Genomic DNA, 57,671 nt, shown 5'->3' on the forward strand with positions numbered 1-57,671 from the left:
AATAGTAACTCTTACTATTATTCAAACAATAAACGGAAGTGCTAATAGAAATATAAACAACTTAAAAATTAATATTACCTAAATGCACCACGGGTTAATATTATCAATATCTATAAAGATTGCCTTATTTTTATAAGTGAGCGGAATACTGGTGTAATTTTTTAAATCAGGCATTTCATCATAAATTACAAATAGATTATTGTCATAATCTATTTTAAAGATTTGATCCTTAAAAATACTTGTTCCAATTTTACCGTCAGATTGTTGTCCGCTTAGCTCACCATCAAAAAACCGAATGTTTTTCCATATCAAATTTCCGATTTGTAGTTTATTATCCTCACTGATTCCATTTTTATCAAACAGAATATTTTCTGCTCGATTAATTCGGTTAGGAGAAATAGAAGCGTCTTCCATAGCAATCTGAAACATCAGATTTAAGCTGTCTTTTTCGTTAACCAGAGTTTTTACAATAATATTGTTGTGTTCCGTCAGGTGAAATGGGATAACGGTTTGTGCTTTAGAACATACAAAAAATAAAATCGCAAAAAGAAGACAGATATTTTGTTTCATTTAAAAGTTAGGTGAAAGATTATATTTTTTATAAAAAGTATCAATAATTTCTACCACTTCATCTGCGGTATCTACGATTTTAATTAAATTCAGGTCTTTAGGAGAAATATTGTGATATTTTTCCAATAACACGGTTTTAATCCAATCAAATAATCCCGACCAAAAATCAGTACCTACTAAAACAATAGGGAATTTAACTATTTTATGAGTCTGTATAAGTGTAATTGCTTCAAAAAGTTCATCTAAAGTACCAAATCCTCCCGGCAATACTACAAATCCCTGAGAATACTTTACAAACATTACTTTGCGAACAAAAAAGTAGTCAAATTGCAAATTTTTGTCATTATCAATATAAGGGTTAAAGTGTTGCTCAAAAGGAAGTTCTATATTCAGTCCTACCGAAACTCCTTCACCTAAATGAGCTCCTTTATTTCCTGCCTCCATAATACCGGGACCTCCGCCTGTAATAATTCCATATCCGGATTTGCTGATTTTAAAAGCAATTTCTTCGGCAAGCTTGTAATACGGATTGTCTTGTTTTATGCGCGCTGAACCAAAAATAGAAACACAGGGACCAATTCGTCCCATTTTTTCATAACCATTTACAAATTCGGACATGATTTTAAAAATCGCCCAGGAATCATTAGACTTTATTTCATTCCATGATTTCTGTTTGAATTTCTCCTGAATTAGTGCATCTTCATTCTCAAATGTATCTTTCATAGTCAATTTATTTTTTTAATTCTGCTTTTAAAAACTGAGCAGTATAACTTTTTTTATTTTTTATAATTTCTTCCGGTGTGCCGGTAGCTACAATTTTGCCTCCTTTACTTCCTCCTTCATAGCCTACATCAATAATATAGTCAGCCAGTTTGATAACGTCCAAATTGTGTTCTATTATCAAAACAGTATTTCCTTTGTCAACTAATTTATCAATAACTTCCATCAATACTCTGATATCCTCAAAGTGCAGACCAGTTGTAGGTTCATCCAAGATATAAAAAGTATTTCCGGTGTCTTTTTTAGATAATTCAGTGGCTAATTTTATTCGTTGAGCTTCCCCTCCGGAAAGCGTTGTGCTTTGCTGCCCTAATGTAATATAGCCTAAGCCCACTTCTTCGATAGTTTTTAATTTTCGGTATATTTTGGGTATATTTTCAAAGAAAGTTGTGGCTTCAGCAACCGTCATTTCCAAAACGTCCGAAATTGATCTTCCTTTATATCTGATTTCCAAAGTTTCCCTGTTAAACCGCTTGCCCTGACAAGTTTCACACTCTACATATACATCGGGTAAAAAACCCATTTCTATGGTTCGTACTCCCGAACCTTCACAGGTATCGCACCTTCCACCAGAAACATTAAAACTAAACCTACCTGGCTTATATCCTCTTATAGCGGCTTCGGGAGTCTGGGAAAACAAATTGCGTATGTCTGAAAAAACTTCCGTATAAGTTGCAGGATTGGACCGAGGCGTTCTTCCGATAGGACTTTGGTCAATGCAAATTACTTTATCAATGTGCTCTAATCCTTTAATCTTTTTATAGGGTTTAGGTTTTGCAACAGCTCTGTAAAAATGAGTGTTTAGAATAGGGTAGAGCGTTCCGTTTATCAACGTTGATTTGCCTGAACCCGAAACACCAGTAACACAGGTCATTGTCCCTAAAGGAATTTCAATAGAAACATTTTTAAGATTATTTCCGGTTGCACCCTCTAATTTTAAAGTATTTCCATTTCCCTGTCTTCTCGTTTCAGGAACTTTTATTTCTAATTCACCATTTAAGTACTGAGCAGTAAGTGTATGCTCTTTCAACAGTTCTTTCGGCGTGCCTTCACTGATTATTTTTCCTCCGTTTTTTCCGGCTTTGGGACCTATATCGATAACGTAATCTGCTTTTTCAATCATATCTTTGTCGTGTTCAACGACTAATACAGAATTGCCCAGATCACGCAATGACTCTAATGAAGCAATCAAACGCGCATTATCCCTTTGGTGCAACCCTATGCTCGGTTCGTCTAAAATATATAAGACTCCGACCAATTGAGAACCTATTTGCGTTGCCAGACGGATGCGCTGTGCTTCTCCTCCGGATAGTGTTCTTGAGCTTCTGTTAAGAGATAAATAGGTAAGTCCGACATCTTTTAAAAAGGAAAGTCTTGTATTGATTTCTTTGAGAATTTCACCTGCTATGGCAAGTTGTTTTTCAGAAAGCTGTTCAGGCAGATTTTTAAACCACTCAATCAGATTTTCAATATCCATCTGGATGAGTTCTCCAATATTTTTATCTCCTATTTTAAAATACAGAGTTTCTTTTCTAAGTCGGGTACCTTCACAAGCAGGACATTCTATTTCATCCATAAACTCTTTTGCCCATCGTTTGATAGAACTGCTTTCGCTTTCCTCATATTGGTTTTTGATAAAATTGGAAATCCCTTCAAAATCAATTTTATAATTCTTGGTAATTCCTGCTATCGTATGTTTAACTGAAAAACTTTCCTGTCCGCCGTTTAAAATAATATTTAGAGCTTCTTCCGGAATATTTTCAATAGGATCATTTAGCGTAAAATTGTATTTCTGTCCAATCGTTTCTAACTGCTTAAACATCCACGATTTCTTTTCTGTCCCCAAAGGAGCCAAACCTCCTTTTTTGATGGATAGTTTTTTGTCGGGAATAATTTTACTCAGATTTACTTCATTAACAACACCCAATCCGTTACAATGCTCGCAAGCTCCTTTCGGCGAATTAAAAGAAAAGTTGTTAGGCTCTGGCTTAGGGTACGAAATTCCTGTTGTAGGGCACATCAAATGACGGCTAAAAAAACGAGGATTTTCACTATCTTGTTCCAAAACCATGATAATGTCATCTCCGTGATGCATGGCCGTTTTAATACTTTCTGCCAAACGCTGTTTTGTTTGCTCACTTTCATCGATAGCAATACGGTCTATTACAATCTCAATATCGTGCGTTTTATACCGATCCACTTTCATGCCCGATTCAATATCTTTTATGATTCCATCAATTCGGATCTTTACAAAACCTTGTTTAGCTATTTGTTCAAATAACTCTCTGTAATGGCCCTTTCTTGAACGAATTACCGGAGATAATAAATTGATTTTTTTACCTTTAAAATCCTGAACAATTAAATCTAAAATTTGTTCGTCAGAATAACTGACCATTTTTTCGCCGGTGTTATAACTGTAGGCTTCTCCGGCACGAGCATATAATAAACGAAGGAAATCGTATATTTCAGTAACTGTACCTACCGTTGAACGTGGACTTTTATTAGTTGTTTTTTGTTCTATAGCAATAACAGGAGATAATCCATCTATTTTATCTACATCCGGTCTTTCTAATCCGCCCAAAAACTGGCGGGCATAAGCAGAAAAAGTTTCAATATAGCGCCTTTGTCCTTCCGCATAAATGGTATCAAATGCCAAAGAAGATTTCCCTGACCCGGATAAACCAGTAATCACAACCAATTTTTCTCTCGGAATAACAACATCAATATTCTTTAAATTATGGACTCTTGCTCCTAAAACCTCTATTTTTTCTTGAGTATCTAACATATTTTTGCAAAAATACAAAGATACGGAATAATACTTTTTTAAAATAAGGTTTTGGAAAGCATCATTCTAAACATATTCACAATTTTTATACTTTGATTATATGGACCGGTTTATATAATTGCAGGTGATTTAATTGAACCACAAATTCAAAACCGGCTTGATTGTTAACAAAAACTTAATCTTTTTTCACTAAATTAAAATTAGAACAATCGCTTGAAAAGTTGTATTTTTGCCGAGTTTTAGTTTTAACAACACAACAAATACAACTGATGAAACAGACTAAATATATTTTTGTTACCGGGGGAGTTACTTCGTCTTTAGGCAAAGGAATTATTGCTGCATCTTTAGCAAAACTCTTGCAGGCAAGGGGTTACTCTGCTACGATACAAAAATTTGATCCTTATATTAACGTGGATCCGGGAACGCTTAATCCTTACGAGCATGGAGAGTGCTTCGTGACTAATGACGGAGCTGAAACGGATTTAGATTTAGGTCACTATGAACGTTTTTTAAATGTTCCTACTTCTCAGGCAAATAACGTAACTACCGGAAGAGTATATCTATCTGTTATTGAGAAGGAAAGAAGAGGAGAGTTTTTAGGTAAAACAGTTCAGGTTGTTCCTCACATTACCAATGAGATTAAAGAGCGCATGCAGCTTTTAGGAAAGTCTGGAGAGTTTGATATTGTCATTACTGAAATCGGAGGAACTGTAGGTGATATAGAATCATTGCCCTATATAGAATCAGTGCGTCAATTATTGTGGGAACTGGGTGATAATAACGCTATTGTTGTGCATTTGACATTGGTTCCTTATTTGGCAGCGGCAGGAGAATTAAAAACCAAACCAACGCAACACTCTGTAAAAACCTTAATGGAGAGTGGAATTAAGGCTGATATTCTGGTTTGCCGTACAGAACACAATTTATCTACCGAAATACGTCAAAAACTGGCACAATTTTGCAACGTAAAACCAGAAGCTGTTATCCAGTCGATTGATGCAGATACCATTTATGAAGTTCCTAATCTGATGTTGGAAGAAGGATTAGATAAAGTTGCGCTGAAAAAATTAGATTTACCTGAAAAAACATCACCCGATTTAGTAAAATGGAATGAGTTTTTACATCGTTTAAAAAATCCAAAACACGTCGTTAATATCGGTTTGGTGGGTAAATATGTAGAATTGCAGGATTCTTATAAATCTATTTTAGAAGCCTTAGTACACGGAGGAACAGTAAATGAAAGTAAGGTAAATATAATTTCTATTCAGTCCGATTTTATAACAGCATCTAATGCAGGTGAAAAACTTAAAAATTTAGATGGAATACTGGTTGCACCAGGATTTGGATCAAGAGGAATTGAAGGTAAAATAGAGACTGTAAAATATGCCCGAGAAAACAAAATACCATTTTTAGGAATTTGTTTAGGAATGCAAATGGCAGTAATTGAATATGCGCGAAATGTGCTTGGTTTTTCTTCTGCTAATACAACCGAAGTTAACGAAAGTACACAATACCCTGTAATTACTTTTATGGAAGAACAAAAAGAGATTACAGAAAAAGGAGGTACCATGCGATTGGGTGGTTGGGACTGCAAATTAAAAGAAGGTTCTAAAGCCTTTGAAATATATGGTGAAAGTTTAATTAATGAACGTCATCGTCACAGATATGAGTTTAACAACGAATATTTAGAAGATTTTGAAAAATCCGGATTGTCTGCATCAGGCTGGAACCCGGATACAGGATTAATTGAAATTGTAGAGCTGAACAATCATCCTTTCTTTTTGGGTGTACAATTTCATCCGGAATATAAAAGTACAGTGGCTGCACCGCATCCGCTTTTTGTAAACTTTATAAAAGCAGCTATCAAAAACAAGTAAATTGTTTTTGATTGAAAACAACTTCAAAATTTTATTTGAATAATTACAAAAGAAGTAATGGAACAAAAAAAACTAGATCGAAACAGTATTATTGGCTTTATCATTATAGCTGGATTGCTAATCTGGATGATGTTTAACAACATCAACAAAGAGCAGGAGACTATTAACGAGAACAAAGAAGCTGTACAAACAGAACAGATAAAACAAGCGCAAACAGATACGATTGAGAACGCAATAAGCAGTCACTTTGAAAGCGATTCTTTAAAAAATGAAGCATTGCTTTCTACGTTAGGTAATTTTGCATATAGCGGAATGCTACCGTCAGCAGAAGGTGGAAGTACACAGCTAAAAAGTAATTTGCTTACTTTAACGATCGATAACAAGGGAGGAATGCTCTCTAATGTTATTGTTAATGATTTTACTCGTTTCAGTAAAAAATCAGGAGAAATTGTAGAATTGATAAAAGATAAAAATGCTGATTTTAATCTTGAAATTCATACAACAGATAACCGTACTTTAAATACAAAAGATTTATATTTTGAACCTGAACTCACGAAAGAAGGTAAAAATCAGGTTTTATCAATGCGTTTAAAAGCTTCTGAAAATCAATTTTTAGAATATCGTTATGTTTTAAAACCAGACAGCTATATGCTGGATTTTTCAATCCGCACGCAGGGATTAAATAAAATAGTAGATATTTCTAAAAATCCAGAATTGGATTGGAATTTAAAATCTTATAGAAACGAAAAAAGCATTTCGTACGAAAACCGCTATACACGCTTGTACTATGAGCATGAAAAAGGAAAAGATAACGACTTAAGTCCTACGAGTAAAGAGGATAACAAAACGATTAAAGATGTTACCTATATTGCCTATAAACAACATTTTTTCACTTCCATTTTGTTGACAGAAAAACCTTTTTCATCTGCAAGTATTACGTCTAAAAATCTTGTAAATGACGAAAAAGTAGATACTGTATTTACCAAGCAATTCAACAGTGTAGTTCCTTTAGCTTATTCTAATGGCGAATTAAACTATGATATGAACTGGTATTTTGGTCCTTCTGACTATAAAATACTAAAGTCTTTTGAAAGAAACCTGGACAATGTAGTTCCTTTGGGATGGGGAATTTTTGGCTGGATTAACCGTTATTTATTTATCCCTGTTTTTGGTGTTTTAAGTTCATTTTTACCTTATGGAATTGCTATTGTAGTTTTGACTATTTTAGTAAGATTGCTTATTTCTCCGTTAACTTACAAATCATATCTCTCTCAGGCTAAAATGAAAGCTATTCGACCTGAAGTAACTGAAATAAACGAGAAATACAAAAACGATCCGATGAAAAAGCAGCAGGAAACGATGAATTTGTATTCTAAAGCAGGAGTAAATCCAATGGCAGGCTGTATTCCGGCATTAATGCAGATTCCAATTTTCTACGCATTATTTCAATTTTTCCCGTCAGCATTTGATTTGCGCCAAAAAAGCTTCCTGTGGGCAGACGATTTGTCATCCTACGATTCAATTGCACAGCTGCCGTTCAGTATTCCGTTTTACGGCAATCACGTAAGTTTATTTCCGTTATTGGCTTCAGTTGCTATTTTTATTTATATGAAAATGACTACCGGAGATCAGCAAATGGCTCAACCGCAACAGGAGGGGATGCCTGATATGGGGAAATTAATGAAAGTTATGATTTACATTTCTCCTATAATGATGTTGTTCTTTTTTAATAACTATGCATCCGGATTGAGTTTATATTACTTTATCTCCAACTTAATTACTATCGGAATCATGTATGTTATTAAAAATCACATTGTAAAAGATCATAAAATAAAAGCCATCATCGAAGAAAATAAAACGAAACAAAGACCAAAAGGGAAGTTTCAACGTAAGATGCAGGAAATGATGGAACAGGCTCAACAACAGCAAAAGCTAAAAGAACAACAAAAGAAAAAATAATCTATATAAAAAAGCAGTTCAACTTGAACTGCTTTTTTGTTTTTATATATTTTTAAACTAAAAACAACAATAATAGAAGTATGAGGAGGATATTTATCCAATTAATACCTCTAAGTTTATTGATATTATTATTTGTATAATGTTTTTTTATCATGCTTTAAATCTCTAATTCCAAATAAAGCAAGAATAACTCCCATCAATAAAAATATATATGTAGAAAAAGACACCTCTGTTAAAGAACATTCAAATACATCATACCCAAAACGCATTATAAAATATAAACCTACAATTAAATCAATAACAGCCATTATTCTTCTCGTTTTTATGTTTTTACGACTTAAAAAAGCTAAATAACCAATGATGAAAGTCGCTATAAATATAATTTTCAGGAAAGGTATTTCTTCATTAAGTTCTTTTACTTTACTTTCGTTTAAAGTAATAATGATTAAAGCTGCAATTATTAAACCTGCTATAAAATAAATAATCGTCTTTTTTTTATTCTGTCTATTCATATTTGAAAAATTAGTCAAAATGTAATAACACACTCCCTAAATATAATAAAATTACTATAGGTTGGCAAAAACACACAATTTAATTTTATTAAACCTTTGCCAACATTATCTCAATCAAAATTATAAAGTTGTATTTTTGCCATTTATTTTCATTACAAGGAAAGGTATATTATGAAAAGAGTAGTGGTAGGGCTTTCTGGAGGAGTAGATTCCAGTGTAGCAGCATACTTATTAAAAGAACAAGGATATGAGGTTATTGGGCTGTTTATGAAAAACTGGCATGATGATTCGGTAACCATATCCAACGAATGTCCTTGGTTGGAGGACAGCAATGATGCTTTAATGGTTGCCGAAAAACTGGAGATTCCTTTTCAAACCGTAGATTTAAGCGAGCAGTACAAAGAGCGTATTGTTGATTACATGTTTAACGAGTACGAGCAGGGACGTACTCCTAATCCGGATGTTTTGTGCAACCGCGAAATCAAGTTTGATGTTTTTATGAAAATAGCAATGGAGCTTGGTGCTGATTATGTTGCCACAGGACATTATTGTCAAAAAGGAGAAGAAACAGTAACGGATAAAAACGGAAGTCAAAAAACAGTTTACAGACTTTTAGCCGGGGCTGATTCCAATAAAGACCAATCGTATTTTTTGTGTCAATTGTCGCAACAACAATTAGCAAAAGCACTATTTCCAATTGGTAATTTACAAAAATCGCAAGTACGTGAAATTGCAACTAAAATGAATTTAATTACAGCGGATAAAAAAGATTCGCAAGGACTTTGTTTTATTGGAAAAGTCCGCTTGCCTGAATTTTTACAACAGCAATTAAAGCCCAAAGATGGTTTTATTTATGAAATTCCTGCCGATGCACCTGTTTTTAACACTAAAGCAATATCTGAAAATACAGCGATAGAAGAACAGTTAAAAGCGGAAGCGAAAGCTTTTGTTTACACTCCTGAAATGGGGAAAAAAGTTGCCAATCATTACGGGGCACATTTTTTTACAATTGGACAAAGGAAAGGATTAAATGTAGGAGGAACAGCTGAACCACTGTTTGTTATAGCGACAGATGTAAAGGAAAACATTATATACACCGGACAGGGAAATCAACATCCGGGACTTTTTCACAAGGCTTTATTTGTAAAAGGAAATGAAATCCATTGGATTCGTGAAGATTTAGCTTTAAAAGACGGGGAAACTATGAATATATCCGCCCGAATAAGATACCGTCAACCTTTGCAAAAAGCTGTTTTACACAAAGTCAAAGACGGAATGTTTGTCCGATTTGACGAACCTCAATCGGCAATTACAGAAGGACAGTTTGTATCTTGGCACATTGGTGAAGAATTAATCGGTTCGGGAGTAATCTCAAAGTTATAATAAGAAAAAAGATAAACGGCACTTTAATTGAGGTGCCATTTATCTTTTTAAAGCTTATTCTTCATACTTTTTAAATATTGTTGTGGCAATATGTCCGCCAAAACCAAAAGTATTACTCATGGCATAATTAACTGTTTTATTTTGCTTTTTATCTAATGTAAAGTCAAACATATTTTTGTATTCCGGTTCAATTTCCCTGCTGTTTATGGTCGGCGGAACAATATCTTCTTTAACAGCTTTAATACACGCTATGGCTTCAATGGCACCGGCAGCTCCTAATAAATGTCCGGTCATTGATTTTGTAGCACTGATATTAAGTTTATTTTTTGTCCCAAATACCCGTTCTATGGCTTTTAATTCACTAAGATCGCCTTGCGGAGTAGAAGTAGCATGAACATTAATATAATCTATATCTTTTGGCTGAATATTTGCATCTTCCAAAGCTGCATGCATTCCTAGATAGGCGCCTTCTCCGTCAGGATGTGTACCTGTTAAATGATAAGCATCAGCTGCCATCCCTCCACCTATAATTTCTGCTAAAATAGTAGCTCCTCTTTTTTTGGCTTGTTCCAGTTCTTCTAAAATGATAGCACCCGCACCTTCGCCAATGACAAAACCATCTCTGTTAACGTCAAAAGGCATTGATGCCGTTTGCGCATTATCATTATTTGTCGATAAAGCTCTGGAGGCATTAAAACCTCCTACAGAACTTTCGGTAATAGCGGCTTCAGAACCTCCAGTTATTATCATATCGGCTTTATTCCACTTTATATAGTTATAGGCATCAATAATAGCAGTATTGGAAGTTGCACAAGCAGATACAGTAGTAAAATTAATACCTCTTAATTCGTATTTAATCGAAATAACTCCCGATGCTATATCCACAATCATTTTTGGAATAAAAAAAGGATTAAATCGGGGAGTTCTGTTTCCTAAAACAAATTCAGTTATTTGTTGTTGAAAAGTTTCGATCCCTCCGTTTCCTGATCCCCATATTACGCCAATGCGATTTCTGTTCAGTTCATCAAAGTTTATATTGCCTTCTTTTATAGCTTCTTCAACCGCTATCAATGCATATTGAGTATATAAATCATATCTACGGGCTTCTGCTTTGTTAATAAAATCTAAAGGGTTAAAGTTTTTGAGTTCACAAGCAAACTTTGTTTTAAATTTTGTGGTATCAAATCGGGTAATAGGAGCTGCACCGCTTTTACCTCCAATTAATGAATGCCAAAAATCATTTGCATTATTCCCAATAGGGGTTAAAGCCCCGATTCCTGTTACAACTACTCTTCTCATACTTTTTATTTTATTAAGTCATTAATAATGGCTTCTTTAATTTTATGGAAATCATAATTATCCGTTACTCTTGACAACTGTTCTGCTCCCAAAATGTTTGTAATAATAATTAGAGCTTTTTTTCTGTCTTCCATATCATAATGGAAAAAACCTTGTTGTCTTCCTTCCTTTAAAGTGTCAGTAAGCCAGTTTAATGTGTTATTGGTTAATATTTTTAATTCTGTTTGTACTTCGGCGGTAAATGTGAAATAATCATTGGAGAGAGATCCTAAAATACTAATCCTGCCTTCAGATTTTGTAATAGAGTAAACAGACAAAAATTTTATAATTTTTTGAACAGAATCCTTCTCTGATACTTTTTCCTTAAATTTTTCCAATAATATAAGGTGTTTTTGTATGATAGCAATTACCAAAGCTGTTTTGGTAGGAAAATAATAGTGTATAGAAGCGTTTTTTATATTTAATTCTTTGGATATATCACTGAAACTAAAAGCATTATATCCTCGCTTTCTAATTAGATTATCGCCTAATAAAATTATTTTATCTCTTGTATTCATAATACAAATATACCTACTAATAGGTAGGTAAACAAATTTTTTCAAAAAATATTTTAATACAAGTCATCCAAAAAGGTATTCTCCACAAAAATAGAAGTGTTATTAGTTTGATTTGCCTATTTTTGTTGTTAAGATGAAAAAAACGATTATTATATCTTTATTGTCAGTATGCGTTTCATGTGCCACTTATGAAATGTCACCTGTAAGTTTAAAAAATCAATTAGAAAACAGCTCTATGGTCGAAAAAAAGATTAGCTTAAATGCTTTGCCAATTTTTTTTAATTCTTCGTATAACGCATTACAACTCGATTCTTTAGAAGTATTTGATAAAAAAGGAAATAAAATTTATTTACATAATTCGCCTTCTATCGAAATTTGCGTTATCGATTTTAAAGGAGAAAAATTTACCATGTATTTTGACACCGTAGTTATTGAAAATGATACGTTAATTGGCAGCAGGTCACAATTTATGCCAAATATCAAACACAGAGTTCCATTCAATACTTTGTCTAAAATTTTTATCTAAGACGGCAAAAAAGGATTCAAAAATTCCAATTAAAAAAATAAAATATGAACAGAATCACACAATTATTCAATATAAAATACCCGGTTATTCAAGGAGGAATGATTTGGAACAGCGGCTACAAATTGGCAAGTGCAGTGAGCAATGCAGGCGGATTAGGATTAATCGGAGCCGGATCCATGTATCCCGAAGTTTTGAGAGAACACATCCAAAAGTGTAAAAAAACAACTGATAAACCATTCGGAGTAAACGTTCCCATGCTTTATCCCGATATTGAAGAGATTATGAATATTATTGTAGATGAAGGCGTAAAAATCGTATTCACTTCGGCGGGAAACCCAAAAACGTGGACAACTTGGCTAAAGGAAAAAGGAATTACAGTAGCACACGTAGTCAGTTCTTCTAAATTTGCCTTAAAAGCTCAAGAAGCGGGTGTGGATGCAATAGTTGCCGAGGGGTTCGAAGCAGGCGGGCACAACGGAAGAGAAGAAACTACCACATTGACTTTAATTCCAATGGTTAGAGATAAAATTTCAATTCCTTTAATTGCAGCAGGAGGAATTGCTACGGGACGAGGAATGCTGGCTGCTATGGTTTTAGGTGCAGACGGCGTACAAATGGGAACAAGATTTGCTGCTTCGGTAGAAAGTTCATCTCATCCCGAATTTAAGAACCTTTTGCTGAAAACAGAGGAAGGCGGTACAATGGTTAGCTTAAAAGAATTAGCTCCCGTTAGACTCATTAAAAACGATTTTTATCAACAACTGCAAGAGCTATATGCGACTTGCCCGACAACAGAAGAATTAAAGAATTTTTTGGGTAGGGGAAGAGCCAAAAAAGGAATGTTTGAAGGAGACTTAGTTAATGGCGAATTAGAAATAGGACAAATTGTAGGAGTTATTGATCAAATAGATACAGTAGAAAATATCATAACAAATATTATTGAGGAATTTGAAACTGCTAAAAAAAGTGATTATAGCTTTTAAATTTCGGATATTTTTTTTTAGAAATAAATTATTTTATAATCGGATATTCTAAAAATAATATTTGTTTTTTTATACAATTTTCATACATTTAGAAATTAAAAATTACTTACAAAAGACTTAAGCAGTTTATGAGTTATTACAAAATTGAAAATTTAGAGCAATATTTTAAACACTATAAAAAATCTGTAAGAGAACCCAGAAAATTTTGGGGAAAAATAGCGGAGGAAAACTTTGTTTGGTATCAAGCTTGGGATAAAGTTTTTGAATTTGATATGGAAGAAGCTCGATTTGAGTGGTTTACCAATGCCAAATTAAATATTGTGAAAAATTGTATAGATCGTCATCTGGCAAAAAGAGGAGAAAAAACAGCTATTATTTTTGAACCCAATAACCCTGAAGAAAAAGAGCAAAGAATAAGTTACAATGACTTATATGCCAGAGTATCAAAGATGGCAAATGTTTTAAAAGATCAGGGAATTAAAAAAGGGGATAGGGTGTGTATTTATTTGCCTATGATTCCCGAGTTAGCTATCTCTATGCTTGCCTGTGCCAGAATCGGAGCAATACACAGTGTAATATTTGCAGGTTTTTCTTCTTCCGCCATTTCTAAAAGAATTACCAATTCAGAATGTAAGTTTGTTATCACATCCGATGGCAGTTTCAGAGGTAATAAAAAAATTCCTTTAAAACCCATTATCGATGAAGCACTACTTGAATGTGAGTCTGTGGAGAAAGTTTTAGTTGTCAACCGTGCGGGAATTGATATCAAAATGATGGAAGGAAGAGATTTATGGCTGGAACCTCTTTTAGAACAAGCTTCTCCTAATCACGTTGCTCAGGTTATGGATTCTGAAGATCCGTTGTTTATTTTATATACATCCGGTTCTACGGGAGTGCCTAAAGGAATGGTTCATACAACAGCGGGATATATGGTTCAAACCGCCTATTCTTTTAAAAATGTTTTTGATTATAAAGAAAATGATATTTTTTGGTGTACCGCAGATTGTGGCTGGATTACAGGGCATTCGTATATCGTATATGGTCCGCTTTTAAATGGTGCAACTACTGTTCTTTTTGAAGGAGTTCCGTCTTATCCTAACCCAAGCAGATTTTGGGATATTATTGATAAATATAAAGTTACTCAATTTTATACGGCACCAACTGCTATACGCGCTTTAATGACAGAAGATTACAGTTATGTAAATTCTCATGACCTATCAAGTTTGAGAGTAATAGGATCTGTAGGTGAGCCTATTAATGAAGAAGCATGGCACTGGTATAATGATCATGTAGGAAAGAAAAAATGTCCAATCGTGGATACGTGGTGGCAAACAGAAACCGGAAGTATTTTAATTTCTCCTTTGCCTTTTATTACGCCAACTAAACCTACTTATGCCACTTTGCCATTACCTGGAATTCAAGCTGTATTAATGGACGATAAAAGAAACGAGATTGAAGAAAATCAAATAGACGGTTCATTGTGTATTAAGTTTCCATGGCCATCCATGGCGAGAACGATTTGGGGAGATCACAAAAGATATAAAGAAACCTATTTTTCCCAATTTCCTGGAAAATATTTTACAGGAGATGGTGCGTTGAGAGATGAAGTAGGCTACTACCGGATTACAGGACGAGCAGATGATGTTGTGATTGTTTCCGGGCATAATTTGGGAACAGCGCCTATTGAAGATGCCATTAATGAGCACCCTGCGGTTGCAGAAAGTGCGGTTGTAGGATATAAACACGATATTAAAGGTAATGCTTTATATGGTTATATTACCTTAAAGATGGAAGGGGAGTACAGGGATCGTGAAAATCTAAAGAAAGAAATCAATCAATATATCTCCAGCCACATTGGACCAATTGCTAAATTAGATAAAATACAGTTTGTTGAAGCATTGCCTAAAACCAGATCTGGTAAAATTATGCGTAGAATCTTGCGATCAATAGCTAATGGAGAGACTAAAGATTTTGGAGATATTTCCACTTTAATTAATCCGGAAGAAATTGAAAAAATTATTACTAAAACAATTTAAAACTATTATAATTTAAAAAAAGTTGAGTAAGTTTTCTTACTCGACTTTTTTTATAGCTGTGTATAAACAATTAATGACACAGCTATTACAGCCATGGCTAAACCAATTAGATTTTGTTTAGTTAACCTTTCTTTAAAGAAAAAATATCCCACAGCAGTTCCTAATAAAATTACTCCGAAATTCATTCCTGCGAATACAGTAGTAGGATTGTTCGCAAAAATCTGATGTGCTTTCATATAAAACAAAATATTTATAAAGTTTAGTATTCCTAACGGTAAACCAAAAAATACTGTATATTTTGAAATAGCAAAAGATGATTGTTTAAATAAAGTTAGCAATAAATTGATTAAAACAGAGACTATTAATGCACACAAAAACACATAAAACAAACTGCTTGTATATGGGATTGAAGAATATAAAGCCAATTTCTTAAAGAATATGTCAATAATACCAAACCCTATAAAAACGCTAATTGGAAAAAAAATGATAGCCTTTTTGTGTTCATTAAGAATGTTTTTTTTACGTTCTTTATTGAGAATAAAATATATAGATAATAATCCTATTAAAAGTGCGATATATCTTAGATTAGATATTTGTTCTTTAAATAAAAATATAGAGGCAAGAATAGGTATAAAAAGAGACATTCTTTGAGCAAGATCAGTTTTTATAATGCCTGAATATAAAATTGAATAATAAAGTGTTACAAAGATGAGCGGCAATAAAACAGATAAAGGAATAATAATTTCAACAGGCAAATCATTTGGGATATTCCATACAGATGGCTTAAAATAAAAATAAGATAATAAAACTGTAGCCATATAGTTTACAATTATCATTTGTTTAATATCTGTTTTAAAGCGTTTTGATATTTTAAGTAATATACCGACTGATACACTTCCTAAAATACTTAAAATGAGATATAGCATTGGGGTAAATTCTAAATTACTTTTGCAAAAGTATAAAAATAGAGAATATTAAATAATCTATTTTACATAATATATATTATAAGTAAAAAAACACGGTGCAAAATAATGAACTTTTTCAGCTAAAAATATTTATATACTCATTGAAAAGTTTACTTTTGTAGCAAATAAATTTTGTACCTAAATAATTTTACTGTGGAAAACGCTAATGCATTAAAATTGATCAAAAAAATTCAATCTGATCTTATCACTGAAGGACTTGTTATTGAAAACATTGTTTCTGATTTAAAAAAATTAAGAGAATACGCTTTATTAGAAGAAAAACCGGTTTTGGTAAAAGCGATTCGATTAACCTATGAACACATTTTAGAAAATGAAGCCTTCCTGATTGGCATACCAAATGACGAACCTATTGAAGAAGATCAAATTATCAATAATGAAGAAGCAGATGAAGAAAATAATTTAGAGAGCTTACAATATATATTGTCTTTATTTAAGGATATTGAAAACAAGCATAACTTAGCAGATTTAAGAGAATACAACACTAAACTTCAATCTTTCTAAAAAAATTATTATTTTTAATCTTAAAAGTAAACCAGCCCAAAAATTAACTTTAAAAAGTTTGTTTTTGGGTTTTGATATATAAATACAAATCATATTTTAGCTCAAATTTATAAAGACCATACAAATGCTTAAACTTTTTAAAAACGTAGCTCTTTTAGAAGGAATTTCACTTCTGGTACTTCTGTTCATTGCCATGCCTTTAAAATACTTTTTAGACCAGCCCGGAGCAGTCAGAATTGTAGGAATGGCTCACGGTATACTCTTTGTTATATATATAGTAATGGCAACCGTACTAAAAATAGATGAAAAATGGAGTTTTAAAAAATATGCAATTATTTGTGCTGCTTCTGTACTCCCGTTTGGTACATTTATTATGGAATACAAAATGTTTAATCAAAACAAAGTAAAATAAAAGCGGGATATCCGCTTTTATTTTACTTTGTTTAAAGCATCGGTTATAATTTGTAAATGGTCAAAAGCCAATGGGGGCAGATTATTAACAGCAAACCATTTTAATTCTTTTGCATCATCTGCTGCTTTTCCTTCCACAATTTCCTCTACCCTTCCACAATAGGCAATTGTAACGATATGTGATCTGGGATCTCTATGTGGTTTACCATAAGCTCCTATTTGACTCAATTTCTCTACAGTCAAAGAAGTTTCTTCTTTTAACTCTCTTTTAGCTGCATCTTCTAAATCTTCATTTTCATCTACAAAACCTCCCGGCAAAGCCCAAAAATTTTTAAAAGGTTCATTTTTTCTTTTTATTAAAAGAATTTTATCATATTCCGCAGTTTTTTTTAAAATAATTACATCAACAGTGACAAATATATTAGAAACATAACCCATAACGTTAATTAATTTTCATAAATCAATAAATATATAAAACAAATATCACATTTTTTTTTATTTTATGCTTTATAATTTAAAAGTTTAGATTATATTTGTCCCATGTAAGCGGTTAATCTACTAGGATTAATCAAAAATTAGTGGAAATTAAAAATACTATTATGAAGAAAATCACATTACCATTATTAGCGTCTTTGTTTGCCTTTGGAATGGTAAACGCACAGGACAAACCTTACAACAAATGGTCTATTGACTTGAATGGTGGATTTGCTAAACCAGCTAGAACACTTTCACCAGGCTATTCAGCCGAAACTTTCAAAAACCTTCATCTGGACGGAGGAGTGCGTTATAGTCTTAACAACAAATTTGGTGTAAAAGCTTCTTTTGGTTATGATAAAATCGATAATTGGACGAACAATGCAAATTTAGAATCCTCTTATTATAGAACAAGTCTAGAAGGTGTAGTGAATTTGGGACGAATTTTAAATTTTGAAAATTGGACAAAAGTAATAAATGTTCAAGCACATGCAGGAGGAGGATACTCTTGGTTAACAGGAGATGCTTTTTCAGGAAATGACAAAATGGGGCATTTAATGGCAGGGTTGACAGGACAAGTTAAACTTCATAGAAGAATAGCCCTAAATGCTGATTTTACAGTAATTCAAAATACACAACAAGATAAAAATTGGGATGGATTAAGCAACACAAATCGTTCTGTTTTTCAAGGAACAATGTTTAATGCAACGGTTGGTCTTTCTATCTACTTAGGTAAGCACGCTCAACACGCCGACTGGTATTCTGAAGAAAGTCAAATACAAAACCAATTATCTGATTTGGATAACAGATTGTCAAGAGTTGAAGATATGTTAGTTGACTCTGACGGAGATGGTGTGCCAGATTATTTAGATTTAGAGCCAAATACTCCAGCAGGTGCTTTAGTTGATTCAAGAGGTAGAAATATCGACAAAAACAACAATGGTATAGCTGATAATATTGAAGCTTATTTGGCTGAAAAATACGCTAAAGCTGGCGACCAAAAAATGAGTGCTGACGATGCAGCTGTTGTTAAAGAGTTGGTAAACAAAGGATATGTAGCTGTTTATTTTGACTTTGATAAAGCACAGCCTTCTTCAACAGACGGAATAAATTTCATTGTTACTTATTTGAAAAACAATCCATCTGCTTCAGTTGACGTAATTGGATATGCAGATGCAGTTGGAAATAAAGAATACAACAATAAATTATCTGAAAGACGTGCTAAATCTGTTAGTGAAATTTTAACGAAAGCAGGTATCAGTTCTTCTAGAATCAATACTATTGGAAATGGAGTTGATGACAGCGTAGCAAAAGATTCTTCTTCTGCACGTAAGATTGCAAGAAAAGTTGTTTTCAAAATCAAATAATTAAAAAAACAATTTTAAACATACTGCTAAGAGCGCAAGATAATCTTGCGCTCTTATTTTTTATAGCTAACTTTGTATGAAGTTATAAATATATGAGATTCACAATAAATTCAGAATACTCCCCAACCGGAGACCAGCCTGAAGCTATTAAAAAGCTAAGTCAAGGTTTATTAGATAATGAAAAATATCAAACATTAGTTGGAGTAACCGGATCAGGAAAAACATTTACTGTAGCTAATGTTATACAAGAAGTCCAAAAACCCACTTTGGTGCTGGCACATAATAAAACACTCGCTGCTCAGCTATATTCAGAATTTAAAAACTTTTTTCCTGAGAATGCTGTTGAATATTTTGTTTCTTATTATGATTATTATCAGCCTGAAGCCTTTATTCCTGTTACAGGGCAATATATAGAAAAGGATTTATCTATTAATGATGAGTTGGAAAAAATGCGTCTCAGTACTACTTCTTCTCTCCTTTCTGGAAGAAGAGATGTATTGGTAGTTGCATCTGTTTCTTGTCTTTATGGAATAGGAAATCCTGTTGAATTTCAAAAGAACGTTATTTCTATTGAATTGAACCAAGAAATCTCACGTACTAAATTCTTACACCGACTGGTTCAAAGTCTATATTCTAGAACAGAAGCCGATTTTACACCAGGATCATTTAGAATTAAAGGAGACACTATTGAAGTATTTCCAAGCTATGCTGATAACCCTTTCAGAATCCATTTTTTTGGTGATGAAATTGAAGATATTGAAGTTTTTGATCCGGTTAATGCCCAAGTAATAGAAAGATTTGATGCCTTAACTATTTATCCTGCAAATATGTTTGTTACATCACCTGACGTATTGCAAAAAGCTATTTGGGAGATACAACAGGATTTAGTTAAACAAATTGATTATTTTAAAGAACAAGGCAAACATTTAGAGGCTAAAAGATTAGAAGAAAGAACTAATTTTGATTTGGAAATGATAAGGGAATTAGGATATTGTTCCGGAATTGAAAACTATTCCCGCTATTTAGATGGCAGGGAACCCGGTACTCGCCCATTCTGTTTACTAGACTATTTTCCGGAAGATTATTTGATGATAGTCGATGAAAGTCACGTGACTATATCACAAGTTCACGCTATGTATGGAGGAGACCGTTCAAGAAAAGAAAATCTTGTAGAATATGGCTTTAGATTGCCAGCTGCTTTAGACAACAGACCCCTGAAATTTGAAGAATTTGAAATAATGCAAAATCAAGTAATTTACGTTTCAGCTACTCCTGCAGATTACGAATTACAAAAATCGGAAGGTGTTTATGTAGAGCAGTTAATTCGACCAACGGGACTTTTGGATCCTGAAATAGAAGTTAGAGCTACTGAAAACCAGATAGATGATTTAATAGAAGAAATTCAAAACAGAGTTGAGCTTGACGAAAGAATTTTGGTTACTACCTTAACTAAAAGAATGGCTGAAGAGTTGGCAAAATATTTTACTAAAGTAGGAATTCGCTGCAGGTATATACATTCGGACATTGATACTTTGGAACGAGTAGAAATTATGCAGGACCTGCGGAAAGGGCTTTTTGATGTATTGATAGGAGTTAACCTCTTAAGAGAGGGATTAGATCTTCCGGAAGTTTCTCTTGTAGCCATTTTAGATGCAGATAAAGAAGGGTTTTTAAGAAGTCACCGCTCTCTAACACAAACTGTAGGACGGGCCGCACGAAATATAAATGGAAGAGCTATTATGTATGCGGATAAGATTACAGACAGTATGCAGAAAACGATTGATGAGACTAATTATCGACGCAGTAAGCAAATGGCTTATAATCAAGCGCACAATATGACTCCTAAAGCTTTGAATAAAAAAATATCTAATGATTTAATTAAAAATTCATATGAAGATATACAAATGATTCAATTACAAAAGGTTGCTGAAAATGACATTAAATATAAAAGCAAAACTCAAATAGAAAAGATTATTAGAGAAAAACGAAAAGAAATGGAAATAGCAGCTAAAGATTTAGATTTTATCAATGCAGCAAAATTGAGAGATGAAATAAAAGTTTTGAAAGAGAAATTGAGTGAATAAACATTATCAACATGAGCTATTTATTTCTTTAAAACGTTTTTTTGTATTTCTACAGAGTAATTACCCGGAATAATTTTTTTTCCATACATTTCGGCATAATTTTTAGTAAACTCAGCGCCAAAATACAAAATCATTGCGGAGTAATAAACCCATATTAACATAACAATAATTGAGCCTGCTGCTCCATATAATGAGGAAGATGCTGTTGTACTTAAATAAAGACCTATTCCCCATTTGCCTACCATAAATAATACGGAAGTAAAAGAAGCTCCTACTGCTGTTTCTTTCCATCCTATTTTTCCGTTAGGAAGCGTTTTAAATATGAGCATAAATAAAAGAGTAGTGATAATAAAAACTACAACATTATTTAATAAGTTTATAAGGTAGATAGTTTCTTCTTTAAAAAAATCAGTTAGAAAATCATATAAAATTTCCACAAATGAGTTGATCATTAAGCTTACCAATAATACAAACCCTACAGAACCAATCATAGCAAAGGAAAGCAATCTGTTTTTTACAAATCTGACAATATTTTTATTCGGTTTAGCAGCCAACCCCCAAATATAATTGATAGAACTTTGAATTTCAGCAAACACCCCTGAAGCACTGAATAATAACACCACAATTCCTATAATAGTTGGCAGTGCTCCGGAACGATTGAGCTTCACATTATTCATTGCATTTTTAACTTCTTCAGTAGTGTTAGGCCCGATAAAATCTGTTAATTGCTGATAAAAGAAATCAGCTACTTCTTTTTGTTCAAAGAAAAAACCACTGGCAGAAATAATTAAAATAAGCAAGGGAGGCAGCGCAAAAATAGTATAATAAGATAAAGCTGCACTAAATTTCATAGCATTGTCATCAAGGAAATTAGAAACAGAACGCTTTAATAGCTCTATACTTTTTTTCATATTATTTGTATAAACAGATGAATTGAATACGATTCAAAAATTGCGCCAATATGATAAACAAATTAATGTAAAATAACCTTTAAAAGCAAAAAAGAGAAGTACTCTTTGCACTTCTCTTTTATAAATATAATCAAAAAAATAATTAGACATTAAAACGAAAGTGCATAACATCTCCGTCTTTTACAATGTATTCTTTTCCTTCCACCTTCAATTTTCCCGCTTCTTTTACTTTGGCTTCAGAACCAAAATTAACAAAGTCCTCATAAGCTATTACTTCTGCCCGAATAAATCCTTTTTCAAAATCAGAGTGAATTACTCCTGCAGCCTTAGGTGCTGTATCTCCTACATTTATAGTCCAAGCTCTGACTTCCTTTACTCCCGCCGTAAAATAGGTCTGCAGATTTAGCAATTTATAAGCTGAACGGATAAGTTTTGAAACTCCAGGTTCTTGTAGTCCTAAATCTTCTAAAAACATTTGACGTTCTTCAAAGGTTTCGAGTTCCGTAATATCTGCTTCTGTTGCTACGGCAAGTACTATTACTTCTGCATTTTCATCTTTTACCAATTCTTTTACTTTTTCTACGTATTCATTCCCATTTATTGCCGCGGCTTCATCTACGTTGCATACATATAAAACGGGTTTCTGGGTAATCAATTGAAACGAATCAATCAATTCTTCTTCTTCCTGGTTTTCAGGCTTTATAGTACGTACAGAATTACCTTTTAGTAAAGTTTCTTTAATTTTATCTAATAAATTAGCTTCTACCTGTGCGTCTTTATTTCCCGTTTTTGCAGCTTTCTTTACTTTTTCCAGTCGTTTTTCAACTGTTTCCAGATCCTTTAACTGCAATTCTATATCAATGGTTTCTTTATCTCTGACAGGATTCACATTTCCGTCAACGTGAACAATGTTATCATTATCAAAACAGCGTAAAACATGAATAATAGCATTACACTCTCTTATGTTTCCAAGAAACTGATTACCTAGCCCCTCTCCTTTACTCGCGCCTTTTACTAATCCTGCAATATCAACAATTTCTACAGTAGCAGGTAAAACACGCTCCGGATTGACTAACTCCTCCAATTTAGATAAACGAGTATCAGGAACATTAACTACGCCAATGTTAGGTTCTATTGTACAGAAAGGAAAATTTGCACTTTGCGCTTTTGCATTTGACAGACAATTAAACAATGTTGACTTTCCTACGTTGGGCAACCCCACAATACCTGCTTTCATATTTTATACCTATATAATCATTTTTACTGGTGCAAATATATTCAAAATAATAGAAGTTTTGGAAAATGATTTTTATACAAAATGATATCCATATTTAACAATGTAACCTATATCATTTTATTAAAAAACAAACTATAATTGTAGATATAAAACAAAAATAACATTATTTCATTTGAATAAACTTAATATTTAAATGTTTTTTTTTACTATTTTTTAAAAGCCCCCTGTTGTTTATGTCAAACTAATTTATAACTTTACAAGGACAATCACCAACTAAACACGCAATAATGAAAACGGTTTTTCCTAAACAACTTAAAATAATTGATTTAGAGACTGAATATAATAATTTCTTAAAAAAGCTTGAGAAAGCTCAGCTTAATAATCAAAAAACCATTTACTTAGATGAACTTTCATACGATTTACACTTAAAACTTATTAGCGAGAACTACAGAATAAAAAAGATTATAAAAAATTCCCTTGCTTTAGGATTTATAAGAAAAAGAACAAAACAGTATTGTATATTGCTTTCGTAAAAAATAAATGGATAACGTCTTATCTTACTTTTTTAATTTTCACACTTACACGCGATTTATCTATTAACCAAACAAAGCTTGTTATTAACGCAACAAGCTTTGTTTATTTTTATTTGTTTTTTTGTTCCCATTTCCACGCGCTTGCCAACATATCATCTAAAGTTTGAGTGGGCTTCCAATCTAAAGTTTGCTGAGATTTTGTATTATCCGCCCAGGCTTGATCAACATCTCCTAAGCGTCTTTTTTCTATTTTATAATTTAATTTTATACCCGTAACTCTTTCAAAAGATTGGATTAATTCTAAAACGGAATATCCTTTGCCATTTCCAATATTAAATATCTCTGTTTGTTCAGTATTTTGCTGTTTTAGCAAACGTTTTAAAGCACATACATGGGCTTTTGCCAAATCTATTACATGGATATAATCCCGTACGCAAGTACCATCTGCTGTATTGTAATCATCGCCATATACGGAAAGGTATTCTCTTTTTCCGATTGCCGTTTGGGTAATATAAGGAATCAGGTTGTAAGGTACTCCTAAAGGGGATTCGCCTATTAAACCGGATTCATGTGCGCCGATAGGATTAAAATAGCGCAGTAAAATGGATTGTAACGGGTAAACTGCTGATAAATCTGCAATAATTTCTTCTCCTATCTGCTTTGTATTTCCATAAGGAGATAAAGCTTTTTTTACAGGCGCTTCTTCCGTTATGGGCATACTGTCGGCTTGTCCGTAAACGGTACAGGAAGAACTGAATATAAATTTGTCTAATCCATGTTCTTTCATGGCCGATAAAATATTGATTAGCGAAAAAAGATTATTTTCATAGTAAAAAAGAGGTTCTTTTGTACTTTCTCCTACGGCTTTGGAAGCGGCAAAGTGAATAATACCAGCAATATCGCTGTGTGAATCGAAAAACTGATCGACTGCTGCTTTATTTCTTAAATCTATTTGATGAAACGCCGGCTTTTGATTTGTAATTGCCGTAATCCCTTCCAGTACCGAGCTTTCCGAATTAGAGAGGTTGTCGATTATTATTACTTCATAGCCTTCTTTTTGCAGCTCCACTACCGTGTGAGATCCGATAAATCCCAACCCTCCTGTTACCAGTATTTTCATGTTTATACTATATCTTTTGTCCGGTTTTAAAGAATATATAACTTAATTTACCAATAAACCGTTTATATCAACTTTACCTTTGTAGATTTCTAACCCTCACTTTTAAGTGAGTAATATAATTTATATTTATCTCTTATTTTGTCAACAAGGAGGCTGCTTCGGTATCTAATACATATTCTACATTGGGCAAATGCTGTAAATAGGTTGCCGGAACATCTGCGGTAATATTTCCTTCTAAGGCTTGTTTAACAATCCCTGCTTTTCTAGAGCTCCATGCCAATAAAACTATTTCTCTTGCCTGAGTGATTGTTTTTATTCCCATCGTAATTGCCTGAACGGGAACTTTTTCTTTTCCGCCAAAATCTGCAGAGGCGTCTTCCCGGGTCAAATCATTTAAGGTAACCAAACGGGTTATGGACTTCAACAAAGCCCCGGGTTCATTAAATCCGATGTGTCCTGTTCGTCCTATGCCCAGCAATTGAAAATCCAACCCGCCGCAATTTGCTATATTTTGTTCATATTGCCGACAATAAGCTGCTATGTTTTCCAAAGCTATACTTCCATCGGGAATATGGATGTTTTGGGGTAGAATATCAATATGATCAAACAAATTTTTGTTCATAAAAGACACATAGCTCTGCTCTTCTATGGGCTGCATGGGGTAGTATTCGTCTAAATTAAAGGTTATGACATTTTTAAAGCTCAACCCTTCGTTTTTGTGAAGCCGAACCAACTCTTGATATACTTGTTTGGGCGAAGACCCTGTTGCCAACCCCAAAATTGTTTTTTCTCCTTTACTTCCTTTTTTTGTGATTAAATCTGCTATGCGTTGTGCTACATATAACGAGGCATCTTTGCAATCGGCATAGATTTTTACCGAAGTTTTATTTTTGATTTTCGTAGCAGGCGATATAGCTGGATTTGTCATGTGTTTTTATATACTAAAAAGATGATTTAGCAAATATAAGTTTTTTTCTTTGTGAGTATAGGATGAGAATGGTATTTGTTTAAAAAGGTGATTAGTGTGAATTTTATTTTGAAACCGGATACCCAGAATTTATTGTTTTTTGTATTAAGTTGAATAATTAGGAATAACTTATTCAATAAATAAGAACAGAATTGGATGTCTTTATTCTTTTTTAATTTTATTATTTGGTTTTTAGTGGTTTACCTTTCTGCGTTGGATTGGGCATATGGGGACAAGGAAAGCTTGTTTGACCTGGGGAAATAGCTATTTGAACTGGTGGGTTTAAAAAAGGGTTTTTATCTTTTTGATACCAAAAAAGAGTTTTCTTTATTAACTTTTTTGAAACTGCAAAAAAGTAACAAAAAACAGTCTCGCTCCACCTGACTAAACGGTCTTTTTACGCTTTATTCAGGCACGAATACGAACTGCCTGCGGCTTGTATTCTTTTGCTCTTCATTTTAGCTTAAAGACACTCGTTTGTCAGCTGAGGCGGTTTGGTGCGGATGTTTATTTTTGGTTTGTCAAATTATAGTGGTGTGTTGGAATGTGTATTGTATTATACTGCGTTGGATTGGGGATATGGGACAAGGAAGGCTTGTTTGACTTGGGGAAAACACCTATTTGAACAGGCTGTTGTTTATCTGATTAGGAGATCAAATTTTTTGAATACTTAGGCATAATAATAAGTGAGCCCACGCATTGTATATGTTATTTACATTTAGTGAGTGTTATATTAAACCTCACCTTACGGGCGTACAAGCGCCCTCAACACCAGATTGTCAATCTGTAATAAGTTCTATTCCTACTTTGTCTGCTTTATATTTTATTTTAGTTATTAATTCATAATAACTCCAGTTTCTCAATACAAACTCTTCTTCTTTTGCTATTTCAATTTTATTTTGTTGATTTAATAATATTAGTGTTCCAGCTTGATGTTTAACACAAAAATCGATTAACTTTTTGCTGTATAGGTGTATGCGATGGTTGACGTAATTACTTTCTGTTTTGTTGTGATTGTTCACTGCTTTTAATTTTCTTTTTCTTCCTTTTCCTGATTTAGCATAGGTTGCTCCTACTTGTGTTCGTTTGCGAGATGCTTGTATAGCTAATCTTCTGTACAAAAATTCTTCTTTGGTACCTATAAAATATCTGGCTTTACCTATTTTTACTACTAAAGGATACTCAACGGATAAGGAAGCTTCGACAATTATTTCTGGTTTTAGGCAATGTATTTCCATTTTAATTTCAACTACCGCTAACCAAAATATTTTACCTTCCTTTAGTTTTATATGAGAAGTGCATAGTTTGATTTCACTATTTATAACTTTTTCCAACAGCGTTTTTTTGTCAGTAAAATCTTTTCCTAAATACGTTTTAAAAGGAATTTGAAACAAGCGGAAACAAAATGCTTTTTTTTCAGCATTATATGATAATCCACTGATACCTTCAAGTCCGAAGGGAAATGCCATGTCTCTCCTAAAATTTTTTAACGAACGTTCTCCAGTCCAATATTCTTTACTTTCTTTTTTAAAAAGGGTTATTAATGTATTATTTAAACAGGATAATATGTTTGTTGGGACTTCACCTTTAAAACGATCTGACACTACACGATAAGTTGTATTGATACGTGAGCGCTGCAATATTCCGCTTTCGTCTTTTTTTTCATCGGTCAATTTGTATTTGATTCCTTCTGACAGATAAAAGAATTCTTTTATCATCTCTTGTATATAAAGATAAGAAACTATTAAATTTGCGGCTCTAAAACATCTATTTTGCCATCTGTAAAGGGTATCCAGTGCTTCTTTTCTTTCTTCTGTTGTAGGAAGGTCAATCAATAACTGGATTTTTCGGGTTAACTTTAATCTTGGTTGTTCCATATCAAAACAGATTATAATGATTATTTCATATTGTACTGAGCAAGCTTATAGGCTGTCATAAATTCTTGGTGTACTTGTTTTTGGGACAGATTAAGTTTACCGGCAATTGCTGCAAAGGAAAATTTATTTTCGTATCTCATTTTTAAAATTAAAGACTGTTTTTCTGTGATACCTACTTGCGTTTTTGTATGAGCAGCTATTTTTATTTTATTCTCAAGCTTGTTTTCCTTGTTTATTATCTTTTTAATATCCTCAATAGTACGTTTAATTTCGTTACTGGTTTCTGTAATTCCTTTTCCCATTACTTTGGCAATCGCTTTATAGTGAAAGCCATATTTTAAGCACAACTCTATCAAATGCTTTCGCTCTGCACTTAAAAGTGGTAAAACTTTTATAACTTCTTCAAATTGGTTTTGATTTATTTCTTGCTCTTTCAGGTTTTGGATTACATCTGCCGGATCATATCCTGCTAAATAGCTTTGATAATTTTCATAACTCTCCAAAGACCTAACTGTTTTAAAAAACTTATTTCGAGGTTTGGCATAATGTGAGAAACATTCTCTTTTCATCACAAATCTCAAGAAAAAATAGATATGCATGGGATCTCTGATTCTGTCTCTACAATTCCATAATTTTAAAAAAGTATCCTGTACCAGGGTTTCTACAACAAATTCGTCATCAATTATTTTTTTGCCCAACCAAAAAATACTTTTCCCATACCGAGCATAAATTTGTTGTAAAACGTCAGGATTACCGTTTTTTAATAATTCAAAATTTGTTTTCATCATATACTTTTTTATTAAGTTATTCCCTCCTTACATCTTATCTTGTACAATAATTATTGCTCTTTTAAAATCTTTATACATCAAAGTTTATTGTAAAAAAATCGGTAACAAACCATAAAACAGTGTATCATACTCTGCAATTCCGGTATTTTACTGACAACTGTTTCTTATCTATAAAAATGCGGCAACAGATGTTCTGTATTTTAATCAAATAAAGTTAGATGAGGGCTTGTGTAATTAGCAAAAACTGTCTACATTTGAAAGACTAGTGCAGTACAGTTCATGGAACATATTAAGAAAAAACATATCGGGCGCAACATTTGCCGCATACGAGAAATGAAGGGCATGAAGCAGGAAACTCTTGCCGAATTATTGGGTATTAGCCAACAAAAAATGTCAGTCATCGAAAATACTGAAGAGTTAGACGATTCTAAACTACAGGAAATTGCCAATGCTTTGGAAATTCCCGCAATTGCTATTAAAGAATATTCGGATGAAAGAATGATTAATTACGTAAATAATTTTTATGATAATAGTTCATCACAAGGGAACAGCTTTAATCAAGGACTTTATACATCTTTTAATCCGTTAGACAAACTTGTGGAAACCTACGAAGAAAATAGAAAGCTGTATGAGCGTTTGCTTCAGGCAGAAAAAGAAAAGATTACCTATATAGAGCAATTGCTTAGAAAATAAACCACTATGAACTCATAGTGATTTATTTTGGAAAGATTAGTTTTATTGTTATAGGTTATTTCCCAAATACCTCTTTTACTTTAGATGCAATTCTGTTTCGTTCTTCATCGGTAAGATTAGAACCGGACGGCAAACACAAGCCGTTTTTAAATAATTCTTCACTTACTTTTCCTCCATAGTATGGTGTTTTAGCAAATACTGGTTGTAAGTGCATGGGTTTCCACAAGGGGCGGGATTCTATATTATCTTCTAAAAAGGCGAGACGTAAATCTTCTCGTGTTTTTCCTGTAACTTCCGGATTAATTAAGATAGCTGATAACCAATGATTAGAATAATACTCTTCCGTTGATTCAGTAAATAAGGTTATTCCGTCAATGTCTTTGAAAAGTTCTTTATAAAACTCGTTCATTTTTCGACGAGCTTTTACCCTATCATTTAGAACTTCCATTTGTCCGCGACCGATTCCTGCACAGATATTACTCATTCGGTAGTTATATCCAATTTGAGAATGTTGATAATGTGGGGCGTTGTCTCGCGCTTGTGTGGATAAAAACACGGTTTGATCTTTATCTTCCTGAGTGCGGCAAACTAAGGCACCTCCTCCTGAAGTGGTAATGATTTTGTTGCCGTTAAAGGACAATACGCCAAAACGCCCGAATGTTCCACAGGCTTTCCCATTGTAGGTTGATCCTAAAGCTTCGGCTGCATCTTCAATTACAGGAATATTGTATTTGTTAGCAACTGCCAGTACTTCATCTGCTTTAAAAGGCATACCGTATAAATGTACGGCTATAATTGCTTTTGGCGTCTTTCCTTTTTCGATACGGTCTTTTATGGCTTCTTCCAAAGCAACCGGGCATATATTCCAGGTATCTGGTTCTGAATCTACAAAAACAGGTGTGGCCCCCTGATAAGCAATTGGATTGGCAGAAGCCGAAAACGTCATGGACTGGCATATTACTTCGTCGCCCTGCCTTACGTCACATTCAATTAATGCCAAGTGCAATGCTGCTGTTCCAGCAGACAATGCTGCTACTTTAATATCTGCTTTTAAATAGTGTTCTAAATCAGCTTCGAAACCGTTGACGTTAGGTCCCAAAGGTGCTACCCAGTTGGCATCAAATGCTTCGTGGATGTATTTTAGTTCATTTCCTCCCATGTGTGGTGAGGATAACCATATTTTATTTTCCATGCTTTTTATTTTTATTCATTAAATTTTATAGGTTTAGCAGGAATACCCACTGCAGTACAATTTGCAGGTAATGTTTTAGAAACCACGGCCCCTGCTCCGACTATCGTATTCTCCCCTATTTTTAGTAAATTTATGATTTTTGCACCAGTTCCTATATACACACTTTTTTGAATATGCACTTCTCCAGAAATATTTACAGATGGCATAAAAGCACAATAATCTTCAATAACAGTGTCGTGACCAACTGTACACATTAGATTAAAAATGACAAAATCTCCAATTTTAATATTACATGTAATTATAGTTCCTTCACAAATAATTGTTCCACTCCCTATTAATACATCGTCGTTAGATATAGAAACATTAGGATGGATAATAGTAGGATAAACAATGTTTGAATTAATTATATTGTCTAAAATTTTCTTTTTTATTTTTGGATCTCCAATTGAAACAATTAAAGCCAACCCTTCTTCAACTTGATTTAATTCTTTGATTCCTCCTAAGACAGGAAAATTATTTATAATAGTTCCTTTGTCAATACCGTCATCATAAAAACCAATAAAATTATAAGTATTAGGTTTCTTCTTATTTATTGCATCAATAATGGTTTTAACTTCACGACCAAAACCACCTGCACCGAAAATTGCTATATCTTTCATGAAAATCTATATTAATTCTAAATTGACAATCTGCCTGTTATATTTAAACTATTTTACATCCTAATTTGTCTTTCTACAATAAAAGCTTCTGCTCTATCAACTCCAATAGTGGCTCCTCTAAATTTTGCTAATGCTTCGAACGCTTCTAAAGAACGCGAATGTGGAAATGCTTTAATTTGGGATTTAAAACAATTCATTGCCTCTTCTTTTTTATAAAACACATTCGTTACATCAACAAAGTGATTTGGTATAAATGGTCTCTCTTGCATTGGTGTCCATTCCGTTTCTGATAGTGTTTCATAACAATAAATATTATTAATCTTATGATTTCCCTGAGGTCTCGCTGCCACCAAAGCTGCTCTGTATATTGCTTTATGATCCTGATGAATGTCACCAGGGTGGGGCAAATACAAGTGTGTAGGACAGAAGCTCTGAAATATATTAGATAATTCTAATGATATTTTATATTCAGGAAAAGCATTAAGTGCCGGTGCAGGAAATTCTAAAAAAAGTGTTTTAGTAATTCCTAATGATTTATGAGCCTGTATAGCTTCGCCTCTTGTATTTTCTACATCAATATCAGAGAAAAGTTCAGGAGCTCCTATAGAAGCATTAGTTGCTATAACCACCATTACTTCATCTCCCTGTTGTATATGTTTTGCAATGGTTGCACCACAACCGATAATTTCATCATCTGCGTGAGGTGCCACTACTATTATCTTATTCATTTTGTAAAGATTTTAAGATTGACTTTATTTTAAATATTTCATCTTCTATATTGTACCCTAATTTATCACCTACATTGATTTTCAAATTTTCAGTTTTTTCAATGTTTTTAAGCCAAACCAAACCTGTTCCGCACTGTACTAACAATCCTCTTTTATCATCCGTTAATAAAATACGTCCTACAACTCCTTTAATAGGAATCTTTGTTTCAACTTCACTTTTCCAGATAATAACTTTAGCATCTTTAAAATATGTGTAAGCTCCGGGATGTGGATGTGTACTAGCTTTAATAAGTCTGTCAATATAATTAGCTGAATTATTCCAGTTTATATTTCCGTCCTCTAAAGATCGTTTTCCATACCAACTAGCTTCTTCTTCATCTTGAATAATAGGTTCCCACACTCCTTTTTTAAGTTCGGGAAGCCATTTATCCAAACTTTTTATGATTGCTTTTTCTATTTTTTGCTCAACAGATGTAGCATCATCTTCTTTTTCTACTAAAAAGGTTTCCTGAACAAAAACAGGTCCATCATCTGCACCTTTTCCCATTAAAAAAAACGTAGCTGAACCAATAGACTGTTCTAAAGTAATCCACGCTAAGGGAGCCCTACCACGTCCTTTCGGGAGATACGTTGGATGAAAGCCTATACAACCCAAGGAAGGCATTTGAAGCCACTCTTCTGATATTAATTGTGAAAAACCAACAGCAAAAATTATATCAGGTGCTTTTTCTTTTGCCCAAATAATATTTTCTATCTCATTAATTCTTACAAAACCTTTATAAGCTATGCTCAGATTTTCTGCTTGTGTCTTTAAATCAGTCCATCCTGAAACCCTTTCTATCATCGCTGGCTCGTGTCCCAATACACCAACAATATTAAATCCATGTTTTACTAATTGATTCAGAATATGCTTTGTAGTATTAACAGCACCTATAACTAAAATTTTATGCATTTGGTCTTTTTAAAAATTTTTCTTCTCCTAAGAGTACTATTAAAATAGTTTTCAAAATGATTTGTAAATCTAACAAAAAAGAAATATTTTCTACATATTGTCTATCGTATTTCCACCTTTCCTCCCACGATAAATAAATATTCCCCTTTGTCTGAGCCAATCCAGTCATTCCAGGTTTTACTAAGATTCTGTATTTACCATCTTCATTGAACTCATTAATCTGAAATGGCATGCAAGGTCTTGGTCCAACTAATGACATATCACCTTTAAGGATATTTAAAATTTGTGGCAATTCATCAATCTTAAATCTCCTTAAATAATAACCAACTTTTGTTACTTCCGCATCTCCTTTTAAAATTTCACGATTTACATCTCGTTTTTTATCAGTCATAGTCCGAAATTTATATACACTAAAAATTTCACCGTTTTTACCTAATCGTTCCTGTAAAAAAAATAGGGGACCTTGTGAGCTGATTTTTATTAAGACAGCAGAGATTAGCAAAATAGGAAAAATAAACAGCAATACTAAAAGTGCTATTATAAAATCGAACAGACGTTTAAGGTAGTTTCTGTACATTAGGTTTAAGTCTTATAAGTCTTTCAAAGACTCCAATATAATATTATTCACAATTTTAACATCAAATTTACTTTCGGCTAATAACCTACTATTTTTTCCATATTCTATTATTAAATCCTGATTTTTACAGAAAAACTCCATTGCTTCGATAAGATTTGAAACATTATTTTTTTCAATTAAAATCCCATTATAATCTTTAATTACCGTTTCTCTACAGCCAACATTGTCCGTTGTTATGATTGCTCTTCCTAATGCCATTGCTTCTAATATAGAGCGAGGAACACCTTCTCTATAAATTGAGGGTAATACAAAAACCGAACTTTCTCTAACATAATCAATGACGTTATTTACATGCCCAGTAAAATTAACAAATCCTTTTTCCCTTAATAATTCATATTCTTCTTTTTGAATTGCTTCAGGATTTCCCTCATCTACAGCACCAACTACAGTAAATTCAATATTATTATATTTATCTTTTAAAATTTCAGCAGCCTTGATAAATACATCTATCCCTTTCGCTTTAATTAATCGTCCAACAAAAATAAATTTAATAATTTCTGTTTGAGGTAAGGAATAACTATACTTTTCTATATTTATTCCAGACCCCGGCGTTATAGTATTTCTATATTTTAAAATTCCTTTATCTTTAAAATACATTAAATCATCATTGTTCTGAAAAACAACAATGTCATTTTTTTTAAAACTTAATTTATATAAAAAAGTCATAATTGACTTTGATATTTTATCCCTAAAAGTTTTTGACTCCAAACCATAAAAGCCCAATCCTGTAATCCAATTCAAAGACTTTATGTTTGAACCTATTTTTGCTATATTTGAGTAAACAACTGGTTTTACAGTGTACGGTAAGATAAAATCAGGCTTTTCTTCTTTATATATCTTTCGCAATTCACGGATAGTGTTTATATCTTTAATCGGGTTAAATCCATTTCGTTCTAAACTAAAAACTCTAAAACGTACCCCAATACTAGTTAAAGTTTTAATAGTATCAGCATCCTTTTCAGGTCCTAATGCTACAACTTCATATCCATGTTTAACTAGCTCTTTTAGCAAATCAAATCTAAAATTTACTAAAGAGCTTGATAAGCTACTAATTACAATTATTTTCTTTTCTATCATAAGAATTCTTTTTTTAATTTATTTTCTAATATCTATGATAAATTGAAATTAGGTTTTTTGCCATTTGATTAATTGAAAATCTTTCATTCATATTTTGCTTAATTTCAGAAGTTTTATTTCCAGTCTTCCCTTCTTGAATATCATTGATAATCTCTGTAAGTTTGAGAACGCACTCTTTATTGTCTATTGGAGAAAAGAAATATTTATGATAGTAATTATGAACCGATTCAAAATGAGGTTTTATGCTTGAAGCACATATGGGCAATTCAAGATATTGAGCTTCAATAATTACATTTGCAAAACCTTCAAAAATAGAAGGAAAGAAAAATAAATCAGATTGTTTTAACCAAGTACCTACATTTTTAGAAAATCCTATAAGATGCACATTATTTTGTAGTCCAAGGTTTTGTACCGAATCCTCAATCTGTTTGCGTAATTCACCATCACCTAATAAAATCAAATGATAATTGTTTATAATGGGATTTAACATACTAAAACTTTCAAGCATAAAAAGATGATTTTTTTGCTCTTTAAAGGTACCAATATGAATAATTTTAAAAGCATTATCACCTAATTTTTCAACATATGATTTTGCAAAATCATCCATTATAACATCTTGTTTTTTGGTTAAATACTCAAAGTCAACTCCATTATATAATACTGTAAATTGTTTTGAGTTTTTCCAATCAGGAAAATTTCGATCTAAATTAGATCTTGAGTGCCCTACAATTAGTGAAGCATATTTTTTAGTAAGAAATTTATGCATACGTAAATAGTACTTACGTATTTTAGCTAGTAAGGGCTTTTTTGTCCAACTAATCAAAGTTGCAGGAAATTCATTATGTATAGAAACTAAAAAAGGAATATTTAAAAGTTTACAAGCTAAAGCAAACCCTCCTGATGTATAACTTAATCGACTGTGAATTATATCAAAATTATTTTTTTGTGCTATGAGAAATAATTGGATAAAGTCCATAAAAAAACTTCCTGTTTTTTTTATATATACTATATTCACGCCTTTCAATTTAAAATCATCTTCTAAATTTCCTCCTTTTTTGAAACAGCATATAGTCATTTCAATATTTTCTTTTTGCAATTCAGGCAAACAGTGAAAGAGAGTTTTTTCTATTCCTCCAATAGAAAGAGAATGTAACAATGTAAGTACTTTCATATAATTGAAATTCTATATTAATTCTTTTTAATTTTAAACAATAAGACAAATAAAACAAAATCAAAAAAGCCAATAAACATAATAGCATCTGTATAAGATCTTATTAATAAAACCAACGACAACATCACGAAGATAAAGGATTTAAAAAAGTTTTTAATAAAAAGCTGAACAATAAATCCAATAAACAATATAAACATTAAACCAAAGCTAGAATGTCCGCCAAGAAAAGAGTTATGGAAATTACCATTGAGAATAGTAAACGGATATTGATCAGAATTTACTCCTAATAAAAATGTATAAAAATCTAATTTGTCTCGATAGCCTACAATCATTAAATCACGTTCGTAAGATTCAAATCCTCTTTGATCAAATCTTTGCAACCCAGATTCTAATAAATCATAAAATATATATACTACAGAAATTGTAAAAATGGCTATCAACAAAGTAAAAAACATTTTCTTTACTATTGAAAATCTCTTAAGATTATACCATAATACTACAAATAAAAGTAAAAAAGAACACACAATATTACTTCGTCCTAAGGTAACTAAACACAATAATAAAGTTAGAATTGCAGGCAATAAATTGAAATGTAAATTAGCATTTTGAATGTTTTTCTTTCCAACTTCTGCTACATAATACAAGACACATAGTCCTAAACTAAACCAACCTACTATATTTTTACTAGATCCAGGAAAAATAGCATTAATGTAAATCCCTCTAACAAATATAAGATATAGCATATACATTACATATATATACAATCCCCACTTTATCACCACTGAATTTATATTATATCTAATCAACGTTATAAAAAGAGCAAAATGTACCATAACTCTAATAGGAGTATAAGTAACTCTATCTTGAAAAAGAAATAGACAAGCACTAGAATAGATTGCAAATAATAAGAAAATCCAAAGTAAGCTATAATGTTTTTTTACAATATAATTGAAATTTGCAATAAATAAATACAATCCTAATAACACAATTAAAGAGTTAATAAGTATCAACTGAAATTCATATAATGAAAAAAAACAAAGAAGAAAATATAGTGCAATTATACTTGTATTTAGATTGTCTTTTTTTCTACCTGTTGATAATTTAATTGTATCCAAAATGCCTATTAATTTACAAATGTTTTATTTATTTAAAAATTAAATCATTAATAATGAAAGAACCTAATTAAAGAAATTTTTCTTGTTTTTTCAGAATCTCATAATGATCTATATCTCTGTTTTTAAATACTTTAGCAGGATGTCCTCCTGCTATAGCATACTTAGGTATATTTGAAACAACTGTACTTCCTGCCTGTATTATAGCCCCTTCACCAATAGTTATGTTACCTAAAATTATAACATTATGTCCTAACCATACATTGTCTTCTATCGTTATATTACTGTTTATATATGTTTTATCATAAGGAATACACTCCCCTTCGTAATTATGATGTTGGGCAATAATTCTGCAACCATCGCCAGAGTGAAAATTATTACCTATTCTAACAATTCCACCCTTTGAAATTTTCATTCCATTAAAATTTACGTTTTCACCTAAAATAACATTTTTACTTAAAATTGTTCTCCTATTAGCTTTAATTTTTTTTCCATGGGAGTAACATTTTCTCTTTACATATTCAGACCAGAAATATGATCTAAATTTAGAATATAACTTTACAAATATCATTTCTATAATTTTTTTACTTTATTTAAAACTTCTTCTACAAAATATTTTTGTTTACTATTTATTTTCCAATTATTTTCTAAAATAGTTATATTTTCAAATTTTACTTTCGGGTTAAAACCATATTCTAATACTCTGTCTTTTTTAGGTGAAAATCTTACTGGTAAATCATCTTTATTCCAAATCCACTGAGAATTTTTAAAAACAATTTCTCCATCTATTTTTAATGAGTTTTCATACTTACTATTTGAATCGTCTTTTGATCGTCCACTAATCCGTACTGCATATAGAGATTCTATGTCTTTATGGTTTTCAATTGTAATATTTACTTTTGGATCTAATTTTTCTTTTTGCTTTAACAGTAGTTTTGCCAGATGAATCATTATTCCATCCCCTTTGCTATTGTAAGTAGTTATGTCTTTTATTATAATATTTTTTAGGATATCTGTTGGGCGATTTGGCTCAATATCAATCCCGCTTTGAGGAGCCGTACCGTTTGTATCGGAAATAAGACCATTATTTAAAAATAAATCATCCACCGAAACGATTGTGATACCATTTCTTCTGGCACGATGTATGTTAAAATGATTAACAGAAATTTTTTTACTTTGGATTTTCCCGTTTCCTCTGATATAAATCCCATCTCCCCAGCAATTTGTAATGGTTGGAGCATAAATATTGACATTTTTACTTCCTTGAATCCTGATTCCCATTCCCCATTCTCCTTTACTAATCAGATGCTCCTCTCTATCTCCTTCTATATTGGCAAAGTATACATCAACATTTTCCACATCTGTTAAGTCGAGAACGGTATAGTGAGTTTCAGCATTAGGTTTCATAATTAACTTTGAATGTTCTCTAAAAACAAGTTTAGTATTACTCTTCAGCTGTATTCCTTTTTCATTAACCAATAAAGGATAATCCGGAAGTACTAAAACACCGCCCTTATCAATACCTTGTTGTAACTCTTTTGTATAATCAACATTACCTTTTTTTGAATGCTCAAAAGGCAAATAGGTTGAAAGTTCATTTCCTTTTGCAATTAATTCATCTCTTTTCTGAAAATATTCTTGAGGTATAGTTGAATTAATTTGTTTTGCCAACTCATTATATGAATTCTGTCCTTTACAAGAAATAAAACTAAAAACTATAAATATTAAGCAAAAAAATATTTTATTCATGATATTTATATTTTGGTAAGTCGGGATACAACGTACTTGTTTCTCTAATGACATATATATCTGCATTAAACTTACTTTTTGCTAGACTTTTTAAAGCCATAATGTATTCTTTAATGGTAAAAGGGCGCGTAGAAGTATCCATATGCTCGTGTCCACCTCCAACAGTTCTGGTGTGATTAAATCTACTTAGTTCTCTCAACATCGGATAACGTTGAAAATAATCTTCATTATCATAAAAATGTCCCCCATCATTCATATCTATTCCACATAATACTATTTCTTTATAACCAAGCATCAGGGCAAAAGATATTAATTCTGTAATTGTACTTCCTATTTTTGGAATAGGTTGTATTTCATCTTTTATTTTATAAAATCCTTTTTCATATAAAATATTTAAAAGTATATCAGGTGGTATTTTATTTGAAGAGCTAACAGGCAATTCTGCTAATAATGAACATTGTCCATTTGTTACACTTTCAATGTTTATGCCTAATTCTGTCTGGTAAAATTTTTGTCTGTTTACCGCGTCTCCCCTTATAAAAAAATCAATATCTGTATAGTATTCTTTTTTATCTAACAGCATTTTACTAACCATTTTGTTATGTCTGTATGAACGTGACTGTAATTTATCGTTTTTCGGTTCAATAAGAGATTGTGCTATATATCCCGAAGGTACAAAATCATTACAAAACCATTGATTAAATCCCCAAGAATCATTTTCTCTGATATAATTCCATTCTTCTTTGCTAAGTTCATTCACAGAAGGACCACTTCCTAATATAAACAGACTATTATGTTTTTCTTTTGTAAGCTTTTTACTTTCTATTAACTTAGTAGTAGTTTTGCCTAATTTTTTGTATCTATAAACAGATGTCAATGATTCAAGTGAAAAATAAAGTACAGATGAAGCTGATTTTAAATCATATACCGCTAAACTTTTGAATAGACTTAACAAACTAAATAATTGGCTTTTAGATTGTATTAGCAAAAAACAAAAATTTTTAAAAAAAACGAAACACCTATTTAACATATAAAAAATTTAAATATTTAATTTTATTTTTTAATAAATTTAAACCAAGGCATAGGGAATAACTTATTTGAATACCACCATACCGATACAAACATAAATATATAAGAAATTAAAGTAGCTTGGGCAGAACCTACAGGTCCGTTTAATTTAATTAGAACCAAATTCGCCAAGATATTTATAGCAGCCGCAGAAAATGTAATTATTCCTAAATATGAAGTTTTTCCTACATGCACCCCGTACGGAAAAACTAATGTATACATTCCAAAAAAGGCATACCCTAAAGCTACCCAAATAACATATACAAAAGCACCATGGTACTCTTTTGTTGTCATATATGGAAGCAAGAAATATGAGATAGTTGTAATTAACAAAGCTATTAGTATAAAACTTATACAAGTTATATAAGTTGCTTTTACAATTTTGATTTTATTTTCTAATTTATTTTGTGCTAGTAATTCATACATCCAAGGTGTCCAAGTTTGATTAAATGCTGTAGTAACTAATGTCATTATCATACCAAACTGATAACCTACTGTATAAATTCCCATTTCAGCAGTACCCACCATTTGGTCTATGATAATCCGGTCGCCAACTGCCATAATTACCCCTCCCAGTGCGTGTGGTATCAACGGTAAAGATATTCGTAAAATTTCATTGATTTGAGATTTATCAATCTCAATTAGTAAATACCCATTTTTCCACATCCTAAAAACGGAAAGTCCTCCGATAATAACTGTACTTATCAACATACCAATAGCCCGTCCTTCCCAACTGAAACTATAAACAACAATCAGAAGAATGGTTATAGATAAATCTATGATTGTTTTGGATATTTCAAAAGCGCCGTAAAACAAAGGCTTTTTGCTATTTCTAAGTATAGATAAATTAAAATCATTTAAAGCTCCCATATAAGCCATAATCGGTAATGCGTATATCCAACGAGTCGGGATTGAAAAGTGATTACCCCCTAAAAGCAAATATATTGAAAGAATCAAAGTAACAACAACAGTAGTTGTGGTCAAAACCACTACTAAATTAAAAATTACTTTAGCTAAAAATTCTTTAGATTTTGAAAAGAAATTTCGAGTAATATTGTTTTGCATATTCATACCTATAAAAGGCATTACAAAACTAATCATTACTTGATATAATGCTAAAATACCGTATTCCTCCGGAGATAAGTATTTCGTCAATATGGGAAGTAATAAAAAAGGGATTGCCTTATTGATTACAGAACTTCCAAGATAGACCGCAAATCCTTTGAAAAAACTAGCCTTTAACAAAGACATTATTTTATCTTTCATTTAAAAATTAAGTACTTCTATTAATATTCACCCTTGTTTATTCCAATATCTCTTATGGTAATTGCAATAAAAATTGTTTTATTATTTTAAAATTATTATCTATTTGATTTCTTGAATTTTTTATTCTCACAAAATCAATTTTAGCTTCGTACTCAATATTAGATATAATCTCTTTTGTCAGGTTTTTATTAGCCTGATACATATCATAAACACTTAACTTATTAAGAAGTTTAGATAAATTATTATTCTTATAATCAGTAAAACCATCTAAAACAATACCGCCTATTACTTCTTTTGCTCCTTTAGCCCTTCCGTCTTCACTAATTAATATTGAAAACTTGGATATACTATTCATAAAAATATGTGCGTGTACCCTATAACCTATATGTAAATCTACTTTTGAATAATAATTCATTAGATTTTCTGCACTACCTGATATATCAGTATATTTAATTTTTTGCAGCTCTAACCATTTTGCAAATTCTTGATGAGCAAGATTGTGTTTTTGTGTAGCTCCATGTGTAGATAAAAACTTATCTTTATTTAAAGAATGATGAAAAACTACTTCAAAATCTTTATCTTTAAACTGTGCTTTACATTTAAGAATGTTATCTTTCATTAATTTATCCATAGAAGGACTATGTATAAACGAAACCCCTAAAGAAAATGCAATTTTTTTAATTTTAGGGTTGATAAATTCTTTATTGATATAATCTAAATCGTAATATGCCGGACAGCCAGTCATTAGGAAATTATCAAATCCCTTAAATCTTATTGCATTGAGTGTATGATAATCTCTAACACTAGAAAGATAGCCGCTATTATTTATTCTGTTTAAAAGTTCAATACTTTCGCTGCTTAAAGGATAATCATAAGTATTTTCCCAATTGCCTGCAATAGATTTCCATCCAATTCCCATAGTAATTATAGGAACTTTGATATCATCTATATTTTTAGTCAATTTATAGATGCCCGGTCTCATGTTTTTTTGCAAAGAAGGACCTCCCATAAGTATGAGGGCTTTTGCTTTATTAACTACATCTAGTTGTTCTTTGTCAAATTCTTCCCACGCATTAAAATCAATTATTTCTCTATCTGGACGCAAAGATTTAAAAAGCTGTTTTGCGCGATATTTAATTAAAAAATCGCCTGCATTGTTTTTACTACCGGTTAATATTACATAATAATCCATTTATTCAACTACTTTCCATTGGATGATATCATCCTCGTTAATATCAAAAGCTGCTACTTTGCCAATTATATCATCTATGTATTTTGGCGAAACTCCATGGGCAGGACGTTTAAAGGTTAAATCCTCTTTTTCAATTATTTTGCCTTTTGGTATGTTTCTACTTGCAACCAAACTACGTCTGGCTTCTCTTCTTGAAATAGCCTCATCTTCCAAAGCAATTAATTTAAAACCTCCCAAAACGTCAAAAGTACGTTCTAAATTATTTCTAAACACCTTTAAATCTTCTTTATCCATAGCGTGATAATGATCGTTTCCTTGTAAGGTTTTATCGTGTGTGAAATGCTTTTCTATAATTACACTTCCTAATAAGGTAGCTATTTCACAAACTTTCATATCATTTGGCAAGGTATGGTCGCTATAACCTATCAACTTATCCGGAAATTTTGCTTTTAAGTCCATTATCATTCCCAAATTGGCATTTTTATCCGGAGTAGGATAATTCAATACACAATGCAACAAAGCTAATGGATTTCCAAATTTTTCTATCCAACTCACCGCTTCTTGCACTTCACTTAAACTGCTTGCTCCGGTAGATAAAATTATTGGCTTCCCGAAACTACACATATATTCTATAAAAGGTTTATTGGTTAAATCGCTTGAAGATATTTTATAAACATCCATCATATCGTTTAAAAACGTAGCTGACTCCATATCAAAAGGAGTACTCATAAATTCAATATCTAGCTTATCACAATAGTTTTTCAACTCCTGCATTTCTTCGAACCAAAATCCTTGATGTTTTGTAAAAAGCTCGTGCTGGCTTAAAGTTGGTTCTTTTGTAGTATCCCAATATGCTGGAGAATTTTTTGAGGCTATTGTATCTGCTTTATACGTTTGAAACTTTACGGCATCTGCCCCGCCTTCTTTAGCTTCATCTACTAATCTTTTAGCCAACTCCATACTACCTTCATAGTTAACTCCAATTTCTGCTATCACATAAGGTTTATATAACTTATTATCGTAAGGATTAATCGCATCAAAAAGTTCTTTAATTTTCATATATTATTCGTTTATTAGGTCTTGTATTAATTTTATAACTGCTTTTCTACTTTCTTTTAAATTTCTTCTCTTCATTAATTCTCCCATATATAATCTATTGTCATAAGATTCTATCAAATCTACAAAGTTATTATATAAATCATTGTTATCTACATTATAACCCAACCCTAAATTTAAAAAACCATATTCACTACTTGCAAAAAAGTGAGTAAGTTCTCTTTCATTTTGTGCCAATACAATTGCCGGGGTTCCAATACTGGCAATTTCGAATACTGTTCTTCCTGCCGAAGTAAATATCAAATCTGCATTCAACATATAGGATGATATATTACTAACATTTTTCAGTATTTCAATATTCTGATACTTCTTTAATGTCTCAAATTTATCATAACCAAAACCTGTTATAATGGTTATTGAAATGTTTTTATCTTGGCAATAATCATAAATAGTTTTTAGAACTTTTTCAGTATAATTATTTGGATCTACTCCGCCAAAAGTTATTAAAATATTTCGTACTTCTTTATTAATTATTTTTTGATTAGAGTAAATAAACTCATCTCGAAGTATAAAATATTTATGTCCAAAGTGATGATTTTTTAAAACATTTTTTTCCGGATAGATTGCATTGATAACTAAATCTGCTTTTTTTGCTCCTTCACCTAAATCTTCAAAATTTATTACTTTAAAATCCAATGACTTAAGATTATTCATATATTCTGAAGTTGTATCAAGCCTATCATTAATAACTATATCTGGTGATAGATTTTTTATGTCTTCAATTATATTATCTTCTTTCTGAATGTAAACGGGATAATTTTTTGATGCTATTTTATCAAAAGCTAATTGGCTGTCTTTATCTACTAAAAAAGATATCTTATGATTTAATATATCATTTGCAATTAACAACGTATTATAAACATGTCCTAAACCAACCACATTATTTCCTGTTACAACAAAAACTATATGTTTTTTTCTGATGTGATATTCACAAATATTCCAATCATCATAAGTATCAATATCTATCTCTTCTCCATTACCTAAAACAAATAGTTCAACATTTTTACCTATCCTGTTATTAGGCTTAATAATGTCTTGTCTTGTAATAAAAAATCCTCCTGTTTCTACAAATGTCGGCGTTAAATATTGCCTATTGACTCTTTCTTTATAATTTGGAATAAAAACATTATTTTCCAATCTCCAAGATAAATGCGTATTATCTTTAGCGGAAATAATTGTTTCAATATTTTTATTTTCTATTGCCTTTTTTATTGCAGCATCGAGAGAAGTCTTAGTCAAAAGAGGTGAAGTAGGCTGCATTGTAATAATGTAGTCATATTCTTTTTTCTCTATTGTTCTTGCATATTCAAAACAAGCATAAATTACTGGATCTAAAGTACTTTTATCATCTGCTATGGCTTGATCTCTTCTATGTGTTTTTGCTCCAAATAAAAGTGCTGAGTTTAATATTTCATCATCTTCGCTAGATACATATACGTCAGGACAATATTTTGAATTTAATGCCGTATTTATTGCATAGTAAATTAGCGGTTTATCATTCAACAGTCGTAGGTTTTTTCTCGGAATACCTTTTGATCCTCCTCTGGCAGGTATTACTACAAGTATGTTCCCCATATTATTTTAATATTTGATGATCTTTCTTCCTATTTCAGTTTTAAATAAAAATATTTTATTTTTTTATTGTTTTGCAAACCATTCCACAAATTTTTTAACCCCTTCTTGAACTGAAGTGGTGCTTTTATATCCTAAAAGATTTAACCGCTGTGTATCAGCCCACGTCCTCGGCACATCACCTGATTGCATTGGCATCATATTTTTCTCAGCTACTTTCCCTAATTCATTTTCTAGTGTTTCAATGAATTCCATTAAAGAAACCGGCGAACCATTACCTATATTAAATAATTGATAATATGGCTGTTTAGAATCTTCTTTTGGTGGATTATTTGACGTAACTAATATTCCGTTTACAATATCGTCAATATAAGTAAAATCACGGCTCATATCTCCATGATTAAAAACCTTAATCGGTTTGTTAGATGTAATTGCAGAAGCAAACAAAATTGGCGCCATATCTGGTCGTCCATAAGGTCCGTAAACCGTAAAAAAACGTAAACCAGAAGTAGGTAACTGATATAAATGGCTATAAGTGTGTGCCATTAATTCATTTGCTTTTTTGGTAGCAGCATATAAACTTACCGGGTAATCTACCCTGTCATCCTCCGAAAAAGGAACTTTTGGATTCTCTCCATAGACTGAAGAGCTGGATGCATATATTAAATGCTTAATTTTATGATGACGACAACATTCTAATATATTTATAAAGCCAACTAAATTGCTGTCTACATAAGCCAGGGGATTTTCTAAACTATAACGGACACCTGCCTGAGCTGCTAAATTAATTACAATATCAAACTCATGTTTTTTAAATAGCTTAGGAAGATTTTCTCTGTCCTCTAAATTTAAACGAATAAAAATTGCATTCTCGGTCTTATTCGAGTTTATTTCTTTATTCCATTGTTCAGCATCCTGTCTATAAAAACCCAACTCTTTAAGACGTGCATATTTTAAATTTACATCGTAGTAATCATTGATGTTGTCCAAGCCTACTACAGTATAATTTTCTTTTAATAAACGCTGCATGGTAAAAAAACCAATAAAACCCGCGGCTCCTGTTACTAATATTTTTTTCATTATTTAAATCAGCTTTTACTTACGCAAAATATTATTAACAGACTGTTCAAATTCCCAAGCTGTTTTCATCGATGTCTCTAAGTTAGTTACAGGTTTCCAATTTAACTCTCTTTCTGCTGATGAGTAATTTGCATATGCTTCTTGAATATCTCCTGCTCTACGATTTCTTATTTCATAAGGAATTTTTATGTTGTTAGCCTTTTCGAAAGACTGAATAATTTCAAGAACAGTAGATCCTATCCCTGATCCCAGATTAAAAAATTCCAAATTATTTTTATTTTCTTTATTCAATAAGCGGTTTAAAGCTTTTACGTGCGCATCAGCAAGATCATTAACATCAATATAGTCACGAATTGCAGTTCCATCCCGAGTGTCGTAATCATTTCCAAAAACTTTCAGCGTTTTATGGATACCAGCTGCCGTTTGAGTAATATATGGAATCAGATTGTTGGGAATACCATTAGGCATTTCCCCTATTAAAGATGACTTATGGGCTCCTACAGGATTAAAATAACGTAAAGCAATGCTTTTTTTATCTGTCGCGCTCACAAAATCAGATATTATTTCTTCACCCATAGCTTTGGTTTTTCCATACGGAGCTTCTGCACGTTTTAAAGGTGTTTGTTCATTAATAGGCATTTCGTCTGCCTGTCCATACACGGTACATGAAGAGGAAAAAATAAAATAATCAATGTTATATTTTCCCATTGCTTCTAATATATTAATTAATCCTAAAAGATTGTTACGATAATACATTAAAGGTTTTTCTACTGATTCACCTACTGCCTTATAAGCTGCAAAATGAATAATGCCATCTATTTTAGTATCTTTAAACAATTGGTCAACAACTTCCAGGTTCTTTAAATCAATAGGATAAAATTCCGGCTTTATATTTGTAATTTTTGTAATGTTATCTAATACTGAAATATGGGTATTAGACAGATCATCAACAATAACTACTTCATAGCCTGCTTGCTGTAAAGCAACCACCGTATGGGCTCCTATATAACCCAGTCCTCCTGTTACCAAAATATTTTTCATAGATAATTTTCGTGATCAGTTATTAAGAATCTAATATTTTTTGTCTTTCTATTACAATCTATCATCAGCAATTCCTTTTTTTAAAACACTTTTTGCATCAAAAACAATCCCTGGCTCATTAACCAGAGAGCGAATATCAAGGTTTTTAAATTCCTGATGAGCTGTCATTAATAATACGCCACTATATGGACTTGCTGTTAAACCGTATCGATGATCTGTTCTTAAATACCTGTGTTGTTTTAGTCTGTCTATCTCAGTGATTATCTCAATTCCATATTCTTCTTTTACCTCAACAGGATTTACCCATGGATCGTACACATCAACTTCGATTCCATAGGAGCTTAATTCTTTGTAAATCTTAGCTACCTTTGTATTACGAGTATCAGGGCAATTTTCTTTAAAAGAAAAACCTAATAATAAAACCCTGGAACGACTGACATCTATTCTTTTTTGAATCATCAGTTTAACAACTTTATTTGCAATAAACAAAGGAATTTCATCATTTACGCGTCTTCCCGATAGAATAACATCCGGATAATATCCTAATTGAATGGCTTTATGCGCTAAATAGTAAGGATCTACCGAAATACAGTGTCCTCCTACCAATCCCGGCTTGAACTTTAGAAAATTAAATTTTGTACCCGCAGCTTCTAAAACTTCGTGGGTATCAATACCAATTCTGTCAAAAATTAATGCCAGTTCATTTACAAAAGAAATATTAACATCACGCTGTGCATTTTCAATTACTTTTGCTGCTTCAGCCACTTTTAATGAGGGAGCTAAATGTGTGCCTGCCTTTATAATTTTCTTATATAAGTTATCTATTTTTACTGCAACTTCAGGAGTAGAACCTGAAGTTACTTTAACAATAGTTTCTAACGTATTAATTTTATCCCCGGGATTAATGCGCTCAGGAGAATATCCTGCAAAAAAATCTTCATTTAACTTCAACTGAGAATACTGTTCTATCACAGGGATACATTCTTCTTCGGTACAACCCGGATACACCGTAGATTCATAAATGACAATATCTCCTTTTTTAAGGACTGAAGCTATTAACTTTGAGGCTTGTTTTAAAGGGGTTAGATCAGGTGCATTAAATTCGTTAATCGGCGTGGGAACAGTTATAATATAAATATCAGCTTGTGTCAGACTATCTAAATCAGCACTTGGAAAATAACCTTTTACTCCTTCTGAAATTTTATATTCTGAAAGAGCTGTTTTTAACTGCTCTCCCTCTACTTCTTTTGTAGAATCTTTTCCTTGTTCTAATTCTTCTATCCGCTTTTCATTAATATCATAACCAACAACCGGAAAATGTTTAGAAAATGCTATCGCTAAAGGTAATCCTACATATCCTTGACCTATTACTGCGATTTTTTTCATAACTTATCTTGTGTTTTTATTAGTTACTGAAACAAGTTCAGAATGACAATAAACCGTTTGCTTTATTTTTTTTTGAGCAATCGATACTTTAAACTGTCTCAAATTGATTTTTTTAAAACTTGACTGCTATTCCTATATTGGCTGTAAAATAGCCACCTGTTGTTCCTTTTCCGTTTTCTTTGGCGTGAACACCTGCATAGTTGTAATTTTGCCCCAAATTGATAACATAGGAAGCATCTAACAGAACACTTACATTATCTGTGATTTTGTATTGCGGCATTACTCCCAGCTGAAAGCTTACCATTTTATCCGAACCCGAACTTACTTTGCTGTCTGCCAGTGAAAGTCCTAATCCGGCATGTGCTTCTACATCAAATGTATGGGCAAAATCTGTTCCGGATGCTTGTAAAATATTGTAAGTGGCTTCTGCCATCAGCTTATGGACATCTAAACCAAAATCTTTGTCGTTTTTGTGTTCAAATGAATTGAAAGCGTATGTTCCTCTGATTCCCCATACATCATCCAACTCATATTTTACTCCTCCGTAAAAGCTTTTTACTCCGGCAAAATCACTTGCTGTTATTCCTGAGGTCGGTGCAGTTGGCAGATTATATCCCCAGCCAGCTTCTAATCGGATCTTACTCCAGATATCACTTTGCTGTGCCTTTCCTGTTTGACAAAAAAATGTTAGTAATGTGAGGGTGGTTAAAAATTTTAATTTCATTTTTTTGTTATATGGGAACGTGTTGACTTGGGAACCTGGAAACTTGTTATATTGCTACCTTTGTTACCTTGTTCACTTGCCTTACACATTCGTTTATTGTTTATTTTTTAGTGTAGTTATTAATTTTAATAACATCCTTTTTATATGTAAGTATTCTTTACTTAAATTATCTATATCTGTTATAAATCTTAGTCGATACGCTATTTCCAATTGTGTTTCTATTTCACTCAACGAGCCTAATGCTATGTATAAAAAATGGATGTATTCTTTTATTCCTTGGCGAGCAGCACCTTCTGCAATATTTGAAGGTATTGACACTGCTGCTCTACGCAATTGAACTATCAGCCCAAATTTTTCTGACTCAGGGAACACCTCTGTTTCTTTGTAAATAGCAACTACAAAATCTAACGCCTTTTGGTATACTAATAAATCTTTATGACTTTTAATATCTCCCACTTTTTATTTTTATTGTTTGAGAACATGTTGATCTGGAAACTATTCACTCGTTACCTTGTTCCCTTAATTACTCTCCTTTTCCGATTGTATAGACTTCGAATCCTATTTTTTCCAGTTCTTTTCTGTCTAAAATATTCCGACCGTCAAATACAAACGCGGGCTTTTGCATATTGTCATAAATGCGCTGCCAATCATAAGTTTTAAATTCATCCCATTCGGTTAAAACAGCTATACCATGCGCATCTTTTAGCGTTATATAAGGATCTTGATGAACAGTTAAATGATTTTGGTTAGCCTCTGAATTCCGCGTATTTAGATAATCTAAATCGGACAGCATTTGCTGTTCGGTTACCTTAGGATCATATACATGTATATTTGCTTCTTCTTCTATCAGATCATTCGCAACATAAATAGCCGCGGACTCACGAGTATCGTTGGTGTCTTTTTTAAATGCCCAACCCAAAAATGCAATTTTTTTATCATTTACGGTATTGAATAACGTTGTGACAATTTTTTCAGCAAATCTTCTTTTTTGATGATCGTTCATGATAATTACCTGCTCCCAATAATCCGCTACAGCATCTAATCCGTAAGTCTTGGCAATATAAACCAGATTTAAAATATCTTTTTGAAAGCAAGAACCTCCAAATCCGACAGAAGCTTTGAGAAATTTACTTCCTACTCTGCTATCTGTACCAATAGCACGAGAGACTTCATTGACATCTGCACCTGAAACTTCGCACAATTCTGAAATGGCATTAATACTTGAAACTCTTTGTGCTAAAAACGCGTTTGCTGTTAGTTTTGACAATTCTGACGACCAAACGTTAGTGGTTAAAATTCGTTCACGAGGAACCCAAGCTCCATAAATATCTACAAGTTCTTGAATCGCTTTTTGCCCTTTTTCTGTTTGATCTCCTCCGATCAATACACGATCAGGATTCATCAAATCCTGAATTGCTGTTCCTTCTGCCAAAAACTCAGGGTTAGACAAAATCTCAAACTCAACTCCGTTTCCGGTCTGATCTAAAATACGTTTAATAGCTTGTGCTGTACGTACGGGCAAAGTAGATTTTTCAACCACAATTTTATTTGTTTTTGCTACTCTGGCAATTTGACGAGCACATAATTCGATATACTTTAAATCCGCTGCCATTCCCTTTCCTTTTCCATAAGTTTTGGTAGGCGTATTTACGGATATAAAAATCATATCGGCCTCATCGATGGCTTTATCTACATCGGTATCAAAAAACAGATTACGTCCTCTGGCTTCCGCCACCACAGCATCTAATCCTGGTTCGTAAATAGGGAGTTTAGTTAAGTCTTTGTCATTCCAAGCTTTAATTCGGGCTTCGTTTAAGTCAACTACAGTAATTTGAATATGGGGATTTTTTTGAGCAATCACTGACATAGTCGGTCCTCCCACATAACCGGCTCCTACACAGCATATTTTTTGTATTTTAGGCATAGTGTTTTCTGATATTTTTAACTTTTAAGTATGATTTACAAACTTAAAACTTTTTAAACTCTAAATTTCATTTTGAACATATAAAAAGTCATGTTCTGAAAATATTTTCAGAACATGACTTTTTATTATTTTGTTATCGATTTATTAACCAATGTTTTTTACTTTTGTATTCTCTTTATCTGCTACTACTTTTCGTAAAGAACTACTCGAAAATCTATGATCTCGACGATTAAAGTAAAACACGATGCCTTTTTCTTCGCAGTATTGTCTGCCTGTAAAATTTTTGTCTTTATACTCATCACCTAAAATACGAACGTCTATCTTAAAAGAGCGCAAAATGTCCTCTAAGTCTTGCTCAGTTGCATAAGGTACAATTTCATCTACAAATTTACAGCCTTTTAATTGGATATATCGCTCTACCACAGTTTGGGTAGGTTTGTTTTTTTCAGGACGATCAATCGTCGGATCAGTTTGCAAGCCTACAATTAAGTAATCACACTGTCTCTTTGCTTCTTCGAGCATTTTTATATGTCCCGCGTGCAATAAATCAAATGCACTGAATGTTATTCCTATTTTCATATATTTTATTCTTAAAAATTAGATAAGGGCAAAAAATACGCCACAAATTTATTCTATTTTATTCTTATTTACTATTTTATTAAGCTATATCACATTAATCAATTTTATTTTCCTTTCACAATTTATAGGTTGTTATGACTATATATAAAGAACTCATAGTTTTTGGAGTGTCTTTTATCTATCATGCTTTAGTTGTATTACAAACATTTAATTTTTAAATCTTCTTTATAATCTATAGATAATTAATACAAATTATATATATCTTTAATCTGTGGAATTCTTGCATAGAATGAGGAAATTAAATTTTCTTTTCTACAATATCATATACAACATTCTATTTCTTTTTGCACTACATCCTTATACGAGTTTATAGGCAGAGAATCTCGTTTTTCAACTTCTTCTATCACAATTGAATGTTCATTTAAATTGCTTCTTATGCTTTCTTGATATGAAAGAAACATTAAGATTACAACAAACAAAATCAAGGAAGTAAAAACTTTCATATTTTTATTTTTATTAAAACAATTGACCGTTATAAATATTTTTAGCAAAAAAAATAGATATAAACATTCCAATCAATACCCCAAATAGGGTATTTTTTGGAAATCTATAAAGAAAACTAATCCAAAAAATATTAAATTCTTTGTCTTAGTTTTAATTTATTATTTGTAAAAGTACTCATATAGTTTAAAAAACAAAAAAAGAGGGGGTGGACATTTGGGGGACAAAACTTAAATATTTAATTTTAAATATTATATACAAGAGTTTTTATTTAAACTCATTGCTAAGTTTGAATTTTAGCGACTAAAAACTCTACCATAACAAATAATAATTTACCTCTTCAAGCTAAATAAATAAGTACAAATAACTGATTATGTAAATATTTTTTGAATACAGACAATTATGTTTTATTAATTACTGCCGCTAATTTTTCCGTTAGTTTATAACGGCTAAAATACTGTAAGCCCATCGCATAGGCATTAAGCTGTTGTTGCTGATATTGGGTAAAATACTCTAACAAAATTTTCTTTATTTCTTCCTTTTGGTTGTATAAGGCAGTTTTTCCTGTATTGGTTTGTTTTATAATTTCAAAAAAGTCAGAATTTTCAGGACCAATTCCCAATATTGGTCGCTCTGCCGCCATATATTCAAACAATTTACCCGGAATAATAGCTTGTGTTTCTTCAGAATCTATCTCAATCAATAGTAAAACCTGAGAAGCACGCATTTGCCGCAAAGCTTCTTCATTAGAAACATATCCCAAATTTAAAACAGCGTCATCAAGTCTAAATTCTTTTAATGTTTGTTTAATTTCATCACTAATCTTGCCTGCCAACTTTAATTGAAAAGCTGTTTTAAACTCCGTGTTTTCTTTTCTTAATTCACTAATAGCTTTCCACAATACTCTTGGGTTTCTATCGGATAAAAATGATCCTATATGAGATAGGGTGAATTTTTCGTCCAAAGTAATTTTTCCTAAATTAACTACATCATAGCCATTAGTAATAACAGTTATCGGACGAATTGTTTTGATTTGAAATTCTTGTTTTGTAGATTTTGAAGTTGTAATAATATGATCTGCTGACTCAAGAATGTTCTTTTCCATTGCTAAGTGAGATTTTCTGGCACTCTCGGATAATTTTAATTGCTTGTGATAACCTATCGTGGTCCATGGATCTCTAAAATCAGCAATCCATTTTACATTATTCAATTGCTGGAGATTCTTACCTATAAGATGTAAACTATGTGGAGGACCAGTAGTGATGATAGTATCTATATCTTTATTTTTTTTCAGGTAGTCTGATAAAAATTTAACTGAAGGTTTTACCCAGCCGACACGGGCATCAGGAATAAACATATTTCCACGAATCCAAAGCAATAATTTTTCAAGTCCCGACTGTTTAGTTTTATGAGAAATCATACCCGAGCTCAAATCACTGCTTTTTTTACCGGATAATATTTTAGCCAATCGATACGGTTCGCGAATTGGAGTAGTCAAAATCGTCAAATTTTCACTTACTTCATGTTCTAAGACTGAATCCAGAAGAGGGTATGCAGCATTTTCGGGAATATATACCACCGGCTCTATATCAAAGAGCGGCAAATATTTAACAAACTTCAACCATCTTTGAACTCCCGGACCTCCCGCAGGAGGCCAGTAATAAGTAATAATTAATACTTTTTTCTTTTTCACAACGTTTTGATTATTCTTCTCTACTCTTTTTCTTTTGTTTTTTTCTGATGCTGTATGCGACCGCTGTCATAGAAATCAATAGAATAAATATTGCACTTGTCAATGCAATATGACTTCCTGTTTTAATTACCTTCGGTTCAAACGAAAATTCTATTTTGTGCTGCCCTTTTGGCAATTCTATAGCTCTTAAAACATAATCCACCGAAAAAATCGGAGTTTCAATATCGTCTATTTTAGCAATCCATCCGTGAGGATAATAAACTTCCGAAAAAACAGCTAAGCCATCGTTATTATTTTCGGATTGATACACCAGCTTGTTTGGAGAATATTCTAAAAGTTTGATACTTGCAAGAGAATCTACGGTGTAGGAGTTCTTAAGATCAATATGGTTAAATGCAACGGTATTAAAAACAGCGTCCTTCTTAGTATCTAAACTGGAAAGTGCTTTCATTTCCTCGTCCGCAGAATCAACCTTTTTAACGGATGATACAAACCAGGCATTGCCATTTGCATCCGGATTCAACATTGCCATATCTCGTCCTTGCTCGTCTTGCTGAATAATATATTTGACATTCAGCATATTAAAAACAGGCATATAATTTTTGTTGCTAATCTGATATTCCAACAGCTGGTTCATCCTTCTAGGTTTAGCAGCGTGATATCCCCCGAGGGAATTATGATAATAGGATGCTCTCGCACTGTTAAATCCCCCGTTTAATTCATATACCCTAAAATGAGAAGGATCGTTTAAAATTTCCTTATCTGCTTCAGTTATTGCAAAAGGTTCTTTCATTATTTGAGCCGATACAAAATTGGTATCATTGACATACTTTTTGTCCACACTTACCAAATCAACAATTGCCAAGCATCCTATCATTATCACTGCATAATTCATTTTTAGTTTTTTTACAGATGCCAGATATAAAACCAAAGCAGTTAAAGCAATAAAAATAAATGACCTTAAAATATCTGCGGAATACATGGCTTTTCTGTCCTCTATAAGAGCTTTTACAAATCCCGGACCTATTTCGCCATAAACACCTCTGTAATAACCATCGTTTACCCCTGAAAAAGAAAGAGTTCCTTTGATTACAAACAATAAAGCTAAAATTCCTCCGGCAATAAGTCCTGTTTTTTTAACTGCTATCAACTGTTCTTTGGATTCCAGTTTAAAAAAGCTATACAATCCTAAAACGGCTACTGCCGGAACACACATTTCCAATATGGTTTGAATAGACGATACTGCTCTAAACTTGTTGTAAAGCGGAACATAATTGATGAAAATATCGGTTAAAAGTGGGAAATTTTTTCCCCAGGACAACAAGAGAGATAATATTGCTCCGGCAATAAAAATGTATTTTAATTTTCTTTTTTCACTGAAAAAAGAAAGTACAAATAAAAAAAAGACAACTGCTCCGATATAAGCAGGAGCGGCAACCCCAGGCTGATCGCCCCAATATGTCGGAGCTTTCCTAACCATTTCAGTTGCTTCTGCCGGCGACGCACCTAAATTTATAAAAAAACTATACAAATTTGAAGACTGGTTCAATTTTTCATCATTTGCTCCTCCGGTCAGTCGGGGAACTAAAAGATTTAAACTTTCAAAAATTCCGTAGCTATATTGCGTGATATACTCATATGTCATTGCATTGGACGATTCTCTTGGGGTTCCGTCCGGATTAAAAGTCAGTTCACTATTACTTCGCGTACTAAACTGGGTATATTCTGCGGTAGCCATCAAATTAGTTGCATTGGCACCAATACTCAAAATTCCTGTTCCTATAAAAATGGCAAAAGCGACAAACAAACCTTTCCAATCTTTATTTTTGATATATAGAATTGAATAATAAATAGCAACAACAATTAACAACAACAACAAATAATAAGTCATTTGAAAGTGATTGGTACTTATTTCAAGCGAAGCAGCAAAAAGTGTGAGTAAACCTCCCTTGACGTAATGCTTCCTAAAAACGAGCAGTACACCTGCCAAAACCATCGGCATATACGCAATAGCGTGTGCTTTTGCGTTGTGTCCGACTCCCAGAATAATAATTAAATAGGTAGAAAATCCAAACATTAATGCTCCGATAAAGGAATGCAAAGGTTTTGTTCCTAACGATAGCAATAAAACATAGAATCCGATAAAATACAAAAACAAATAATCTGCAGGTCTGGGTAAAAACCGAAGTATAGAATCTACATCTTTGACATAATTAAACGGATATTTTGCTCCTAACTGATAAGTTGGCATTCCGCCGAATGAACTGTTGGTCCAATAGGGTTCTTCTCCTGTTTTGGCTCTAAAATCATTTTGTTCTTTGGCCATTCCGGTATATTGAGCAATATCAGATTGAAAAATTACCTGACCTTTCAAAACAGGTGAAAAATAAGCTAGAGCAATTACAATAAACCCTGCGATTACCAAAATATGAGGCAAAAATCTTTTAAATCTATCCATTATTACGGTAGTTTTCTTTTTTTAATGAATAGGCTAAAGTAATTAATTTTGCGCAAGCTATGAAGTGAACTTGCAAAATATTAGAAAACAAAAAAAGCCTTTTAACAAAGGCTTTAATTTATTTATCGATTTCTTCAAAGTCGATATACTCTCCCACTACTTTAGTCGAACGCGGTACTTTTTCGCTTTTATTTTGTTGTTGATTGTATTTTGAATCTGAATGTGTTTTAGTATTTTGCTGCTGGTAAAATTCCTGTTGTTGTTTTTGGAATCCTTCCCCCGCTTTCTTTGCCATTTTATATACAAAAATAGGAAATAGATAGCGCATAGCGAACTTAAAAACATAATAAAGTACCGCGATAATCAATAATGTTCTTAAAAAACCTCCAAATGATGCTGCATCCATAAATTATTCTTTTGTTTTTTCCAAAAATAAAAAGTTATATTTAATTCGGAGAATTTCGGGTCTTAAAATATTGATAAATATACAACTCATCATCTATTCGTTTTCTTTTTTCCACGCTAAATATCCGTCCTTTAATTCATATACCTGTTCAAAACCATTTTCAATCATTTTTTCCTTTGCCTTGGCACTTCGGTTACCTGATTTACAAAAAATATAAACAGGCTCTTTTTTGTTTAATTTATCTGTATTTTCTATAAAGTCATCTGAAAGGCAATCTATATTCTGAGCATATTTTATTGTTCCGTTTTTATATTCCTCCGCTGTTCTGACATCTACAAGTTGCACCTTTTTTGTTTGGGAAATAACCTTATAAAATTCTTTTTTTTCTAACAAATTAGCTTCTTCGCTTACCTGAGCTCTGCAATTAATTCCCGTTATAAGAATTAAAATAACAAGAAACAATTTTTTCATATTATCTGATTTTTGAATGATTACTATATGACAAATGTCATATCTCTCTTTAGACAAATTTAATATTTTTGTTTGAAATAAACTGAACCATGACTAAACCATTAATTCAGAAATACAATGTTCCGGGACCAAGATACACCAGTTACCCAACAGTTCCTTATTGGGATTCTTCTTCTTTTGATAAAAGGGCATGGTTTGACCTCTGTAAAAAATCGTTTGATGAATCCAACAAAACAGAAGGAATCAGCTTATACATTCACTTACCGTTTTGTGAAAGTCTGTGTACCTTTTGCGGATGTCACAAACGAATTACGAAAAGACACGAGGTAGAATTGCCTTATATAGAAGCTGTTTTAAAGGAATGGGAGTTATACTGCAAATTATTTAAAGATAAACCTGTTATAAAAGAAATTCATTTAGGCGGCGGAACACCTACTTTTTTCTCTGCCGAAAGTTTAACTAAACTGATTGCAGGGATTATAGCTTTGGGTAATATTTCAGACAACAAAGAATTCAGTTTTGAAGGACATCCGAATAATACCACAAAAAATCATCTGCAAGCTTTATATGATTTGGGCTTTACAAGGGTAAGTTTTGGGGTTCAGGATTACAATCCGGATATTCAAAAAGCTATAAACCGAAATCAATCTTTTCACGATGTGGCTAAAGTTACTTTATGGGCAAAAGAAATCGGATATACC

At 32.2% G+C, this 57,671-nt stretch carries 53 protein-coding genes (1 of these 53 running past the window's edge); 13 read left to right on the forward strand and 40 right to left on the reverse strand.

Going from position 1 to position 57,671, the window contains the following annotated elements; all coding sequences use genetic code 11:
* Nucleotides 1-78 precede the first annotated feature (78 nt).
* Genes C8P70_RS01525 through uvrA form a run of 3 tightly spaced genes read right to left on the reverse strand, consistent with a single transcriptional unit; the run spans nucleotide 79 to nucleotide 4,135 of the window.
* Nucleotides 79-570 carry a hypothetical protein gene (locus C8P70_RS01525; protein ID WP_133711593.1) on the reverse strand — a complete coding sequence of 164 codons (492 nt, stop codon included), beginning with the start codon at nucleotides 568-570 and terminating at the stop codon, nucleotides 79-81.
* Nucleotides 571-1,293 (reverse strand): LOG family protein, encoded by a 723-nt coding sequence (locus C8P70_RS01530; RefSeq protein WP_166666158.1) that lies wholly within the window; start codon nucleotides 1,291-1,293, stop codon nucleotides 571-573.
* A 7-nt stretch (nucleotides 1,294-1,300) separates the two neighbouring features.
* Nucleotides 1,301-4,135, reverse strand: coding sequence for an excinuclease ABC subunit UvrA (gene uvrA / locus C8P70_RS01535; RefSeq protein ID WP_133711595.1), 2,835 nt, complete (start codon nucleotides 4,133-4,135; stop codon nucleotides 1,301-1,303).
* A gap of 269 nt (nucleotides 4,136-4,404) precedes the next feature.
* Between uvrA and C8P70_RS01540 the strand changes: the two genes are divergently transcribed.
* Nucleotides 4,405-6,012 carry a CTP synthase gene (locus C8P70_RS01540; protein WP_133711596.1) on the forward strand — a complete coding sequence of 536 codons (1,608 nt, stop codon included), beginning with the start codon at nucleotides 4,405-4,407 and terminating at the stop codon, nucleotides 6,010-6,012.
* A gap of 57 nt (nucleotides 6,013-6,069) precedes the next feature.
* On the forward strand, nucleotides 6,070-7,971 hold the full coding sequence (gene yidC / locus C8P70_RS01545) for a membrane protein insertase YidC (protein WP_133711597.1): 1,902 nt from the start codon (nucleotides 6,070-6,072) through the stop codon (nucleotides 7,969-7,971).
* A 128-nt stretch (nucleotides 7,972-8,099) separates the two neighbouring features.
* Here the strand turns inward: yidC and C8P70_RS01550 are convergent, their stop codons facing one another.
* The gene (locus C8P70_RS01550) at nucleotides 8,100-8,483 is read right to left on the reverse strand and encodes a hypothetical protein (RefSeq protein WP_133711598.1); all 384 of its coding nucleotides are present in this window, start codon (nucleotides 8,481-8,483) and stop codon (nucleotides 8,100-8,102) included.
* A gap of 171 nt (nucleotides 8,484-8,654) precedes the next feature.
* On the opposite strand from C8P70_RS01550, the gene mnmA reads away from it, so the two are divergent.
* Complete coding sequence (gene mnmA / locus C8P70_RS01555) at nucleotides 8,655-9,866, forward strand: tRNA 2-thiouridine(34) synthase MnmA (RefSeq protein ID WP_133711599.1); 1,212 nt, start codon at nucleotides 8,655-8,657, stop codon at nucleotides 9,864-9,866.
* A 54-nt stretch (nucleotides 9,867-9,920) separates the two neighbouring features.
* Here the strand turns inward: mnmA and fabF are convergent, their stop codons facing one another.
* Both fabF and C8P70_RS01565 read right to left on the reverse strand, forming a co-directional pair.
* Nucleotides 9,921-11,165 carry a beta-ketoacyl-ACP synthase II gene (gene fabF, locus C8P70_RS01560; protein WP_133711600.1) on the reverse strand — a complete coding sequence of 415 codons (1,245 nt, stop codon included), beginning with the start codon at nucleotides 11,163-11,165 and terminating at the stop codon, nucleotides 9,921-9,923.
* 5 nt (nucleotides 11,166-11,170) lie between these two features.
* Entirely contained in the window at nucleotides 11,171-11,722 is a 552-nt protein-coding gene (locus tag C8P70_RS01565; protein ID WP_133711601.1) for a TetR/AcrR family transcriptional regulator, read from the reverse strand.
* A gap of 133 nt (nucleotides 11,723-11,855) precedes the next feature.
* On the opposite strand from C8P70_RS01565, the gene C8P70_RS01570 reads away from it, so the two are divergent.
* From C8P70_RS01570 to acs, 3 genes are all read left to right on the forward strand, one after another.
* On the forward strand, nucleotides 11,856-12,248 hold the full coding sequence (locus tag C8P70_RS01570) for a hypothetical protein (protein WP_133711602.1): 393 nt from the start codon (nucleotides 11,856-11,858) through the stop codon (nucleotides 12,246-12,248).
* A 44-nt stretch (nucleotides 12,249-12,292) separates the two neighbouring features.
* The gene (locus tag C8P70_RS01575; RefSeq protein WP_133711603.1) at nucleotides 12,293-13,231 is read left to right on the forward strand and encodes an NAD(P)H-dependent flavin oxidoreductase; all 939 of its coding nucleotides are present in this window, start codon (nucleotides 12,293-12,295) and stop codon (nucleotides 13,229-13,231) included.
* 128 nt (nucleotides 13,232-13,359) lie between these two features.
* The gene (acs, locus tag C8P70_RS01580; RefSeq protein ID WP_133711604.1) at nucleotides 13,360-15,267 is read left to right on the forward strand and encodes an acetate--CoA ligase; all 1,908 of its coding nucleotides are present in this window, start codon (nucleotides 13,360-13,362) and stop codon (nucleotides 15,265-15,267) included.
* 50 nt (nucleotides 15,268-15,317) lie between these two features.
* Here the strand turns inward: acs and C8P70_RS01585 are convergent, their stop codons facing one another.
* The gene (locus C8P70_RS01585; RefSeq protein ID WP_243832638.1) at nucleotides 15,318-16,022 is read right to left on the reverse strand and encodes an EamA/RhaT family transporter; all 705 of its coding nucleotides are present in this window, start codon (nucleotides 16,020-16,022) and stop codon (nucleotides 15,318-15,320) included.
* Nucleotides 16,023-16,385: 363 nt separating this feature from the next.
* Here C8P70_RS01585 and C8P70_RS01590 point away from each other — a divergent pair, with 363 nt between their 5' ends.
* Nucleotides 16,386-16,754 carry a hypothetical protein gene (locus C8P70_RS01590; protein ID WP_133711606.1) on the forward strand — a complete coding sequence of 123 codons (369 nt, stop codon included), beginning with the start codon at nucleotides 16,386-16,388 and terminating at the stop codon, nucleotides 16,752-16,754.
* A 124-nt stretch (nucleotides 16,755-16,878) separates the two neighbouring features.
* Nucleotides 16,879-17,166: a DUF3817 domain-containing protein gene (locus C8P70_RS01595; RefSeq protein WP_133711607.1), complete on the forward strand. Its 288-nt coding sequence runs from the start codon at nucleotides 16,879-16,881 to the stop codon at nucleotides 17,164-17,166.
* A 17-nt stretch (nucleotides 17,167-17,183) separates the two neighbouring features.
* On the opposite strand, the gene C8P70_RS01600 is transcribed toward C8P70_RS01595, so the two are convergent.
* Nucleotides 17,184-17,603, reverse strand: coding sequence for an NUDIX domain-containing protein (locus C8P70_RS01600; RefSeq protein ID WP_133711608.1), 420 nt, complete (start codon nucleotides 17,601-17,603; stop codon nucleotides 17,184-17,186).
* A 161-nt stretch (nucleotides 17,604-17,764) separates the two neighbouring features.
* Between C8P70_RS01600 and C8P70_RS01605 the strand changes: the two genes are divergently transcribed.
* Together C8P70_RS01605 and uvrB are read left to right on the forward strand one after the other, a co-directional pair.
* Entirely contained in the window at nucleotides 17,765-19,006 is a 1,242-nt protein-coding gene (locus tag C8P70_RS01605) for an OmpA family protein (RefSeq protein ID WP_133711609.1), read from the forward strand.
* A gap of 92 nt (nucleotides 19,007-19,098) precedes the next feature.
* A complete protein-coding gene (gene uvrB, locus C8P70_RS01610; RefSeq protein ID WP_133711610.1) occupies nucleotides 19,099-21,090 on the forward strand; it encodes an excinuclease ABC subunit UvrB in 1,992 nt (663 codons plus the stop codon).
* Between the two features lie 20 nt (nucleotides 21,091-21,110).
* Here uvrB and C8P70_RS01615 read toward each other — a convergent pair whose 3' ends face one another.
* Both C8P70_RS01615 and ychF read right to left on the reverse strand, forming a co-directional pair.
* Nucleotides 21,111-22,001 (reverse strand): YihY/virulence factor BrkB family protein, encoded by an 891-nt coding sequence (locus C8P70_RS01615; protein WP_133711611.1) that lies wholly within the window; start codon nucleotides 21,999-22,001, stop codon nucleotides 21,111-21,113.
* 142 nt (nucleotides 22,002-22,143) lie between these two features.
* The gene (gene ychF / locus C8P70_RS01620; RefSeq protein WP_133711612.1) at nucleotides 22,144-23,238 is read right to left on the reverse strand and encodes a redox-regulated ATPase YchF; all 1,095 of its coding nucleotides are present in this window, start codon (nucleotides 23,236-23,238) and stop codon (nucleotides 22,144-22,146) included.
* Nucleotides 23,239-23,525: 287 nt separating this feature from the next.
* Between ychF and C8P70_RS01625 the strand changes: the two genes are divergently transcribed.
* Nucleotides 23,526-23,771, forward strand: coding sequence for a hypothetical protein (locus tag C8P70_RS01625; protein WP_133711613.1), 246 nt, complete (start codon nucleotides 23,526-23,528; stop codon nucleotides 23,769-23,771).
* 109 nt (nucleotides 23,772-23,880) lie between these two features.
* On the opposite strand, the gene galE (C8P70_RS01630) is transcribed toward C8P70_RS01625, so the two are convergent.
* The 4 genes from galE (C8P70_RS01630) to C8P70_RS01645 form a co-directional block, all read right to left on the reverse strand.
* On the reverse strand, nucleotides 23,881-24,891 hold the full coding sequence (galE, locus tag C8P70_RS01630; protein ID WP_133711614.1) for a UDP-glucose 4-epimerase GalE: 1,011 nt from the start codon (nucleotides 24,889-24,891) through the stop codon (nucleotides 23,881-23,883).
* A gap of 133 nt (nucleotides 24,892-25,024) precedes the next feature.
* Nucleotides 25,025-25,819, reverse strand: coding sequence for a glucosamine-6-phosphate deaminase (gene nagB / locus C8P70_RS01635; protein ID WP_133711615.1), 795 nt, complete (start codon nucleotides 25,817-25,819; stop codon nucleotides 25,025-25,027).
* A gap of 818 nt (nucleotides 25,820-26,637) precedes the next feature.
* Nucleotides 26,638-27,735: a hypothetical protein gene (locus C8P70_RS01640; protein ID WP_133711616.1), complete on the reverse strand. Its 1,098-nt coding sequence runs from the start codon at nucleotides 27,733-27,735 to the stop codon at nucleotides 26,638-26,640.
* Nucleotides 27,736-27,755: 20 nt separating this feature from the next.
* Nucleotides 27,756-28,523, reverse strand: coding sequence for an RNA polymerase sigma factor (locus C8P70_RS01645; RefSeq protein ID WP_133711617.1), 768 nt, complete (start codon nucleotides 28,521-28,523; stop codon nucleotides 27,756-27,758).
* A gap of 279 nt (nucleotides 28,524-28,802) precedes the next feature.
* Between C8P70_RS01645 and C8P70_RS01650 the strand changes: the two genes are divergently transcribed.
* Nucleotides 28,803-29,216 carry a helix-turn-helix domain-containing protein gene (locus C8P70_RS01650; protein WP_133711618.1) on the forward strand — a complete coding sequence of 138 codons (414 nt, stop codon included), beginning with the start codon at nucleotides 28,803-28,805 and terminating at the stop codon, nucleotides 29,214-29,216.
* 55 nt (nucleotides 29,217-29,271) lie between these two features.
* Here C8P70_RS01650 and C8P70_RS01655 read toward each other — a convergent pair whose 3' ends face one another.
* From C8P70_RS01655 to C8P70_RS01780, 26 genes are all read right to left on the reverse strand, one after another.
* Nucleotides 29,272-30,408, reverse strand: a complete 1,137-nt coding sequence (locus tag C8P70_RS01655) for a DegT/DnrJ/EryC1/StrS family aminotransferase (protein WP_133711619.1) — start codon at nucleotides 30,406-30,408, stop codon at nucleotides 29,272-29,274.
* 11 nt (nucleotides 30,409-30,419) lie between these two features.
* Complete coding sequence (locus C8P70_RS01660) at nucleotides 30,420-31,067, reverse strand: acetyltransferase (RefSeq protein WP_133711620.1); 648 nt, start codon at nucleotides 31,065-31,067, stop codon at nucleotides 30,420-30,422.
* A 53-nt stretch (nucleotides 31,068-31,120) separates the two neighbouring features.
* A complete protein-coding gene (locus C8P70_RS01665) occupies nucleotides 31,121-31,795 on the reverse strand; it encodes a PIG-L deacetylase family protein (protein ID WP_133711621.1) in 675 nt (224 codons plus the stop codon).
* A complete protein-coding gene (locus C8P70_RS01670; protein WP_133711622.1) occupies nucleotides 31,788-32,747 on the reverse strand; it encodes a methionyl-tRNA formyltransferase in 960 nt (319 codons plus the stop codon). Before C8P70_RS01670 ends, C8P70_RS01665 begins: the two co-directional genes overlap by 8 nt.
* Nucleotides 32,740-33,324 (reverse strand): sugar transferase, encoded by a 585-nt coding sequence (locus C8P70_RS01675; protein WP_133711623.1) that lies wholly within the window; start codon nucleotides 33,322-33,324, stop codon nucleotides 32,740-32,742. Before C8P70_RS01675 ends, C8P70_RS01670 begins: the two co-directional genes overlap by 8 nt.
* 12 nt (nucleotides 33,325-33,336) lie before the next feature.
* Nucleotides 33,337-34,461: a glycosyltransferase family 4 protein gene (locus C8P70_RS01680; RefSeq protein ID WP_133711624.1), complete on the reverse strand. Its 1,125-nt coding sequence runs from the start codon at nucleotides 34,459-34,461 to the stop codon at nucleotides 33,337-33,339.
* A 25-nt stretch (nucleotides 34,462-34,486) separates the two neighbouring features.
* The gene (locus tag C8P70_RS01685; protein ID WP_133711625.1) at nucleotides 34,487-35,632 is read right to left on the reverse strand and encodes a glycosyltransferase; all 1,146 of its coding nucleotides are present in this window, start codon (nucleotides 35,630-35,632) and stop codon (nucleotides 34,487-34,489) included.
* 17 nt (nucleotides 35,633-35,649) lie between these two features.
* Complete coding sequence (locus tag C8P70_RS01690; RefSeq protein ID WP_133711626.1) at nucleotides 35,650-36,747, reverse strand: hypothetical protein; 1,098 nt, start codon at nucleotides 36,745-36,747, stop codon at nucleotides 35,650-35,652.
* Between the two features lie 67 nt (nucleotides 36,748-36,814).
* Nucleotides 36,815-37,315 carry an acyltransferase gene (locus C8P70_RS01695; RefSeq protein WP_133711627.1) on the reverse strand — a complete coding sequence of 167 codons (501 nt, stop codon included), beginning with the start codon at nucleotides 37,313-37,315 and terminating at the stop codon, nucleotides 36,815-36,817.
* A 2-nt stretch (nucleotides 37,316-37,317) separates the two neighbouring features.
* Nucleotides 37,318-38,493 (reverse strand): right-handed parallel beta-helix repeat-containing protein, encoded by a 1,176-nt coding sequence (locus tag C8P70_RS01700; RefSeq protein ID WP_166666159.1) that lies wholly within the window; start codon nucleotides 38,491-38,493, stop codon nucleotides 37,318-37,320.
* Nucleotides 38,486-39,481, reverse strand: coding sequence for a hypothetical protein (locus C8P70_RS01705; protein ID WP_133711629.1), 996 nt, complete (start codon nucleotides 39,479-39,481; stop codon nucleotides 38,486-38,488). Before C8P70_RS01705 ends, C8P70_RS01700 begins: the two co-directional genes overlap by 8 nt.
* Before the next feature lie 65 nt (nucleotides 39,482-39,546).
* Nucleotides 39,547-40,827 (reverse strand): oligosaccharide flippase family protein, encoded by a 1,281-nt coding sequence (locus C8P70_RS01710; protein ID WP_133711630.1) that lies wholly within the window; start codon nucleotides 40,825-40,827, stop codon nucleotides 39,547-39,549.
* Nucleotides 40,828-40,879: 52 nt separating this feature from the next.
* Nucleotides 40,880-42,019 carry a polysaccharide pyruvyl transferase family protein gene (locus C8P70_RS01715; RefSeq protein ID WP_133711631.1) on the reverse strand — a complete coding sequence of 380 codons (1,140 nt, stop codon included), beginning with the start codon at nucleotides 42,017-42,019 and terminating at the stop codon, nucleotides 40,880-40,882.
* Entirely contained in the window at nucleotides 42,020-43,078 is a 1,059-nt protein-coding gene (locus C8P70_RS01720) for an N-acetylneuraminate synthase family protein (protein ID WP_133711632.1), read from the reverse strand.
* A 3-nt stretch (nucleotides 43,079-43,081) separates the two neighbouring features.
* Complete coding sequence (locus C8P70_RS01725; protein ID WP_133711633.1) at nucleotides 43,082-44,710, reverse strand: cytidylyltransferase domain-containing protein; 1,629 nt, start codon at nucleotides 44,708-44,710, stop codon at nucleotides 43,082-43,084.
* Nucleotides 44,711-44,773: 63 nt separating this feature from the next.
* A complete protein-coding gene (locus tag C8P70_RS01730) occupies nucleotides 44,774-45,787 on the reverse strand; it encodes an NAD-dependent epimerase (protein WP_133711634.1) in 1,014 nt (337 codons plus the stop codon).
* A gap of 15 nt (nucleotides 45,788-45,802) precedes the next feature.
* On the reverse strand, nucleotides 45,803-46,828 hold the full coding sequence (gene galE / locus C8P70_RS01735; protein WP_133711635.1) for a UDP-glucose 4-epimerase GalE: 1,026 nt from the start codon (nucleotides 46,826-46,828) through the stop codon (nucleotides 45,803-45,805).
* Nucleotides 46,829-46,879: 51 nt separating this feature from the next.
* The gene (locus tag C8P70_RS01740) at nucleotides 46,880-48,214 is read right to left on the reverse strand and encodes a nucleotide sugar dehydrogenase (RefSeq protein WP_133711636.1); all 1,335 of its coding nucleotides are present in this window, start codon (nucleotides 48,212-48,214) and stop codon (nucleotides 46,880-46,882) included.
* 112 nt (nucleotides 48,215-48,326) lie between these two features.
* Nucleotides 48,327-48,938, reverse strand: coding sequence for an outer membrane beta-barrel protein (locus tag C8P70_RS01745; protein ID WP_133711637.1), 612 nt, complete (start codon nucleotides 48,936-48,938; stop codon nucleotides 48,327-48,329).
* 93 nt (nucleotides 48,939-49,031) lie between these two features.
* Nucleotides 49,032-49,394: a four helix bundle protein gene (locus C8P70_RS01750; RefSeq protein WP_133711638.1), complete on the reverse strand. Its 363-nt coding sequence runs from the start codon at nucleotides 49,392-49,394 to the stop codon at nucleotides 49,032-49,034.
* 67 nt (nucleotides 49,395-49,461) lie between these two features.
* Entirely contained in the window at nucleotides 49,462-50,862 is a 1,401-nt protein-coding gene (locus C8P70_RS01755; RefSeq protein WP_133711639.1) for a UDP-glucose 6-dehydrogenase, read from the reverse strand.
* Between the two features lie 144 nt (nucleotides 50,863-51,006).
* Nucleotides 51,007-51,441 carry an adenylyltransferase/cytidyltransferase family protein gene (locus C8P70_RS01760; protein ID WP_133711640.1) on the reverse strand — a complete coding sequence of 145 codons (435 nt, stop codon included), beginning with the start codon at nucleotides 51,439-51,441 and terminating at the stop codon, nucleotides 51,007-51,009.
* Between the two features lie 901 nt (nucleotides 51,442-52,342).
* Nucleotides 52,343-53,635, reverse strand: coding sequence for a glycosyltransferase family 4 protein (locus tag C8P70_RS01765; RefSeq protein ID WP_133711641.1), 1,293 nt, complete (start codon nucleotides 53,633-53,635; stop codon nucleotides 52,343-52,345).
* Nucleotides 53,636-53,645: 10 nt separating this feature from the next.
* A complete protein-coding gene (locus C8P70_RS01770; RefSeq protein ID WP_133711642.1) occupies nucleotides 53,646-56,093 on the reverse strand; it encodes a YfhO family protein in 2,448 nt (815 codons plus the stop codon).
* 118 nt (nucleotides 56,094-56,211) lie between these two features.
* The gene (locus C8P70_RS01775; RefSeq protein WP_133711643.1) at nucleotides 56,212-56,499 is read right to left on the reverse strand and encodes a DUF4834 family protein; all 288 of its coding nucleotides are present in this window, start codon (nucleotides 56,497-56,499) and stop codon (nucleotides 56,212-56,214) included.
* Nucleotides 56,500-56,592: 93 nt separating this feature from the next.
* On the reverse strand, nucleotides 56,593-56,970 hold the full coding sequence (locus tag C8P70_RS01780; protein ID WP_133711644.1) for a rhodanese-like domain-containing protein: 378 nt from the start codon (nucleotides 56,968-56,970) through the stop codon (nucleotides 56,593-56,595).
* 89 nt (nucleotides 56,971-57,059) lie between these two features.
* Here C8P70_RS01780 and hemN point away from each other — a divergent pair, with 89 nt between their 5' ends.
* Nucleotides 57,060-57,671, forward strand: the beginning of a protein-coding gene (hemN, locus tag C8P70_RS01785; protein WP_133711645.1) for an oxygen-independent coproporphyrinogen III oxidase. The gene runs 750 nt beyond the window's last position; the window shows 612 of its 1,362 coding nt (coding positions 1-612); it begins with the start codon at nucleotides 57,060-57,062; the stop codon falls past the right edge of the window.

Origin of the sequence: Myroides indicus (assembly GCF_004364575.1) — a bacterium.
GTDB classification, from domain to species: domain Bacteria; phylum Bacteroidota; class Bacteroidia; order Flavobacteriales; family Flavobacteriaceae; genus Flavobacterium; species Flavobacterium indicum_A.

Excerpts from the sequence above, each read along its gene's own strand:
- C8P70_RS01655 (WP_133711619.1), bottom strand. The coding sequence starts at position 30,408 with ATGGAAAATAAAATATGGTTATCCTCACCACACATGGGAGGAAATGAA.
- fabF (WP_133711600.1), bottom strand. The coding sequence starts at position 11,165 with ATGAGAAGAGTAGTTGTAACAGGAATCGGGGCTTTAACCCCTATTGGG.
- C8P70_RS01640 (WP_133711616.1), bottom strand. The coding sequence starts at position 27,735 with ATGGAACAACCAAGATTAAAGTTAACCCGAAAAATCCAGTTATTGATT.
- galE (WP_133711614.1), bottom strand. The coding sequence starts at position 24,891 with ATGAAAATACTGGTAACAGGAGGGTTGGGATTTATCGGATCTCACACG.
- C8P70_RS01540 (WP_133711596.1), top strand. The coding sequence starts at position 4,405 with ATGAAACAGACTAAATATATTTTTGTTACCGGGGGAGTTACTTCGTCT.
- C8P70_RS01715 (WP_133711631.1), bottom strand. The coding sequence starts at position 42,019 with ATGGATTATTATGTAATATTAACCGGTAGTAAAAACAATGCAGGCGAT.
- C8P70_RS01775 (WP_133711643.1), bottom strand. The coding sequence starts at position 56,499 with ATGGATGCAGCATCATTTGGAGGTTTTTTAAGAACATTATTGATTATC.
- C8P70_RS01530 (WP_166666158.1), bottom strand. The coding sequence starts at position 1,293 with ATGAAAGATACATTTGAGAATGAAGATGCACTAATTCAGGAGAAATTC.
- C8P70_RS01770 (WP_133711642.1), bottom strand. The coding sequence starts at position 56,093 with ATGGATAGATTTAAAAGATTTTTGCCTCATATTTTGGTAATCGCAGGG.
- C8P70_RS01685 (WP_133711625.1), bottom strand. The coding sequence starts at position 35,632 with ATGAAAGTACTTACATTGTTACATTCTCTTTCTATTGGAGGAATAGAA.
- C8P70_RS01755 (WP_133711639.1), bottom strand. The coding sequence starts at position 50,862 with ATGCCTAAAATACAAAAAATATGCTGTGTAGGAGCCGGTTATGTGGGA.
- C8P70_RS01565 (WP_133711601.1), bottom strand. The coding sequence starts at position 11,722 with ATGAATACAAGAGATAAAATAATTTTATTAGGCGATAATCTAATTAGA.
- C8P70_RS01760 (WP_133711640.1), bottom strand. The coding sequence starts at position 51,441 with ATGAAAATAGGAATAACATTCAGTGCATTTGATTTATTGCACGCGGGA.
- nagB (WP_133711615.1), bottom strand. The coding sequence starts at position 25,819 with ATGACAAATCCAGCTATATCGCCTGCTACGAAAATCAAAAATAAAACT.
- C8P70_RS01625 (WP_133711613.1), top strand. The coding sequence starts at position 23,526 with ATGAAAACGGTTTTTCCTAAACAACTTAAAATAATTGATTTAGAGACT.
- uvrA (WP_133711595.1), bottom strand. The coding sequence starts at position 4,135 with ATGTTAGATACTCAAGAAAAAATAGAGGTTTTAGGAGCAAGAGTCCAT.
- C8P70_RS01695 (WP_133711627.1), bottom strand. The coding sequence starts at position 37,315 with ATGATATTTGTAAAGTTATATTCTAAATTTAGATCATATTTCTGGTCT.
- C8P70_RS01720 (WP_133711632.1), bottom strand. The coding sequence starts at position 43,078 with ATGAAAATTAAAGAACTTTTTGATGCGATTAATCCTTACGATAATAAG.
- C8P70_RS01730 (WP_133711634.1), bottom strand. The coding sequence starts at position 45,787 with ATGAAAAAAATATTAGTAACAGGAGCCGCGGGTTTTATTGGTTTTTTT.
- C8P70_RS01650 (WP_133711618.1), top strand. The coding sequence starts at position 28,803 with ATGGAACATATTAAGAAAAAACATATCGGGCGCAACATTTGCCGCATA.
- C8P70_RS01550 (WP_133711598.1), bottom strand. The coding sequence starts at position 8,483 with ATGAATAGACAGAATAAAAAAAAGACGATTATTTATTTTATAGCAGGT.
- galE (WP_133711635.1), bottom strand. The coding sequence starts at position 46,828 with ATGAAAAATATTTTGGTAACAGGAGGACTGGGTTATATAGGAGCCCAT.
- C8P70_RS01575 (WP_133711603.1), top strand. The coding sequence starts at position 12,293 with ATGAACAGAATCACACAATTATTCAATATAAAATACCCGGTTATTCAA.
- C8P70_RS01710 (WP_133711630.1), bottom strand. The coding sequence starts at position 40,827 with ATGAAAGATAAAATAATGTCTTTGTTAAAGGCTAGTTTTTTCAAAGGA.
- C8P70_RS01745 (WP_133711637.1), bottom strand. The coding sequence starts at position 48,938 with ATGAAATTAAAATTTTTAACCACCCTCACATTACTAACATTTTTTTGT.
- C8P70_RS01615 (WP_133711611.1), bottom strand. The coding sequence starts at position 22,001 with ATGAAAAAAAGTATAGAGCTATTAAAGCGTTCTGTTTCTAATTTCCTT.
- C8P70_RS01600 (WP_133711608.1), bottom strand. The coding sequence starts at position 17,603 with ATGGGTTATGTTTCTAATATATTTGTCACTGTTGATGTAATTATTTTA.
- C8P70_RS01525 (WP_133711593.1), bottom strand. The coding sequence starts at position 570 with ATGAAACAAAATATCTGTCTTCTTTTTGCGATTTTATTTTTTGTATGT.
- C8P70_RS01725 (WP_133711633.1), bottom strand. The coding sequence starts at position 44,710 with ATGGGGAACATACTTGTAGTAATACCTGCCAGAGGAGGATCAAAAGGT.
- C8P70_RS01595 (WP_133711607.1), top strand. The coding sequence starts at position 16,879 with ATGCTTAAACTTTTTAAAAACGTAGCTCTTTTAGAAGGAATTTCACTT.
- C8P70_RS01665 (WP_133711621.1), bottom strand. The coding sequence starts at position 31,795 with ATGAATAAGATAATAGTAGTGGCACCTCACGCAGATGATGAAATTATC.
- C8P70_RS01700 (WP_166666159.1), bottom strand. The coding sequence starts at position 38,493 with ATGAATAAAATATTTTTTTGCTTAATATTTATAGTTTTTAGTTTTATT.
- ychF (WP_133711612.1), bottom strand. The coding sequence starts at position 23,238 with ATGAAAGCAGGTATTGTGGGGTTGCCCAACGTAGGAAAGTCAACATTG.
- C8P70_RS01740 (WP_133711636.1), bottom strand. The coding sequence starts at position 48,214 with ATGAAAAAAATCGCAGTAATAGGTCAAGGATATGTAGGATTACCTTTA.
- C8P70_RS01675 (WP_133711623.1), bottom strand. The coding sequence starts at position 33,324 with ATGTACAGAAACTACCTTAAACGTCTGTTCGATTTTATAATAGCACTT.
- uvrB (WP_133711610.1), top strand. The coding sequence starts at position 19,099 with ATGAGATTCACAATAAATTCAGAATACTCCCCAACCGGAGACCAGCCT.
- C8P70_RS01780 (WP_133711644.1), bottom strand. The coding sequence starts at position 56,970 with ATGAAAAAATTGTTTCTTGTTATTTTAATTCTTATAACGGGAATTAAT.
- C8P70_RS01570 (WP_133711602.1), top strand. The coding sequence starts at position 11,856 with ATGAAAAAAACGATTATTATATCTTTATTGTCAGTATGCGTTTCATGT.
- mnmA (WP_133711599.1), top strand. The coding sequence starts at position 8,655 with ATGAAAAGAGTAGTGGTAGGGCTTTCTGGAGGAGTAGATTCCAGTGTA.
- C8P70_RS01660 (WP_133711620.1), bottom strand. The coding sequence starts at position 31,067 with ATGAAAGATATAGCAATTTTCGGTGCAGGTGGTTTTGGTCGTGAAGTT.
- C8P70_RS01680 (WP_133711624.1), bottom strand. The coding sequence starts at position 34,461 with ATGATAGAAAAGAAAATAATTGTAATTAGTAGCTTATCAAGCTCTTTA.
- C8P70_RS01605 (WP_133711609.1), top strand. The coding sequence starts at position 17,765 with ATGAAGAAAATCACATTACCATTATTAGCGTCTTTGTTTGCCTTTGGA.
- C8P70_RS01645 (WP_133711617.1), bottom strand. The coding sequence starts at position 28,523 with ATGATGAAAACAAATTTTGAATTATTAAAAAACGGTAATCCTGACGTT.
- yidC (WP_133711597.1), top strand. The coding sequence starts at position 6,070 with ATGGAACAAAAAAAACTAGATCGAAACAGTATTATTGGCTTTATCATT.
- acs (WP_133711604.1), top strand. The coding sequence starts at position 13,360 with ATGAGTTATTACAAAATTGAAAATTTAGAGCAATATTTTAAACACTAT.
- C8P70_RS01670 (WP_133711622.1), bottom strand. The coding sequence starts at position 32,747 with ATGCATAAAATTTTAGTTATAGGTGCTGTTAATACTACAAAGCATATT.